The organism is Desulfacinum infernum DSM 9756, assembly GCF_900129305.1.
GTDB lineage: Bacteria > Desulfobacterota > Syntrophobacteria > Syntrophobacterales > DSM-9756 > Desulfacinum > Desulfacinum infernum.
On the sequence record NZ_FQVB01000004.1, the window covers coordinates 170,351 to 225,278 of the forward strand.

The following is a 54,928-nucleotide window of genomic DNA, read 5'->3' on the forward strand; positions in this document are numbered from 1 at the left end:
ACCCAAATTCCTCGGCCTTGTAGGTCGGAGAACTGTTGTCGGACAGCCTCTTAGAGTTCATCCACCGGCGTGCGTTCGATCTTGGCCTTGCTTTTGGCCTCGCCGATGAACTGCTCCACCGCCCCTTTCACCTTCTGCTTTTGGAGATGATCCACGATGGTGTCCTTCACGTCCGCAAACGGAACGGTCTCGGCGGGCTTCTTCTCCGTCACCTGAATGAGGTGATAGCCGAACTGGGTCTCCACCACATCGCTCGTCTTGCCGGGCTCCAGGGCGAAGGCTGCCTTTTCGAAGGGCTCGACCATCTCGCCACGGCCGAACAGCCCCAGATCCCCGCCTTTTTCCCGACTCGGACAGTCGGACATCTCGGAAGCCACAGCGGCGAAGTCTTCGCCCTTTTGGAGTCTTTTCTGGGCGTCGGCGATCTTTTCGCGGGCCGCCTTCTTGTCCGCTTCCGAAGCGTCCGGGGCTACCGCGGCCAGAATGTGACGGGCATGGACCCGCTCCGGCCTTTCAAAGAGCTCATGGCGCTCCTTGTAGAAGGCCTCCGCCTCCGCATCGCTCACCGTGACCCCTCGGCTCAGGTCTTTGTCGATGAACTGCTCGATGGCGCTGTTTTGCAAAAGCTCTTGTCGGAGGGAAGCCTCGGTAAGGTTCATGCCCTTGAGGGCTTCCGTGTAGGCCTCCGGGGTGTCGAATCGGCTCTTGAGGTCGGCCAGTCGCGCTTCAACGGCTTGGGAGTCTCCCTTGTAGCCCTTGGCGGTGGATGCCTGGTAGAGGATCTCGCGATCGATGAGGCTTTCCAGAACCCGCTCCTTGACATCGCGAAGCTGCACGTCATTGAGCAGGTGGCCCGACTGCAGAAGACTTTGGCGAACGCCGTCCATCTGCCGATCGAAGGCGTCGCGGGATATGGCCGTTCCGTTCACCACCGCAGCCGGGCCAGCATCGGCGGCCGCAGCCGGATCGGCCGGCAGGAAGGCAAGAGCGGCCACCAGGCAAAGCAAAGCGAACCTTCTTAACTGTGTCATGCTGTTCTCCCATTGTGAAATGGTAAAAAAAAGCACCCCGGACATGGCCCGGGGTGCTTCCTTATCCGTCGTCCGTCTTCAGCTTAGATTCTCTTCACGTTGATGGCCTGAGGGCCCTTGGGGGTTTCCGTAATGTCGAAACTGACGGCATCTCCGTCGGTCAACGTCCGGAAGCCCTCTCCCTGGATGCCCGTGTAGTGAACAAAGACGTCTCCCTGGCTGTCCGTTTCAATGAAGCCATAACCCTTCTTCTCATTGAACCATTTGACTCGGCCTTCCATGTTTCCAGAACTCCTCTCTTCTGTGGTACGCCTCGTCGGGTCTTGCTCGGCGGCAGCCAGGAGATGGTCTTGCCCAAGCGGAAGACCGTACTTCCATGGGCCCCAGGAACTGACCCCAACTACACGTACACAAAAACGTTAAAACCTGGGAAAACACAACGTTTCCCATTTACCACAACGACCCTTCTAGCCCAGTCCGTTGGAAGAGACAAGTGAATAATCATGCCAAGATGTCCGCCGTACGGCGAAAATTGTCAATTCCACGGGGCTGGACACTCCTTGTTTCGCTTCGTCGGTTGGTGGTACGATTTTCCATCCCATGGCCGTCACCCCGGGTAGCTTTTGCAGGCGGTGGGGAAGAAGTTCCCCATCCGGATGATGGGTGCAGGAGCGGTTTGCAACCGCCTTTTGGCTGATAAAGGAGAAGACATGCGTTTTCGGGGCGTTCTTTTCGATCTGGATGGAACATTGCTGGACACCATTTCCGACCTGGCGGAGGCTATGAATCGAGTGCTTCGAAGGCACGGTTTCCCCCCGCACGCCGTGGCTGACTACAAGAGGTTCGTCGGTGACGGCGTGGAGTGGCTGGTGCGGCGCGCGCTGCCCGACGGCAGCTGCTCCCAGGAGGAGATTCCTCGTTTTGTCGCCGCCATGCGCGAGGAGTACCGGGCTTTGGGTCATGCGCATACCCGGCCCTACGACGGAATTCCGGAAGTTCTGGACGCCCTTGCGGCAAAAGGAGCGCGTTTGGCCGTCCTTTCCAACAAGATGGACGACTTCACCAAAGACATGGTGGCCCGATTCTTTCCGAAGTTCCGTTTCGATGCGGTGGTGGGCGCGTCGCCCGGAGCTCCCGTGAAGCCCGATCCGTCCGCCGCCCGGCAGATCGCCCGGGATGCCGGAATTCCCCCTTCGGACTGGATCCACCTGGGCGACACGGCCGTGGACATGAAGACCGCCGTGGCGTCGGGCATGTTTCCCGTGGGGGCCTTATGGGGGTTTCGAGCGGCGGAGGAACTGGTTCAAGGCGGCGCCCAGGTTCTCCTGCGGACGCCGCGTGCTCTTCTTCCCTTCCTGTAGCACCGTTTCGGAAGCACAAGAGCGGACCGCCATCCACCCATGCATCAGAGGTGGCCTTGCACAGTCCATGCGCCCCGGATGTGGGGGCGAATGCCAAACCGGGCTTTCCCCTTGTGGTCGTCCTGGACTTCCGTGATGGTGGTGAATGCGAAAAAGAACGAGATAGGAACGCGAGCCCACGGCCATGAGCGCCATGGGTGGGAGCGGTGAGCGCGGGGGCGCTGACGCCTGCTAAAACGCGATCGCGGACGCAGGAATGGAAAACGGAACCACGAAAAAGAAGCGGAAGGCCGTAAAGATCCTGCAAATCTTGGCGGAACGCTACGGCACCACGCCCTGGAATTGGCACACCCGCCGGGATCCCTTTCGGGTGCTCGTGGGGACGGTGCTGTCCCACCGCACCCGCGATGAAATGACCGATGCGGCCGCCCGGGCCGTCCTGGCCCGGTATCCGACCCCGGAAAGCCTGGCCGAGGCTCCCGTGGAGATTCTCCGGGAGCTGGTACGACCGGTGAACTTCTTCAAGACCAAGGCGGGACGCCTTAAGGAGATCGCGCAGGTCCTTTGCGAGCGGCACGGGGGGTGCGTGCCCGACACCATGGAGGATTTGCTGGCGCTTCCCGGTGTGGGCCGAAAGACGGCCGCCTGTGTGTTGGTCTACGGCTTTCGCATACCCGCGCTTCCGGTGGACACCCATGTGCACCGCATCAGCAATCGTTTGGGGGTGGTTCGAACCGAAAGAGGCGAAGAGACGGAACGGGAACTGCGCGATTTGCTTCCGGATCCGTGGCTTCTTCTGGTGAACGAGCTTTTGGTCAAGCACGGGCAGACGATCTGTCGGCCGCGAAATCCCCTTTGTTCGCAGTGTCCCGTACAGGAGTATTGCGATGCCTACGGCGGTGATTGATGGGCACGCCCATCTGCACGATTTCGACGATCCGGAACCCGTCGTCCGGAAAGCCTTAGAGAGCGGGGTTGCCCGGATCGTCTCCGTGGGGATGGATGCGGCATCGAACCGGCGTTCCATCACCCTGGCCGATCGGTTCCCATCTGTGGTGCTTCCGGCGGTGGGGTATCATCCCTGGAGCGTGCGTGCGGAGCAGGTGGAAGAGACGCTGGCTGAGATACGGCGGCTTCTTCCCCGTTGCGTGGCGCTGGGGGAGGTGGGCCTGGACTACCGCGTAAAGGTGAAAAAGGAGCTGCAGCGCCAGGTGTTTCGGCGTGTTCTGGAATCGGCCGCCCAGTTGGACAAGCCGGTCATCGTCCACAGCCGCTTTTCCCATCAGCGCTGCCTTTCCATGGTGCGGGAAGCGGGGGTTCGCCGAGCCGTCTTCCATTGGTACAGCGGCCCGCTGGACGTACTGGAGGAGATCCTGGCCGCAGGCTATTACGTTTCGGCCACCCCGGCCCTGGCCATGCACACCAAACACCGCCCCGCCATGGAACGCGCGCCCCTGGACCGGATCCTGGTGGAAACGGACGCCCCCGTGGCCTATCAGGGACGCCCGGCGGAACCCGCCCACGTCTGGATCACCCTGAAGGCCCTGGCCGCACTGAAAGATCTTTCCCTGGAAGAAACGGCCCGGCGAACCACCCGAAACGCCGAGATCTTTTTCGGACTTCGGCCCCGGGACGAGGCATCGTCATGCGACTGCCCGTGAACGCCCCTTTTCGCATCCATGTCTCGCCGATTTTTCCCTGGGAAAAGCGAACCAGAAATCTGGTGGTCCGGACGCCCCGGGGATTTCACCCGCGGCACGTGACCAGCCGGCTCTGCGTGGAGATGCTGGCAAAGCACCGTACAAGGCTGGAAGGGGGCACGTTTCTGGATGTGGGATGCGCCTCCGGGATCCTGGCCCTGGCGGCCGTCCACCTGGGTGCCCGCTGGGCCGTGGGGGTGGACGTTCACGGCCCGTCCGTTTGGGGGGCCGCCCGAAACGCACTGGAAAACGGCATGGAGACCCAATCGGCCTGGGTGGTGGGATCCGTGGACTGCGTTCGCCGTTCGTTTTCGTTCGTGGCGGCCAACGTTCCCTGGCACGTCTGGCTGGAGATCGGCTGGGAAACCATGCAGCGTGTGGCTGTGGGCGGTCTGCTCCTCGTTTCCGGATTCCAGGACTTTCACCTGGCGCCCGTCATGGCTCAACTGAAGGAAGCCGGTTTTGTCGTCCTGGAGAGGACTCGGGGAGATGAGAGCTTCTTCGGCATCCCACCATCGGGAAGCTACACCTGGATGGCCGTCTTGGCTTTGCGAACGGATCCGGAAGCGGGGAGCAGGCCATGAAGCAAAGGGTGCGCACGATTCTGCATCTGGACATGGACGCCTTTTACGCTTCGGTGGAGCAACACGACGATCCGGCACTTCGCGGACGCCCGGTGGTGGTGGGCGGAGGGAAAAGGGGGGTGGTTTCCGCCGCCTCCTACGAGGCGCGCCGGTACGGCATTCATTCCGCCATGCCCATGTTCCAGGCACTCCAAAAATGCCCGCATCTGGTGGTTCGGCCCGTGCGGATGCGCCGCTACCAGCAAGTCTCCCAAGTCGTGATGGACATCCTGCGGAGCCTGTCGCCGTTGGTGGAGCCCCTTTCCATCGACGAGGCCTTCGTGGACCTCACGGGAACGGAGGAACTCCACGGACCGCCCGAGGTAACGGCTCAAAGGATCAAGGACAGAATCCGCCGGGCCACGGGCCTTACCTGCTCCGTCGGGATCGCCCCCAACAAGCTGCTGGCTAAGATCGCCTCGGATCAGAACAAGCCGGACGGCCTGACCATGATTCCTCCCGACGCAATAAGATCGTTTCTCCAAGACTTCCCGGTGGCCAAGGTCCCGGGGATCGGTCCCAAGACCCTGCAGAAGCTGAGCGTCCTGGGCGTCAGGACTTGCGGGCAGGTGACGGCGCAGCCTGTAACCTTTTGGACGAGAAGGTTCGGAGACAGGGCGGGACGATGGATCTACGAGAGGGCCTCTGGCGTGGATCCGGATCCGGTGAACCCTCAGAGGCCCGCCAAGTCCATCGGAGCGGAAAACACCTTCGAGGAAGATCTGGCCGAGGATGCCGTCCTCCACAAGTGGCTGCTGCTGCAGTCGGACCGTGTGGCCCGGCGCTTGCGACGGCGGGGCATCCTTGGCCGTACCGTGACCCTCAAGGTGAAGTACGACGACTTCAAGCAGATCACCCGAAGCCGCACGCTGCCCCTGCCCACCGACAGCACGGAAACCATTTATGGCGAGGTGCTGGCTCTTTTTGCCGGTGTGCCCCGCGGCCGGAAGATACGGCTCACGGGCGTGAGCGTCAGCGGCCTTTCCGCGGGACGGGGCCAGCTCCACCTTTTCGAAAACAGGGAAGAAAACCGCAGAAGGCGGCTGGACACGGCCCTGGACGCGATTCGCCACAGGTACGGAGCCGGTGCCGTGCGACGCGGCCGCCTGTGGGATCTCACGCTGCTTACGGAAAAAGACGACGGACAAGGAGAAGACAGGTGAACATGGAATTGGACCGGATCCGGGATGCCGCGCGGGTCCTCAAAGCAAGGATCATCCGCACGCCGTTGGTCTATTCGCCCACGTTGAGCGACCTGTTCGGAGCCGACGTGTACCTGAAGCTGGAAAATCTTCAAAAGACGGGATCCTTCAAGGTCCGCGGCGCCACCTACAAGATCCTCAAAAATCGAGACAAGCTCGGCCCCCGGGGGGTGGTAGCGGCCTCGGCGGGAAACCACGCCCAGGGAGTGGCCCTGGCGGCCCGGCAGGCCGGCGTTCCGGCGGTGATCGTCATGCCCGTCTGGGCCTCCATCACGAAGCAGATCGCCACGCGAAACTACGGCGGAGACGTGATCCTGCACGGGACCAGCTTGAGTGAAAGCCTGGATAAGGCCTTGGAGTTGAGCCGGGAAGGGCGGACCTTCATCCATCCTTTCGACGACGAGGACATCATGGCGGGCCAGGGCACCGTGGGCCTGGAGATCCTGGAAGACCTTCCCGATCCGGACCTGGTGTTGGTGCCCGTGGGAGGCGGAGGCCTGATCGGTGGCATCGGCACCGCCATCAAAGCCCTTCGACCCCGAACGCAGGTGGTGGGGGTGGAGGCGGCCGTCTGTCCTTCCGCAAACGAAGCGTTGCGTACCGGACGACTGGTGGCGGTGGGAAGCGCGCAGTCCATCGCCGACGGGATTGCCGTGAAGCGGTTGGGAGAGAAGACCTTTGAGGTCATCCGCCGCCGCGTGGACCGGGTGGTGACGGTGGATGAGGAGCACATCGCCGAGGCCCTGCTGCTTCTCCTGGAGAGAAAAAAGGTCCTGGCCGAGGGAGCCGGCGCGGTGCCCTTGGGGGCCCTTCTGACGGGTGCGGTGCGCTGCGAAAAGGGCCGCAAAGTGGTTCTGGTGGTCAGCGGAGGGAACGTGGACAGTCCCCTGTTGGGGCGGGTGCTCACCAAGGGGCTTCTCAAGAGCGGGCGGCTCATGCGATTCACCGTGCAGGTGGACGACGTGCCCGGATCGCTGGCACGCCTCTTGGGGGTGGTGGCGGCGCACGGTGCCAACGTGCTGCACATCTACCACGACCGCAACGTGCCCGACCTGCCCCTCCATGTGACCCGTGTGGAATTGGAGGTGGAGACCCGCGGGTTCGACCACATGGAAGCCCTTACGGAGGCGCTGAAGACCGCGGGATATCAACTGGTTCCGTGACGAGGGATGAGTGACGAGTGACGAGTGATGGGTGATGAGGGATGGGGGATGGGGAGTCTCGCCCTTTTGGCAAAGGGGCCGGGGGGGACCGTAAAGGAAGCACTGTTGTGCGGATTGCGGATCTCGGATGACGAATGGCGGGCAGCGGATCCATGGGACGACACCTTACAGCCATTGGCGCCGCCGGCTGGGCGAGCACCGTCGCCCAGATCCTCATGCTCCGGGAAATCTTCGTCCAATTCTACGGTAACGAACTTTCCGTCGGGATCGTTCTCTTTTTTTGGCTCCTTTGGACCGCCGCGGGGAGCGCCCTGGCCCCCCGCCTGTTTGGGAAGTTCCCTGCCGTTTCCGCATCCCGCCGGTGGAGCTCTCTCATTCCCGGGTTGCTTTCGGCCTACGCCCTGGCGATGCCCATAACGGTGATCTGGATCCGCGGTGCCAGGCTGCTTTTTCACATTCCGCGAGGCGATGTGCCGGGGCTGGGGCAGACGATCCTCCTGACCGGTGCCACGACCGCGCCCCTGTGTCTGCTCTTCGGCTTCTTGTTCGGTTCCATCTGGATGGCGGCAGCCGATTCCACCCCAAAGGGACGGAGCGGGTTGTGGATCTATGCCGCCGAAGCCGCAGGGGCCGGGATCGGGGGCCTCACCTTCTATTTCCTTCTCCTTCCTCGGTGCACCGCCCTGGAGGCGGCGATTCTTTCCGGTTGGGTACCGGCCTTGGCGGCGCTTATCACCATGGGCCGGGCGGTGGGTACCGGTCCTGCGGTGGCGTTGGCGGCGGCCTGGCTGATGTTGGCGTCCCTGTGGGCCGCGGGAGGCCGCCTGGAATCCTGGAGCCGGTCCTGGGTGTGGGGGAGCGGCCTGGTTCGTTCCGTGGACACACCCTATCACAACATCACCGTGCTGCAGGGGCAAGGACAACAGTCGGTCATGATCGACGGACTATGGGCCTACAGCATCCCGGATCCGCAAGGGGCGGAAGACGCCGTCCATCTGGCCCTTCTCCAGCACGGGCACCCGCAGAAGGTGCTGGTTCTGGGAGCAGCCGGGCCTGAAATCCTACGGGAGTTGCTTCGCTATCCGGACTTGCGCCGGATTCTGGTGGTCGATCCGGACCCGGTCCTCCTGTCCATGAGTCGGCTGGATCGTGAGGATCCCACGGTGGGTTTTCATTGCGATGACATCCGGCGGTATGTGCGCCGAGCCGAGGATTGCTACGACGTGGTGCTTCTCCATACGGCGGACCCGGTGACGCTCGCTCTCAATCGGTTCCGGACGGTGGAGTTCTTCAGGGATCTGGACGGCCTTTTGTGCTCCGGCGGCGTGATTTCCGTCACGGTCTCCGGCGGCGAGGAGATGCTCGGCGAAGCCCAGATTCGTCTGGTGTCTTCCGTTCTGGGCGCACTGGACCATGTGTTCGGGGATCGGGTGCTCTATCCGGGAAGCCGGATCCGGCTGGTGGCGGCCCGGAACCCCGGAATCCTTGCCAGGGATCCGGAAATCCTCGCGGGGCGGGCTGAGCGAAGAGGGCTGGCGCTTCAATACGTGCGCCGAGATCGCCTGGAGAACCTACTGGATCCTCTGAGGCAGGCGTACTTTGACCAGGTTCTGGCCGCCGCCCCGCCCGAGCTCAACCGGGATGGGCATCCCGTGGGGTTTCTCTATGCCCTGGGATGGTGGACGGCTCGCACGGAAGGCGGGGCAAGCGGCGACTGGATCGGCCCCATGACGTCGCCCGCGTTCCGGAAAATCGGAGCGGCTGTGGTCTCGGCGGTTGCCTTCCTTCTGCTTATATGGCTCGTCTTCGGTCCCCGACTTCCCGTGGAGCGGGGAGCGGCCTTGGCCGTTTTTTCGGTGGGAGCGTCCCTCATGGTGCTCCAAATCGTCCTTTTCCTCGCATACCAGATCTGGGAAGGGGCTCTCTACACGGCCATGGCACTCCTGGTGACGACGTTCATGACCGGGCTTTCCGCAGGCGCCCTGGCGGCCCATTGTTTCGTGGATAAACCCGGCGGTTGGGCCCGGGCAAAACAGGCCTTGCTGGTTGCTCACGCCGGGTTGGCGGCCTTGGCTCTCGCCTTGGGATGGACCTTCGGCCGCGGCGCCCCGTCCTGGATCGCCTTCCCTTCGCGGCCCTGGGCGTTGGTGTTCTTTTGTGCGGCGGCGGGAGGGATGGGCGTCTTGGGAGGGGCCCATTTCGGCCTTTCGTGTCTGGTCTGCAAGATAAGATCGGGAAAAGGCGCCGCGGGGCCCCGTTTGTACGCTTGGGACCTGGCGGGGGCGGCCTCGGCGGCGATGGGAGGCACGCTGATTCTCCTTCCCATCTGGGGATTGTCGGGTGCCGGTTGGGCATGCGCCGGTTTTCTCGCAGTGACCTTCGCGGCTCTTCTCCGTTCGCTCCGCCTAAGATAGCCTAACGATCATGGCGAAACTCGCCACCCCGCACGGATGAAAGAACCTGCACCAGTCTAGAGCCCTTTTTGTGGGAGCGCCGGAAGGCGCGATGAGGTGGCGGACACACTGGCGGGAGATGGCCGCCCATCCCTTTTCGCGGCTTTCGCCGCTCCCACGTCTCGCTCATTGCCATAGGCGTCTATTCGCGTTCATTGGCGGTTTTCTTTCCATTAAAGAACCCGGTCAGGCGGGTTTGCCGGGCCGCTTCCAGATTCCGGGGATGGCCGTACCGCATTGGGCACAATGGCCGTCCCGGAAACGAACGGGTTCGGTTCGATAGCCGGTGCGGCGGATGAGCAGGGTGTTGCAGCGGGGGCAGAAGGTGCTTTCCGCAGGGTGGCCGGGGACATTGCCGATGTAGGGGAAGCGAAGACCCTCACGGAGGGCCGTAGCGTGGGCCCGTTCCAGCGTGGCCACGGGCGTGGGGGGAAGGCCCTGGAGTTTATAACGGGGATAGAACCGGGTGAAATGAACCGGCACGTCGGGGCCCAGCTCCGCCACTATCCATCGGCACAGATCGCGCAGGTCGGTGTCCGCGTCGTTCTTTCCCGGGATCAGGAGGTTGACGATTTCCGTGTGAATGCCCTTTTCTTTAAGCCGCTTCAGGGTGTCCAACACCGGCTGGACCCACCCTTCGGTCATTTCGCGATAGTAGGCATCCCGGATGCCTTTCAGGTCGATGCAGGCGGCATCCAGGTAGGGCGCCAGGTCCTCCAGGGGTTTCTTTTCCACGAACCCGTTGGAGTGCATGACCTTTAAGAGGCCCGCCTCTCGGCATCCCTTGGCGATGTCGAGCATATATTCCAGGAAGATGGTGGGTTCCACGTAGGTGGAAGCGACGGAGGCGCACCCGTACTGTGCGGCCAGTTGTACCACCTGAGCCGGCGCGAGCAGAAAATTTCGGGTTTCCTCCGGTCGTGCCTGGGAAATTTCCCAATTCTGGCAGAACTTGCAATCGAAGTTGCAACCGGCCGTGGCGATGGAAAAGGACCGTGTGGTGGGAATCACATGGAAGAAGGGCTTCTTTTCGATGGGGTCCACGTGGACGGCGCACGGGTTGCCGTACACCAGGCTGTAATAGATCCCGTCCCGGTTTTCCCGCACCTCGCAGTAACCCCGCTCCCCGGGATCCACTTCGCACCGGCGCGGGCAAAGGAGGCAACGGATCGTGCCGGATCCGATCGGGATAAAGTAGGGGGAGGGGTGAGGGCTCAGTGCGCCTTTTTTTAGCTTCAGGCCGGCTCCCAGGGCGCGTGACGGCAGGAAGGGCGGCCCGCCCAGGGCGCAGGCCCACAGCGCACACAGCCCTGTTTTAAGAAAACAGCGTCGATCCATGGTGCATCCCCCGTGGTTGCCGGACCGTTCAGAAAACTTCGGCGGAAAAGACGTAAATCTCCGTATCGGAATCCTTCCAGGCGTCCGGAGGAAGCCCGGCCTTTTGACACGTGTGTTCCAGGAACGTTTGCCGGTCCCAGCCGTATTCCACGGCCACCTGGGGTAGCAGCAACCCGCTTCGCCATCCCTTGCGGATGTAGATGCCGTGAACTCCCACCTGAATCTCCCCCGGGCTCCCGATGCGCCTCAAGGGCGTGAGCGCCGAGATCTCCAGGCGGACGCGGGGCCACTCCTCGGCGCGCAGGGGTGGAAAACGGGGATCCTGAAAGGCGGCGGCTTCGGCCATGCGCGCCACCGTTTCCGCCAGCGAATGCCGTCCCACGATCTGGCCGATGCATCCCCGCAAGCGGCCTTGGATCTTCAGGGTGACAAAGGCTCCGCGCTTGCGGCCAAGTCCTTCGGTGAGGCGGTCCCCATCGATCCGGGGCGGGTCGGTGCCGTGAAGCCTGGCTTCGATGGCCTTTCGGGCGATGTCCTTGAGTATTTCTCTTTCCCGGGCCGTCAGGGAGGATTCTCCGGATGACTCAAGCGCAGGTTCAGCCTCCGAATCGTCCGCCTTTGCCCCCTTCCGAATCCAGAGGGCGGCGGCCAGATAGCCCACCACGCGGCTGCGGTCTCCGGTGGCATCGGCGGAAGTGGCGTAGTGGAGAATGGACGCTTGCGGGTTCCGGAAACGGCGTGCGTAGAGGAGAATTGTTGCGAGCGGGGCTCCACCGCAGGCTTCGCAACGACCTTCACGAAGGTCTGTCCAAAGCCGCCGGGCGTCCAGGTTTCGAACGTGGTCGATCAGGCGCTCATCCAGGAGGCGCGCCTCGGCATCCGAATGGTAGTGGGAAAGATCCGTGCTGGCCACCACCACAAAAGGGCGGTCCTTCCACATGGATGCCAGGACATCGGCCAATCGGACACAATCCTCCCAGCCCACTCGCCCCATGAGGACGGGCACCAGGCGAAATTTGGGGAGGACCGTTTGCAGGAAGGGGAGCTGAATTTCCACGGAATGTTCCACGGCGTGGGCTCTTTCCACGCATGGGAGTTCCGGGATGCGGTCCTTGAGGTCCGCGATGAAATCGGAATCCACGGGGATCCGCCCCAGCGGGGTTTCGTAGGGACCGCGATCGTAGATGGAAATTCCTTGGAAGGGAACGCGATGGCTGGGGGCCACCACCACAACCGTCGGCCATGGGCGGGCCTGGAGGACCCGATAGGCGTAGGCGGCGGTTGCACCGCTGTAGCGATAGCCGGCGTGCGGTGAGACCAGCGCAAGGAGGGTCGCTCCTTCGGGAAGGGGATGGAAATCGGCATGGGCCAAATAACGCCCCACAGCCGATTGGAGTTCCTCCGGATCCCCGGGGTACCAGGTTCCGGCAAGAATGGACGGACGCACCTGATCCGAGGCGCCGGGAAAGGGGCGGCCCAACCCGGTCAGGGCCAGAGCAAAGAGAAGGATGAGGACAAGAAAGGACGGTTGCTTCATGGCTTTTCGGGCTTTAAAAGAACCGCCAATGAACGGCAATCAACGCCGATGGAAATGAAGGCGATGACCTGCTCTTTCATCCATGCGAGGTGGCGGGGTTCGCGCTGATCGTCAGGACGATCCGTAAATCCCACCCGGCGCTTTGCTGGTAAAAGGGCAAGACTTCCCATCCCTCATCACCCATCCCTCATCACCCATTACTCGTCACCCATTACTCGTCACCCATTACTCGTCACTCGTCACTCATGCACGGGAGCGATCACGGCTCACGGCTCACGGTTCACGGATTACGGTTCACGGACCGATTCACCCAGGCCTCCACGCAGTCCAGGGCGTCCTCCATGGGGATCCGGCTCAGGTTCAAGACGGCGTGGTACAGGTGGGGGTCGTCCCAGGATCGGTTGAAGTAGTGCTCGATGTAGGCCGCCGATTCCTTTTCCTCCCGTTCAATGAGATCCCGGGCCGAGCGGTCGTCCATCTCCATGTTTTCCTTGAGCCACCGGATGCGGTCTTCCAGGGTCTTCACGATCCTCAGATGGATCGTGCCGGGGTGCTCCGCGAGGATGCACTGGGCACCCCAGCCGAGAATGATCACATTTCCCTCTTCCGCCACGCTTCGCACGAGCTTCACCGTCACTTCGTGGTAGTTTCTGTCGTCCAGGCGCCCGTAGGAGCGGTCCACCACCTTCTGCACGGTGCTGGCGGTGTAGCGGTCGATCAGGCGCAGAAGGCGGGATTCACGGCCTTTGCGAAAGCTTTGGGCCTCACTTTCGGATATGCGCAGCTCCCGAGCCGCATCCGCCACCAGTTGCTTGTCCAGGATGGAATAGCCCAGACGGTCCGCCAAACGCTTGGCGAACTCCTCACTTTCCGACGCATACTCCTTGCTGATGGTGATGACCGCCATGTCCGCCCTCCTTCAATCCGGGGTTGGGTGCCGGCCCCTCGCGCGCACCGCGGGGCCTTGTGCCAACGGCAAGATCCTCATGAAATCCGTGGAGATGGGCGTCGGAAGGGATACGAAGACAAGAACCGCCGCAGCCGCTCTCGCAATTCACGTTTCTTGACAGTAAGTTAATGAAAATATAGCATGCCGTGTTGCCCAAAAAAAGCGCCCAGTGCTCGGAACACCGAGGGGAGTGGACAGACAGGACCATGTTCGACAATCTGAGCAGCAAATTCCAGAAGGTCTTTCGCCATCTGAAAGGGCACGGCAAGCTGACGGAGCAAAACATCCAGGAGGCCCTGCGGGAGGTTCGCCTGGCTCTGCTGGAAGCCGACGTGCACTACAAAGTGGCCAAGGACTTTGTGAAGACCATCGCCCAGAGGGCCGTGGGCCAGGAGGTGATGGGAAGTCTTACTCCGGGCCAGCAGGTCATCAAGATCGTCAATGAGGCCCTCACCGACCTGATGGGAGGGACCGCCGCTCCGCTGGAACTCACCGGAAAAAGTCCCCAGGTGATCGTCCTGGTGGGTCTTCAGGGGTCCGGTAAGACCACGACCGCGGCCAAACTGGCCCGGCACTTGAGCAAGAACAAGCGGCGCCCGTGCTTGGTGCCGGCCGACGTGTACCGACCCGCGGCCATCGACCAGCTGACGACGCTGGCGGGCCAGTTGAACCTGCCCGTTTTTCCCTCGTCCGTGGATCAAAAGCCCGAGGACATCGTCCGTGGGGCGGTGGGCTTCGCCCGGGAACACCAGTGCGATACCCTCATTGTGGATACCGCAGGCCGCCTGCACGTCGACCAGGAGCTCATGGATGAACTCCGGCGCATCAAGGCCATCCTGGAGCCCCAGGAAGTGCTGCTGGTGGCCGATGCCATGACGGGGCAGGATGCGGTGCGTGTGGCTTCCTCCTTTCACGAGGCCCTCCACATTACGGGTGTGGTCCTCACCAAGCTGGACGGCGATGCCCGGGGCGGTGCGGCCCTTTCCATCCGGGCGGTCACGGGTTGCCCCATCAAGTTCGTGGGTGTGGGCGAAAAACTGGACGCCCTGGAGGTCTTTCATCCGGACCGGATGAGTTCGCGTATTCTCGGCATGGGCGATGTGCTGACCATCATCGAAAAGGCTCAGGAGGCCTTCGATGAACGGGAAGCCCTGGAGATGGCGCGAAAGTTCAAGGAAGACAGCTTCACGTTGGAGGATTTTCGGGATCAGCTTCGACAGGTGAAAAAGCTGGGCTCCTTGGAATCGATCCTCAAGATGCTTCCGGGCATGGGGATCCTGAAGGAGCTGAAAAAGATGGAGGTGGATGAAAAGGCGCTGGTGAGGACCGAAGCCATCATCAACTCCATGACCAAGCAGGAACGCCAAAACGCCGGGATCATCAACGCCAGCCGCAAGAGGCGCATCGCCCGGGGCAGCGGCACATCGGTCCAGGAGGTGAACCAGCTCCTGCGCAGCTACAACGACGCCCGGCGCATGATGCGCCAGATGATGGGCGGCGGCAAGGCCACCAAGAAGGGCAAGAAGAAGAAAAAGCGCGTGAAGGCATTTTTCCCTTTTTAATTTGGCCAACGTGGTGTATACGCTCCAAATTTGTTTTGAGGGTGTGTGCGATTTGGTGTACAGTAATCAAAGGAGGTAGAAAAACACCATGCCGGTTCGTATCCGTTTGGCACGTCGTGGCAGCAAGAAGCGACCTTTCTATTCCATCGTGGTGGCCCATTCGGAAGCTCCCCGCGACGGTCGGTTCATCGAACGCATTGGAACTTACAACCCCCTGACGGACCCAGCGACAGTCACTTTCAACGCCGAGCGCCTGCAGTATTGGCTTCAGCAAGGGGCACAGCCTACGGAAACCGTTCGGAGTCTGATCCGCAAGCACGCCGACAAGGCCGTACCGAAGGCTTCGTGACGAGGACTTGGGCGGTCGCGGTGCAGAGAAGGTGGAGGGGAGCATGCTGAAGGAACTGATTGAGTACATGGCGCGGGCTTTGGTGGACAAGCCGGAACAGGTGCACGTCTCGGAAATCGAAGGGGAGCAAACCTCCGTCATCGAGCTGCGGGTGGCCAAAGAGGACCTGGGCAAGGTCATCGGCAAACAGGGGCGTACCGCCCGCGCTATGCGAACGATCCTCAGCGCCGCATCCACCAAGATCAGAAAACGGGCTGTCCTGGAAATCATCGAATAAGGACGATGAAAGCATCCAAGTGGGTTCCTGTGGGCAGGGTCAGCAGGACTCACGGAATCGACGGTGCCGTACTCATCGTCGCCTATGGAGAGACGCTCGGAGAACGCCGATCCGACGAGCGTCTTTTTGTGTGTCTGCCCTCCATGCGGATTCCCAAGGCCCTCACCATTGAGGACATCCGGCCCCACGGCCGCCAGTGGCGCGTGCGCTTCAGGGAAGTGCGCGAATTGGAGGCCGCTCAAGCCCTGGTGGGTCTGGAAGTGGGGGTCCCGGAGGAAGAACTGCCGGCGCTGGACGACGGGGAGTACTACCACTACCAGCTTGTGGGGCTCCGCGTGGAAACGGTCTCCGGCCGCTTTCTGGGCACCTTGAAGGAAATCCTGGAAAGCCCGGCCCACGATATCTACGTGGTGGAAGACGAACGGGGGCGGGAGATCCTGCTGCCGGCCGTGGTGGATGTGATCCGGGACGTGAAGCTGGAGGAGAACCGGGTGGTGGTGGATCCGCCCGCGGGTTTGACCGATGATCTTTGACATCCTGACCATCTTTCCCGGAATTTTCGAGAGCCCCTTGCGCGAGAGTATCCTGGGGAAGGCCTGCCAGCGAGGGATCCTCACCGTGCGGTTGCACAACATCCGGGACTACGCCCCGGACAAGCACCAGATGACGGACGATCGCCCGTTCGGTGGCGGTGAGGGCATGGTGATGAAACCGGAACCCATCGTGGGCGCGCTGGAGGCCGTGAGTCCCCTGGGACCCACGCCCCATGTGGTGCTGCTGTCTCCCCAGGGCCGGCTTTTCACCCAGGACGTGGCCCGCCGATTCCGTACGATGCCCCGCCTGGTCCTTGTGTGCGGCCGCTACGAAGGGGTGGACGAACGGGTGGCTGAGCATTTCGTGGATGAGGAGATCTCCATCGGCGACTTTATCCTGACCGGCGGGGAGCTGGCGGCCCTTGTCATCGTGGATGCGGTGGCACGGCTTCTTCCCGGGGTATTGGGCAACGAGGCATCGCCGGAAGCCGAATCCTTTGCCGAGCCCGTCCTGGAGCACCCGCATTACACGAGACCTCGAGACTTTCGGGGATACAAGGTCCCGGAAGTGCTCCTTTCGGGCGATCACGAAAGGATCCGCCGGTGGCGCCGCATGCAGGCCCTGGCCAGGACCCGGGCCCGGCGGCCGGACCTTTTCTCGCGCCTGGTACTCAGCGAAGAGGACCGGAAACTTCTGGACGAGTACGACCGGCTGGCGCCATGAGCAAAGACGTTTTCAATCCCTTGCTTTATCTGGCCCTGGTCCATTATCCGGTGCTCAACCGCCGGGGGGAAGAGATCGCCTCGGCCGTCACCAACCTGGACCTGCACGATCTGGCGCGCCTGGCCTGCACCTACGAACTGCCGGCTTGCTACGTGGTGACGCCGCTCAAGGATCAGCAGGATCTGGTGAGACGCCTGACGCACCATTGGCTGCACAATGTGGGCAAGGAGCTCCATCCGGATCGCGAACGAGCCTTGAGACGGCTGCGACTGGTCGGGTCCGTGGAAAGCTTGAGCGAGGAAATCCGCGGCGAAACGGGGCGCACTCCGTTGCTTTGGGCCACATCCGCCAAAAGACACCCCCTGGGGATCAGTCCGGCCCAGGCTCGCCGGATGCAGGAAGAAAGAAACGTTCCGGGCGTTTTGGTCTTGGGAACGGGGTGGGGACTGGCCCCTTCGGTGCTGGAGCGATGCCACGGTTTTCTCGCTCCCATCGAGGGGCGGGGATGCTACAATCATCTATCAGTGCGCAGTGCCGCCTCCATCCTGGTGGATCGGTTTTTCAGGGATGTGATGAATAAAGACGTCTGAGGGAGGCATTTCGGGCTTTACGGAAGGGGGCCTTGTGCGGTAAAGAAAGGCGCTCGTGCGACCCGGGAATCCCTCTGGAGAAAAGACGGCTCCCGCTTTCTTTTGAAGATAGGCTAGACATTTTGGAGGAAGAAGATGGGCTTCAACATGATCCAAAACATTGAACGAGACTTCATGCGGGTGGACATTCCCGCCTTTCGCCCTGGAGATACCGTAAAGGTGCACGTGAAGATCCGCGAAGGGGACAAGGAGCGGATCCAGGTCTTCGAGGGCGTGGTCATCCGCTGCAATCGCGGCGGAATCGGCGCCACCTTCACGGTTCGCAAGATGTCCTACGGCGTGGGCGTGGAACGGATCTTCCCCTATCACTCCCCGCAGATCGATCGGGTGGAAGTGGTCCGTCGGGGCCGCGTGCGCCGAAGCCGCCTCTACTACCTGCGCGATCGCGTGGGCAAGGCCGCCCGCATCAAGGAGCGCCGTTAGTGCAACAACGGACCCTGTTTCAAGCCCCGCCGGAAGACGGCCTCCGCCTGGAGCGCCGAGCCCGCCGGCGGGGCTTTTTTTATGTGGCGGGAGTGGACGAGGCGGGTCGAGGCCCCTTGGCGGGTCCGGTGGTGGCTGCCGCGGTGCTTCTGCCGGAAGCCCCCAACCTCCCCGGGGTGACCGATTCGAAAAAACTCACGGCGTTGCAGCGCCAGCGGCTGGTGGAGGCCGTTTACCGGGAGGCGGTGAGCGTGGGCGTCGGCTGCGCGGAACCCGCGGAGATCGATCGCTTGAACATCCTGCAGGCCACCTTTCGAGCCATGGTGCGAGCCCTGCAAGCCCTAAGACCCCAGCCCGATTTCATCCTGGTGGACGGCCCTTACGCCCTTCCCGTGGATATCCCCCATAAAGGCATTCCCAAAGGAGATGCTCTCAGTCTCAGCATCGGGGCGGCTTCCATCGTGGCCAAGGTCCACCGGGATCGACTGATGGATGAACTGGACGAACGTTACCCGCAGTACGGCTTCAAAGAACACAAGGGCTATCCCACCCGCGCGCACCGGGAGGCCCTGCTTCGCCACGGCCCCTGTCCCGCCCATCGTCTTTCCTTCAAGGGCGTTCGAGAGCTGGTAGAATCCCCCCGGGCCCGCTAGGAGCCTGTCCGAGAACTCCGCAAACCGTCACTCCCGCGCAAGCGGGAGTCCATAGCTTACTGGAAATTCTGGATCCCCGCTCCTCGTTCAAGCTGGGGACAAGCTTTGCGGGGATGACGAATGGGCGTTGGAAGGGGCAAATTTATATGAAAAGCTCTGTAACCTGCCGTAACTACGAGATGTTCAGCCTTTGTTGTCTCGCCCGGCGTGATGGGGTTTACATGGAACGGGATCTCGTTCCGCTCGTGCGCTCGCTCTGTAGGGGCGAATGATTATTCGCCCCTACAGGGGCGTGGTTACCAAAGGTGCGTTTCATCCTTCGTTGCCACGGGCCATCCGTGATGCAGGTTAATCATTTTCAGACACGCTCCTGCCACCCCTTTTCTTTGCACACGCCGAAGGACGCGCCTGTGATAAAATTTCCGTCCGGGGCGTTGACAATGGCCCCGCGCCCTTTGGAATCGGACGAGGACTTTAACCTTCCCGGAAGACGCGGACGGATGGCGGACGACAGAAAAAAGACGGGACGCGAAAGCGAAGCGGCGGCCGAAGATTATTTGAGGCGGCAAGGACTGCGCGTTCTGGACCGAAACGTCCGCTGCGCCCTGGGGGAGCTGGACCTCGTGGCCCAGGACGGCCAGCAGGTCGTCTTCGTGGAGGTGCGCTCCCACAGGAGTCGGCGTTGGGGAAGGGCGCAGGAATCCGTCACGTTTGCCAAACGGAAAAAGATCGTCCAACTTGCCCTCTGGTATCTGAAATCCAGAAGCCTCCAGGGAGTGTCGGTGCGCTTCGATGTGGTGGTTGTCCACTGGAACGAGGGACGACCGGACGTATCGTGGATCCCCAATGCCTTCGACGCCGACGGCGCGGTGTGAAACAGAAAGGTGAATCGCCGTGACGGAACGGAAGGGAACGCTCTTTGTGGTGGCCACACCCATCGGGAATCTCGAAGACATCACGCTTCGGGCCCTGGAGGTGCTCCGGCGGGTGGCGGTCATCGCCGCCGAAGACACACGCCATACGAGAAAGCTCCTGTCGCGCTACGATATCCACACGCCGCTGGTGAGCTGCCACGCCCACAGTTCCGCCGAAAAGATGGAACGGCTGGTGGACCGGCTGGAAAGGGGAGAGGATCTGGCCGTCGTGACCGATGCGGGGACCCCTTCCATCTCGGACCCCGGCTGGGAACTGGTGGCCATGGCCCTGGAACGTCACATCCGGGTGGCGGCCATCCCCGGGCCCAGTGCGGCGGTGGCCGCCCTGGTGATTTCCGGCCTTCCCACGCATCCTTTCGCGTTCCTGGGCTTCGCCCCCCCCAAGGGTGCCCGGCGGAGGCGGTTTTTCGAGTCCTACGCCGATCTTCCCATGACCCGCATCCTTTACGAAGCGCCAGGGCGACTCCTGCGAACGCTTCAGGATGTTCTCGCCTATTGGGGCGATCGCAGGGTCGCCGTGGCCCGGGAACTGACCAAGATGCACGAGGAGGTCTTCCGGGGCACCATCCGCGAGGCCATGGATTACTTCCGGGAGGGGGTGCGTGGCGAGATCAGCCTGGTGGTGGAAGGCGCTCCCGAAAAGGACAGGGACGAGGCGGATGACGACCTTTGGAGGGAAGAGTTGGAAAGGCTGCTATTGGTGGAGGGCGTCCGCCTGAAAACGGCCGTGGAGCGAGTATGTGAGCGCTTCGGCGTGCGACGCAGGCAGGTGTACCAGACCGGACTGCAAATGCTGGAAACCTCTGAAAGGCCGGCCGGGGACGAGAGGTGGAGAAGGGGCCATGGAAAAAGCAGCTGAGACCAAAGGCACGCGTTTTCTCTGCCTGCATGGGCATTTCTATCAGCCTCCCAGGGAGAATCCCTGGTTGGAGGCCGTAGGGCGGGAGCCCAGTGCGGAACCGGACCACGACTGGAACCGCAGGATCACCAAGGAATGCTACCGGCCCAACGCCGCCGCGCGCCTCGTGGACGACAAGAACCGTGTCCTCCGGCTCCGTAACAACTACGAAGATCTGAGCTTTAATTTCGGGCCCACGCTCCTCCATTGGCTCTCGGCCAACGAGCCCTGGGTTGTGGACAAGCTGGTGGAGGCCGACAGGCGAAACGTGGAGCGTTGGGGGTCGGGAAACGCCCTGGCCCAGGCGTACAACCACATGATCCTTCCCCTGGCCAACCGCAGGGACAAGGAAACCCAGATCGTCTGGGGAATAGAGGATTTTCGTCACCGCTTCGGAAGACTCCCGGAAGGCATGTGGCTGCCCGAAACGGCCGTGGATCCCGAAACCCTGGACATCATGGCGGAAAAGGGCCTTCGCTTTACGATCCTGGCCCCTCATCAAGCGGCCCGCTGGCGCTTCGTGGACCGAGACGATCCGTGGCGGGAGGCATCGGACGGGTCCATTCCCACGGGTCGTGCGTACCGCTACCGGTGCTCCAACGGAAAAGATCTGGCGATCTTCTTCTACGACGGGGCCATCGCCCGGGGCATCGCCTTCGAGCGCCTGCTGGAACACAGCTCCAAACTGCTGGCGGCGGTCCAGGATGCCTTCCGGCGAAGCCAGGCGCAGGAAGGGGAACCCTGGCTGGTCCACGCGGCGACCGACGGCGAATCGTACGGGCACCACTTCAAGTTCGGCGACATGGCGCTGGCGGCAGCCTTTCAAGCGCTGGAGACGGACCAAGAGATCCGAGCGATTCCCTACTCGGCTTTCCTGGAACGCTTTCCCATCCGCGCGGAAGTGGAGATCGTCCCCAACACGGCGTGGAGCTGCGCCCATGGAGTGGGGCGCTGGCACACGGACTGCGGGTGCAGCACGGGCGCGCACCCGCGGTGGAACCAAAAATGGCGGGAGCCGCTGCGGGAAGCCTTGAACTGGCTGGCGGATCGGCTGGCGGCTCATTTTGAGGCGGCCCTGGACCGTCTGGTGCGCGATCCTTGGGCGGCTCGAAACGACTACCTTCGCGTGGTCCTGGACAGGGAAGGGGAAACGCGACCCTTTATTCAAAGGCACCAGAGGCGGGAGCTGAACGCCGAGGAACGGCTCCTTCTTTTGGAGCTCCTGGAAATGCAAAGGGCGGCCCTCTACATGTTCACGTCCTGCGGGTGGTTTTTCGACGACGTGAGCGGCATCGAAACGCGCATCATCTTGTCCCACGCCTGCCGGGCCCTGGAGCTTCTGCGCCGGACCGGCGGCCCCGATTTGGAACCCGATTTTGCGGCAAGGCTGGAAAAGGCCGAGAGCAACGTTCGCGAATACGGGACCGGAGCGGACGTCTACCGCACATGGGTCAAGCCCCAGGCGGTCTCGGCATGCCTGGTGGCGGCCAGTATCGCCATGGAAGGCATGGCCCTCAAGGCGGAATGCCGGGTCCGCATCCACAGCTTTTCTTACTTGCCTGAACAGCAGATCACCGTGTCCGAACATCCCGTTCCATGCCAAGCGTGGTGCGGAAGCGTAACGGACCGGAGAACCGGGCGACGGGAGAAGGTCTTACTGGCCCTGGTCCATTTTGGGGGGCTTGACTTCCGATGTTCCACCGCCGTGCCCGAATCAGACCGGGACTGGGATCGACTGCTGCATGCCCTCAAGGGGGGTGCGGAAGAAGGGACTTCCGGCCTGGTGCGCGCGATGGACGAGGTGCTGGGCGAAGACAGCCTGTCGTTATCGGACATCCTGGAGGAGCCGCGTCTTCGGATCGCTCGCCATCTGGCCCAGGATTCTCTGGCCTTCTACACCGAGTTTCAAAAACGGTATTTTTACGCCAACAAGTCCCTGCTCTGGTCACTTCGCCAGTGGGGGATCGAGCTTCCGGCCGATGTGCAGGATTCTATCCGGAGGGTTCTGGAGCAAGAGGTCGTGGAAGTGTTCCAGTCCTTTCTAACGGGAGTCGGAGACGATGCCGTGGAGATGCAGGCGGACAACGGGGACTTTCGGTACCGAATGGTGATGGCCCGGTTGGGGGCATTGCGGGACGCCTTTTCCAGTTGGGGCTTGCTCACGGAGCTGTCGCAAGCCACGCGATGTCTCATTCGGGCCATGAACAAGAAGATGATCGAGGCGGCGACAGGCGAGAGCCGTCATATTGAAACGGTTTTGCAGCTCGCCGCAATCGCCGATGTCCTGCACGTGTCCCCTAGGGACTGGTGGGTCACTACGAACTGGTACGCCCTCGCCGGCTCTCCCGGTCTGGCCCGTTGGGCCCGCCGTTTCGATCCCCAACTGGCTAGGCTCCGGTCGGTGGATCGCCTTCTGCACTGTCGCTTCTTGGACGCCTTCCATCCTTAAATGCGGTTGTCCTGGACCTCCACGCATTCCTTCCCGGGGTGGACCGCTTTCTTTTCTGACTGGTTTGCCATGGACGAATCCCCGCTCCACGAGGAAGGCCTCGCCGAGGAAGATCTAAAGCGATTGATCCTCCGCGCCGATTACTAGGAGAGAAAGTGGGAGTGGCTTGGGATCGGATCGATCATTGGGCGTGGAGTGTCCGGCGCATTGCAGTGTCCATCCGGAGAAGGAGCATCCCGGTAGCGGTGGAGATCATATGGTTGACGTTGATGGAACCCTGCATGGGTCGACAGGTCGGGGCCGAGGCGTTGGAGGGGTAGGAATGCGTGTGCGGCGCCTTGACCAGGTTTTGTGGAGCTATATGATCCCGAGAATCTGCGGTGCCGTAGCCCTCCTCCTGGCGCTCGGCTTGTCCGTGGCGGGGTACTTCCAGTACAGGATGGCCCTGCGCTCCCAAGTGCTGACGGCCAAGAGCATGGCCCTGTCCATTGAAAATCATGTCACCCAGGCTTCGGACAGCCTCAAGCCTCTAACCTTGTTCACCTATCCGGATCCTGCCATCATCGTTCCGTTCTTGGAAAAAGTATATTTATCAATGCCTTACTTCGATCGCATCCTTTGGATCGACAGCCGCGGGACCGTCATCCGCTCCGTGCCGGGAGTGCCGGGCGAGAAGGAGTACCTGGCCCAAGTCCGGCAGGTACTGCAAGATCCGACGGAACTGGTCCGCATCTCGGCGCCCTACCTTTCCTGGCACACCGGGAAGCTGACGGTCAATATAGCGAGAGCTTTGCTTTCGGGCGGGATCATTGTGGGGGAACTGGACATCTCCGTCCTCCAGGACCAGGTGGATTCCCTGACAGCGGAGGGTGGAGGGGGATTCGCGTTCGTGACCGACCGCTATGGGACGCTTCTGGCGCACCCCGATCCCAACGCCACCAGGCGGCAGCGCGACTTGAGCCAATTGTCCATTCTCCGCAATTTGCGATCGGACGGGCAGATTGAATCGGGAGTCCTGGACATTGATGGAACATGGTATTTGGCGGCGGCAACGCCTGTGTCGCTGACCGGTTGGTGTGTCGTCGCCGGCACCCCCTTGCGGGAGCTTGCCATACAGATGGCTATGATCGCAGGGATCACCATGGCCTCCCTCGCGTTCTTCCTGGCCGTGGCGGTACTCGCCGCGAAAAGAAGGCTCAACGCCGCCGTGATCATGCCGTTGCGCAACATCGCCGACACCCTGGGATACGTGACACTGGGACATTTTGAGGAGATCCCATCCTTTTCAAGGTCGGGCATAGAGGAGCTGGACACGGTTGCGGAAGCCATCGAGCGGATGAGCCGTACCATCGGCAAGCGGAAGGCTCAGCTTCAGGTAAAGACCGAAGAGTTGGAGCTGCTCCTGGACAACGTGGACGCACAGGTTTGGTATCTGGTCAACCCGACTACGTTGGGAACGGTGAACAAGGCCTTCGCGACGTTCGCGGGAGCCGAGGTGGGGGTGATCGCGGGCAGCTGTCTGGACCAATGGCAAGACCCGGATGCTGTGCGTCAGGCCGTCGCCGTCAACGAACAGGTGTTTTCCGAGGCCCGTACGATTCGCACCGAGGAGTGGCATCGGAACGCAGAAGGAGAGGATCGCCTACTGGCGGTCACCCGAACGCCCAAGTGCGGTGACGACGGGCATGTGGAGCTGGTCATTTGTACAGCGGTGGACATCACCGACCGTAAAAAGGTGGAACGAGAACTTCGGCAGGCCTTGGCGACCCTGGAAGATACCAACGAGCAGCTCGAGGGGGCCATTGCCCACGCAAACCGCCTGGCGGTGGAGGCCGAAGTGGCAAACCAAGCCAAGAGCCAATTCCTCGCGAACATGAGTCACGAGATCCGCACGCCCATGAACGGCATCATCGGCATGGGCCGGCTGCTGATGGATACGAATCTGACCCCCTTGCAGAAAGAATACGTGGAGATCATCCAAAGAAGCAGCGAGGCTCTTCTCGACATCATCAACGACATCCTCGATTTTTCCAAGATCGAAGCCGGCAGGATCGAGCTGGAGTCGGTGCCTTTCATTCTGCGCGACACCGTGGAAGATGTGATGGAGACTCTGGCGGTTCGCGCCCAGGAGAAGGGCCTCGAAATCGCGTGCCTCATCCATCGTGATGTGCCTTTAGCGCTTCAGGGAGATCCGGCTCGCTTTCGGCAGATTCTGATGAATCTGGTGGGCAATGCCATCAAGTTCACGGAATCCGGCGAAGTGTTTGTGCGGGTCAGCCAGGTGGAGCAATGGGAAGAGGGGGTGAAGCTCCATATTGCGGTGGAAGACACCGGCATCGGGATACCGAGGGAACGCATGGGCATCATATTCCAGTCCTTTGCCCAGGCTGACTCCTCCGTCACCCGTAAGTACGGAGGAACGGGATTGGGATTGGCCATAAGCAAGAAGCTGGCCGAGCTCATGAACGGTCAGATCGGTGTGGAAAGCGAAGAGGGGAAGGGGTCCACGTTCTGGTTCACGGCGGTGTTCCAAAAAGGGGACTCTCTCGTGGAGGACAACGCTCTCGAGGTGCCGGAGGGATTCGATTCAGGTGGGTGCCGGATCCTGGTCGCCGATGCGAGCTCCACATCCCGACTGGCACTTATAGAAATGCTCCGATCTTGGGGCTTCGGCTTCGATGAAGCCGGGAGCGGCCAAACGGCTCTGCATAAGCTTCGTGCGGGCACCGGCGAGGCAACGGGAGGATTCGACCTGATTCTGGTCGACCGGGACCTGCCGGATATGGATTGTGAGACGTTTGTCCGGGAGCTCAGGAGCGATCCCCGGTGTGCGGCCACAAAGGTTGTCCTGCTGACCCCGATTATCTCCCAGGGCGACGCGGATCATTTTATAACGACGTTGGGCATCCAGGGGCACCTGTGCAAGCCCGTGCGATACTCTAAGCTGTACGCCGCTCTGATGAGCGCTCTGAGCGCGGGAGTATGCCGCAGGGTGGAGGACCAAGCGGGCCATCCCGAAGTGCTTGCGGAAGCCGCCTGGAAACTGGGAATAAAGATCCTTTTGGCGGAAGACAATCCCATAAACCAGAAAGTGGCCCTGGGTTGTCTGCGCAAACTGGGCTATGAAGCGGAGGTGGTTAACAACGGACGGGAAGCCATTGAGCGTCTTGAGCAGGAAATGTTCGATTTGCTCCTTGTGGACGTGCAGATGCCCGAGATGGATGGTTTTGAAACGACCCGCATCATCAGGGACAAGTCTTCCAAAGTGCTGGATCACCGGATCCCCATTATCGCAATGACGGCTCACGCCCTGGTCGGCGACCGCGAGCGCTGCCTGGAAGCTGGAATGGATGATTATGTGGCCAAGCCTATCCGGCCGGAGGAGCTGCAGGCTGCCATCGGGAGGCAGACCAAGCGGGTCAGAAGCCTGCGGGCAGGAAGTGCGCGCAAGAGTGTGCAAGTCCAGGCCACCTCTTCCAGGACTCTCGGGAGCGGCGCGGAAAAACGTCAGGTATTGGATTGGGATGAACTGGTGGATCGGTTGGCTGGGGACATGGAGCTGGCTTGGGAAATCCTGCGCGAATTCGTGACGGAGTTGCCCTCCAGGATCAAAGAAATGGAAACGGCGCTCAAGCAGGGGGACATGGAAAACATGAAAAGGGCTGCCCACACGTTGAAGGGATCTGCCGCCAATGTCTCCGCCAAGGCCCTCAGCCATTGTGCTTTGGAGGTGGAACATGCAGCCAAGGATGGAGACGTGGAACGAGCCGAAACGGGGCTCAAGGTGATCCAGAGGGAAGCGGAAAGACTCGAACTGTACGTCAAAGATCTCGGATCAGATACGGAAGCCTCCAGTTTCTAAGTACCGACAAGGAACGATACCATGGAAATTCTCCTGGCAGATGATGATGCCACCACCAGGAAAATGCTGACCGCCATGCTGCGTCGATGGGGGTATGGGACCGTCACGGCTGCCAGCGGGGATGAAGCGTGGGCCATCTTGAGCTCGGAGGATGCCCCCCGCATGGCCATCTTGGACTGGGTTATGCCCGGAATCGACGGGGTGGACATCTGTCGGCGCGCCCGCGAGGAGCTGTCCACCAACGACAGGTACCTTTACCTCATCCTGCTCACCGCCAAGACATCGCGGGAGGAGATCATCTCCGGCCTTGAAGCGGGTGCGGACGATTACATGGTCAAACCCTTCGACCCCAGCGAGTTGCAGGTCCGGGTCGGCATCGGCAGGCGCATCATCAAGCTGCACAAAGAACTGGTGGAAGCCAAAGAGGCACTCCACTACCAGGCAACACGAGATCCTTTGACAGGAGTCTACAACCGAGGCGCCACGATCGGACGGCTGGAGGAGGAGCTGGACCGCAGTAGGCGGGAAGGACTCCCCTTGGGGCTGATCATGATCGACATCGACCATTTCAAGAAGATCAACGACACTTATGGACATCTTGCCGGAGACATTGTCTTGCGTAAAACCGCGGAGATCATGAAGTCCGTGGTCCGCTCCTATGATGTGGTGGGGCGTTTCGGAGGGGAGGAGTTCCTCGTTATTTTGCCCAAGGCCGATGAGGATATCGTCGTCGGCGTCGCGGAAAGGATACGCAAGGCCGTCGGCACCCATGTCATCTCAGCCGACGGGGCTCAGATCAAAGTGACCCTGAGCGCGGGTACCGCCGCCGGTAAAGGGGCGTGCGCCGTCGACGCCCTCATCCAGGCAGCGGACGAAGCGCTGTACGAAGCAAAAAGAAGCGGCCGTGACCGCGTCTGCAGGGCGGGCACGACCGCATGAAATTCCTTGGAAGGAAGACAGTATGGGGGAAATCGGACCCTGATCAGCTAATGGGTCCGGCGTGACCCCGCTTTGCCTGTCACCACCTCCATCCAGCGGGCCATGGCGTCCGCGCGGGTCTCATAATCGGTCACGCCCAGGAGCAAGGCACCCTGCACATTGGGAAGCACCGTCCGATAGGCTTCGGCCAAAGCCTTTTCCTGTTCGGCCACGGCGGCAAGCCCTTCCTTGGCGGCTCGCTCCACGATGGGGCGAAGCTCGCTCAGGGCCTCTTCCACCGTGTCATAGGCCTTCCCCACCAGCTCCCGGGCTTCCGGAGCGGCTACCGGAATGTGACCGTAGCCTTCCACGGCGGAGCCGATGAATCCCCAGAGCCTTCCCTTGCAGAGACTGAGGCCGCCCTGTTCCGCGCGGAAATAGTAGCGCGCCGGCGTGGAGAAAAGGACCAAGGCCCCTAGAACAATGAGGACGAGAAGGGCGATGGAACCCTTCTTGAGAAGTCCGCGGTTGATGCCCGACACCACCACCTGCTCACCTGTTGCGCCCTGCATGATGAACCTCCGTCTAGCCATGGGAGAGGGGAAGAAGGGTTTCTCAGACGGGCCAAATCTAGTCAAGGCTTCGGGCCAAGTCAAACACAATCACAGGATCCGAGCCGGAGGCGCGTTTCGTCATCGAAACCCACTGCGTCTCCACGCCTTCCTTGGAGACTGTCCGACAAGCCCGCCAACCGTCACTCCCGCGCAAGCGGGAGTCCATGACTTACCGGAAATCCAGGCTCCCCGCTCCCCGTTCAAGCCGGGGACAAGCTTCGCGGTGATGACGAATGGGCGTTGAACGGCGCAAACCAATCGTTTTCGGATAACCTCCTTGCGGGTTGTCTCCTACCCGGATTGGGCCGTTCCATCTCCGTGTGGGGTCGTGAAGGGCAGGCGGTCAGGGCAAATCACGACCCGGCCCCGCCCTCCAAGTGCTCGTTACCGTTCGGAATCGGGAGCCGACGGTCCGGTAAGGCGCTGGTCGCAGTACCAGTCGATCTGGCGGCAAATCCCGCGGATGATCTTGACTTCTCTTGCCTGCAGGCCGATTCTGCTGAAGAAGCGTCGGAGACTCTGCATCCAGTAGTCGGGGTTTTCGGGGTTGACGAAGTGGATCTTCGTGAGAGTCTCCTTCAGGTGGTCGTACATGGCCTCCAGCTCATAGCTGGAAGCCAGCTTGGGCGTGAATGTCTCGGGCACGGCGGCGCCGGCACGAAAGATTTCGTAGGCCATCACCATCACCGCTTGCGCCAGGTTAAGCGAGCTGAAGGCGTCCGAGGTGGGGATGGTGACCAGGCAGTGGCAGTACTTGAGTTCCCGGTTGGCGAGGCCGCGGTTTTCCGGACCGAAAAGAACCGCTATCTGGTTGTTCCGGCTTAGATCCACGACCTTTTCCGCCACCTGTCGGGGATCGAGAACCGTGCGGCGGTGGGATCCTGTTCGAGCCGTGGTGCCGATGATATACTGGTAGGGTGCCAGCGCCTCGCGAAGGTCGTCATATACCTCCATCTGGCCGATGACGTCTTCGGCGGCATGGGTGGCCATCTTGAGCATGCGGGTGAGATCACAGTCGAGCGGATCCACCACCACCAGCCGGTGGATGCCCATGTTCTTGGCGGCCCGAGCGGCAGCTCCTATATTTTCCGGGAAATGGGGTCGATGGAGGACGATGGTGATGTTGTCCAGATTGGCGCGGTTTTCCATAGCGGAGTTTCTCCTTCGGCCACGGCCCCGAGGCGGTGGTCGCTCATTGGAAATTCCTTCTCCTGTCGGTGGGCCATTATAGGGTTCCCCGGGAAGGATGCAAGGTCGTGTGGACCGAGGCTTGAGGGGGTTGGCATGGCGGGCGAAAAGATCCGAGAATCGGTGATTGCGGGAACGTGGTACCCGGGCCATCCGGAGAGACTGACGCGGGAGATACGCGCCTATCTTTCCCGGGCGCGTGTGCCGGACTTGCGCGGGCGGCTGGTGGGACTCATCGCACCCCACGCCGGGTACATCTATTCCGGCCCCGTGGCGGCGCACGCCTACAAGCTTCTGGAAGGGAAGCCTTTTTCCCGGGTGGTGGTCCTGGCACCCAGCCACCGGGCCTATTTCAACGGCGCCAGCATCTACCACCTGGGCGGTTACCGGACGCCTTTGGGCGTGGTGCCGTTGGACCGGGAGCTGGTGGACGCGCTTTTGGAGAAAAGAGACCTCTTTTCCTACGTGCCCCAGGCTCACGCCCAGGAGCATTCCCTCGAAATTCAGCTGCCCTTCCTCCAGGTGGTCTTGAAGGACTTTCGGCTCACGCCCATCCTGCTGGGCGACGTGAGCTACGAGGACTGCCGGGCCATCGCACAGGCCTTGACCCAGGTGATCGGTGAGCGCCATGTCCTGCTGGTGGCCAGCACCGATCTTTCCCATTACTACAGTTACGAAGAAGCCAGGCGCCTGGACGGGAGGGTGTTGGAATTGGTGGAGCGCTTCGATCCCGAATCCCTTCATGCGGCCCTTCAAAAACGCGAATGCGAAGCCTGCGGGGCCGGCCCCATGGTGACGACCCTGTGTGCCGCCCGGGCCTTGGGAGCCACCCGGGCCCGGGTGCTCCATTATGCCAATTCCGGGGACGTCACGGGAGATACGCGCGGAGTGGTGGGCTACATGGCCGCGGCCCTGGTGGATGAGGGAGGCGAGGCATCCCTATAGGAGGACGGCAATGACGGATGAGAAAAGGCGAGCGGGTGTGGATCTGGGGCTTTCGGAAGGAGAAAAACGGGAATTAAAAAAGATCGCCTACCAGGCATTGCGACACAAGCTTCTGGGTGCCGAACCCGCCGCTCTCCATCTCCCTTCGGAAAAGCTGACCGAGAAACGCGGAGCCTTCGTCACCTTGCACAAAAAGGGCGCCCTTCGGGGCTGCATCGGATATGTGGAAGGACATAAGCCCCTGTGGGAAACCGTCCGGGATGCCGCCGTGCAGGCGGCGCTTTCGGACCCGCGCTTTCCGCCTCTCGACGCGGACGAATTGGAGGAGGTGGATCTGGAGATCTCGGCGCTCACGCCTTTGGAACGCATCACGGATCCCATGGACTTTGAAATTGGCCGTCACGGGCTGGTGGTGCGCAAGGGGTTCCACAGCGGGCTTCTGCTCCCCCAGGTGGCGGTGGAACACGGCTGGGACAAGGAGCAGTTTCTTTCCTGGACTTGCAAGAAGGCGGGCCTGCCGGAGGATGCGTGGCGCCGCGGCGGGGTGGAAATCTACCGCTTCTCGGCGGACATCTTTTGACGCATTCGGAAAAGCGGGACGGGGAGGGAGACGGATCGTGGCACAAGTGATAGCACTGGACGAAGGTCGTAAGAAGGTCCAGGCGCGCAGGGCCTTCCGACTTTGGGAGCGGCGCTTCGGAGGGACCTTCGACGAAAAGACGACCATCCGGGACTTGCCGGATCACGTCCTGGCAGCGTTGGTCCAAACGGGGGAAGCGGCCCACGTGGCGATCCAATCGGTGATTCTGGCCGTCCTCACGGGTGAGGAAAAGGCGAATCTCGATAATCTTCCGCCTCAGCAAAAGATCCGCGTGATAGATCGGGCCTTGTTCCTTCTGGACAGAATCCGCTTTGAATGCATGCAGCGATTGGGGTGGGTCGAGGACGACGAGGCCGCCCGGGTTCCCATCCTGGAGCTCATCGAAGCATTCGATGAGCGATTCGCTCACAGGCAGAACGAAACCCCCGCCCTCACCGAAAGGCATCCCCGCTACCAGGAATTCCTCCAGACCTTCGAAGCGGACCGCTCGTCCTTCGTGCGGCGGCTCATTCCGGAAGCCATCGAAGCTTTTCGGGCCCGGGTGCAAAGCGGGGAAAAATCCTGAAAAGGAGCGCGAAAGGCCTTTAGGGACGATCCTTTGCCCCTAGGAGCCTGTCCGAGAATGACTGATTTCCATCATTCAACGCACAATCGTCATCCCCGCGGAAGCGGGGATCCAGAATTTTCAGCAAATTATGGACTCCCGCTTGCGCGGGAGTGACGGTTGAGCGAGTTTTCGGACAGCCTCCTAGAGACCGGGATCCCGCCGAGAAGCCTGTCCGAGAGCGGGTTTCCGACGCAAGAGCCCAGGGAATTTCCGTTTTTTTTTGTAGCCGCGGGGCTTCAGCCCCGCGGAAAAGGGTCATGGTAACCCCATGAAGTAACGGGCCGAATCCGATAGCCCATCCGATGTCCTGAGATTCCTTCGCAGCCCTGAAGGGCTGCGCTACGAAAAGGAGGCCGCCCTTAGCACTTTCGGACAAACTTCCAGCTCGGTTGTACGCTTCGGGGTGCGCAAAAGCGTGAGGCCTCGAGACGATCGGGTGGACACCCGCTCAGTCATCTTCCGGGACCCGCCACATGAGGACAAGGCCCGCGAGGAAGAAAAAGAGAACACTGAGGATGGCCGACCGCGGCTCTTCCGTCAGGTCCTGCACCAGGCCGAAGAAAAACGGGCCCAGAAGGGCGGAAAACTTGCCCCCCACGGCGAAAAACCCGAAAAACTGGGAGCTTCGCTCCCGCGGAATGAGGCGGCTGAAAAGCGAGCGGCTGAGGGCCTGGCTGCCGCCCAGAACGAAGCCCACGCAGGCGGCGAGCCCTTGAAACTGCGCCGCGGTATCCACCTTGTAGGCGGCCAGGACGATAAGGCACCACAGACCGATGGAGACGAGCAGGACGCGCTTCGTGCCGTGACTTTCCGCGAGTCGGCTGAGCAGGAGCGCGCCGGGAAAGGCCACCGCCTGGGTGATGAGAAAGGCCAGGGCGATATCCCCCGTTTCCAGCTTCAGGGCGGTGGCCCCGTACATGGATGCCATGGCGATGACGGTTTGGATGCCGTTGTTGAAAAAGAAGTAGGCACACACCATGAGAAGAGCCCCGGGAAAGGCGGCGATCTCCCGGTAGACGGCCCAGAATTCCCTGGAGAAGAGATGGGGCGGGTGGGAATCGTCCTCGCGCACCCTTCGGATCCCCTTGGGAAGCCATAAGGCGCAAGGCACGGAAAAGACGGCCCACCAGATTCCCACCGAAAGGAAAAAGACGCGGATCGCGGCAGCCGAGTCTTCCAGCCCCAATAGTGTGGGGTGGGCCAGGGCCCAGAGGTGCACGGCCAGAAGAAGCCCTCCGCCCACATAGCCGTAGGCGTACCCCAGGCCGGACAGCCAATCCCGCGCCGACGCCACCGCGATGTGAGGCAGGTAGGAATTGTAAAAAATTTCGGATGTACTGAAAGCCACGTAAGCCGCCATAAAGGTGGCCAGGGTTCGGAAGACGTCTCCCGGACCGCATGCGGCTAGGAACGCGGTGGCCGAGGCGCCCGCTGCGACGCAAAGGAGAAGAAATCCCTTGCGCGACGCCTTTTCATCGGCAACCCTTCCCACCAAGGGGGCGGAGACGGCGACCAGCAACACGGACAGGGACACCGTGTAGGCCCACAAGGAAGAGGCTCCCGTGTGCCATGCCAGGCCGAGGATCGGCAAGGTCACGCCGTCGGGAGGAACCACGACCTTGGCGAAATAGACGGGAAGGAAGACGGCGAGGACGCTGGTGGCGAAGGCGGAATTGGCCCAATCGTACAAACACCAGGCCCGTTGAGCCCGGTCCGTGGGAAAGAGCCTGCGGAGCAGAGACAAGGACACCTCCATGCCCAAAGAGCGATTTCACATGCTGTTGGCTCGGGAAGCGGCCGGGATCCTGAGCGCCACCGCAAAGGAAGGGTCCTTCCGGCTGGACACGGAGTCCTACCTGCTGGGTGCCGTCATGCCGGACACCCTCTTCTATGACATACCCCGGTTCACCTTGTCACGCGTGGGAAGGCTATTGCACCGATTCCAGGGGGAGAAGGGGGCCCGTGTCTGCCGGAAGCTCCTGAGAGGACGGCAGGCGAGGCGGGATCCGCGCTACGCCTCCTGGCTTCTGGGGTTCATGAGCCACCTGGTGGCCGATGCCTACTGGCACGGGCTGGTGGTTTACTACAGCGAGCCGCCTTTCTGGCCTTGTCGCTACTATCGACTGAAGCCCAAGTCGTGCCACCTGTGGCTGGAAGGACAGCTGGAAGCCCAGTGGATTCCTCTGGTGGGACCGACTGAGGGATTCTGCGACGTGCTGGACCGCATTCGCCGCGAGCTGTACCGGACGCACCCGGCCCCGCGCTATTTTCGGCGGTGGCTCGGAGCCGTGTTGCCGCGTCACGTGCCCGCCGAGCCAAGCGTCCGTCGGTGCCTCTACTGGCAGGCGACCCTGCTTCGGTTCTTCTCCGATCCCAGAACGGACCGCCTCCATGAGGTGCTCATCTCCACCCGGTGGGGGCGCCACCTGGGCTCTCTGGTGGTGCCTCGGGAAGCGCGGCTGGCGGAGCTGATGGGCCAGGTGCCCCCGCGGCCCGCTCCCAACGGACTGGCTCCCTTCGACGGCCGGCTCCTGGCCCGATCGGTGGTCGATCTGGCCGGCAGGCTCTCCGATGCGCTGAAAGAGATCCCGCCCGGACCGGAATTGGACTGACGGTCCAAAGCGGCGAATCACGATTGGTGCCTCCAAAAGTGGATTCTTCCTCCGGGTGGCGGCTGGGTTCGATCGCGCCCCTGATCAACAGCTCCGTCTGCCTTCATAGGGGCGAGCTTTACGCCCAGCCGCCACAACGTCGCGACAGGCAAGAATCGTCCCATTTCCATGAAAGGCGACCTCGTTCCGTTCCTGCGCGCTCCCTGTAGGGGCGAATAATCATTCGCCCCTACAGGGGTCTGCTTCCCAAAGGTGCGTTCCATCCTTCGTTGTCACGGGCTCCCCGTGTTGGGGATAATGTAAAAGAGAACCGCGAATAAACGCGAATCGACGTGAATCCTTGTCTCTCCCTCAGAAATACGCCCCGTAGATGAGCCCCGCGACGGTGGACATGACCACCACCAGGCAGACGAAGACCACCGTCTTCTTGGTGCCCATGACGCTTCGGATCACCAGCATGTTGGGGAGGCTCAGGGCCGGACCGGCGAGAAGCAGCGCCAGGGCGGGGCCCTTTCCCATGCCGGCTCCGATGAGGCCCTGCAGGATGGGCACCTCGGTGAGCGTGGCAAAATACATGAACGCCCCCACCACGGCGGCAAACAGGTTGGCTCCCACGGAATTTCCGCCCACCAGACCGCTCACCCACGCGGAGGGGATGATCCCTTCGGCCCCCCCGGGTCGGCCCAACAGAAGCCCGGCGGCCAGCACGCCGGCGAAGAGAAGCGGCGTGATCTGCTTGGTGAAATCCCAGGTGGAGAGGAACCAGGTTTCCGTTTCGCCCCGCGTCGTGGTGAGGCAGATCACCAGGGCGATGATGCCCGCCGAAAAGGCCACCAGAGGCTCGTGGGGGAAGGTGTAGGCAAGAGCGATGACCACCGCGGCGGAAAGGGCGATCTTGTAGGTCTTCACCCTGAACCACAGAACCAGGAGCACCCCGAGGAGCAGGGCGAAACCGCCCGCCAGATACCACTTGATCTCATAGACCGCGTTCCAAAAGCCCACGGGAGACGAGGATTTCCCCCAGGTGGCGAAGATGAGCACGCCCACCATGGAGGCGAAATAGACCACGTTCTGCCACAGGGGCCGTTCCACTTCGGGAGCGGGCATGTGAAGAGCCGCGGCCGCCTTGGCTTCCTCCTCCTCACGGAAGATGAAGTGCATGGCCAGACCGATGATGATGCTGAAGGAGATGGCTCCCACCGCGCGGGCGATCCCCAGGGGAAGCCCCAGGATGCGGGCGGTGAGCACGATGGCCAGGATGTTGATGGCCGGTCCCGAGTAGAGGAAGGCGATGGCGGGGCCCAAGCCCGCTCCGCGTTTCCAGATCCCCGCGAAAAGCGGCAGCACCGTGCAGGAACAGACCGCCAGGATGCTTCCCGAAACCGATGCCACCCCGTAGGCCAGCACCTTCTTGGCTCCGGCGCCCAGGTACTTCATCACCGCCGCCTGGGAGACGAAACAGGCGATGGCCCCGGCAATGAAAAAGGCGGGAACCAGGCACAGAAGCACATGTTCCTGGGCGTACCACTTGGCCAGGGCCAGGGATTCCAGCACCGCCACCCGGAAGCGATCACTGTCCAGGGGAAGGTAAAAGAGAATCAGGAAGGTCCCTACGATGATCGTGAGGGGCTTCCAGATCTCCCGCCAGTCGATTTGACTCTCTTCCTGCTCCTCCAGAGGAGCTTCCTCCACCGAAAAATCCGTCTCAGTCGCTTTGACCTGTCCCATGATGCTCTCCTTCCTTTTCCGGTTCGATCCCTGCCGCCGGAGCGCTGGTTACTTCGGCTATATGCCACTATGGCAATATAACGGCCGCCTGTCAAGGGCCTTGAAAGCAACCTTCCCGGCCCCGGCGCCGCGACCCGCGGGTACGCCTTGACAATATCTCCCTCCGTAAATATAAGGGGCGATGTGCAGGTGATCTTGTGATCTCCTGCTCGAAGTCCGTGTCCGGCGCGGGGTGGGTCTTCGTCGGCGTCCACGGGCACAATATGGAAATGCAGGCATATGTCAACGCAAATGCACTCTTTCCAGGGAGGTTGTCATGGCGGCTGATTCGGCACAACGAGGAGGACGGGGCCTCACGGCCTTCGAAAAGTACCTGTCGGTCTGGGTCGTTCTGTGCATCGTGGCGGGGATCGCCCTGGGCAGGGTGGCCCCCGGGGTGGCCCGAACCTTGGACGGCATGGCCATCTATGTGGGGGAGGCGCCGGTGGTGTCCATCCCCATCGCGGTCTGTCTCTTTTTCATGATGTATCCCATCATGTTGAAGATCGATTTCGGGCAGGTGGTTCGAGCGGGCAAGAACCTGAAGCCGGTGGGCCTGACGTTGTTTGTCAACTGGGCCGTGAAGCCCTTCACCATGTACGCCATCTCGCTCTTTTTCCTAGGCTATGTCTTCAAGTCCTTCATCGGCGCGGAGGCCGTGGACTACGTGAAGATGCCCCTGGGGCTGAACCTTCCCGTGGGGGCGACCCACGGGGTGGGGACGGTGGTGATGCACGAGGGCGTGAAGATGCTCCAGGTGCCCTTGTGGCGGAGTTTTCTGGCCGGGTGCATCCTGTTGGGGATCGCCCCCTGCACGGCCATGGTCCTGGTCTGGGGCTATCTGGCCCGGGGAAACGACGGGCTCACCCTGGTCATGGTGGCCATCAACAGCCTCACCATGCTGCTGCTCTACGGGCCCCTGGGAGGGTTCCTGCTGGGCGTGGGGCGCCTTCCCGTTCCCTGGCAGGCCCTGGTGCTCTCCATCGGGATCTACGTGGCCCTGCCTCTGGTGGCGGGATATCTTTCCCGGAAGCTCATCATCCAGGCCAAGGGCGAGGAGTGGTTCCAGGAAAAGTTCCTGCACGTGCTCACCCCCATCACCATCATTGCGCTGCTGGTGACTCTGGTGCTGCTCTTCTCCTTCAAGGGGGACGTGATCGTGGCCAACCCCCTGACGATCCTCTGGATCGCCATCCCGCTCTTCATCCAGACCAACCTGATCTTCTGGCTCGGTTACGGCCTGGCGCGGATTCTGAAACTCCACTATGAGGATGCAGCGCCGTCGGCCATGATCGGCGCATCGAACCACTTCGAGGTGGCCATCGCCACGGCGACGCTCCTTTTCGGGTTGTCTTCCGGAGCCGCCCTGGCCACGGTGGTGGGGGTCCTCATCGAAGTGCCCGTGATGCTCATGCTGGTGAAGATCTGCCTTGGAACGAGCCACTGGTTCCGGCGGTCGGGCGCCTGATCCGGCGTCCGAACCGCACGCGACGGAACGGTCGCAAAGAAAGGGGGCGTCCCGCGGGGCGCCCCCTTTTGCGTGGGCGGGACCACTAAATTGCTGTTGCAGAATATGAAGGAGCGGTGTAGGGTCGGCCCGAAACCCGATGAAGGAGGGAGGAGGGCTCATGGCAGGGACGGCGAGAGAATCCGCTTCGGGCTGGTGGATCCGGGCGGCGGGGCAACTCCTGGCGCTTGTGGCGGCGGCCTGCATCCTGGCCTTGCTGGCGAACGCGCTTCGCTCCAATCCGATCCCGTGGGTGGGGGATTGGGGCGCGGCGGGCCGGCTGGAAACGGAAGGGGGCGATTCCCTTGTCATCTCCTTGGAGGAGGCGCAAGAATCCTTCTTTTCGGGCGACGCCCTTTTTGTGGACGCCCGCGACCCGGAAAGCTACCGAGAAGGGCATATCCTGGGGGCGCTCAATCTCCCGTGGGCCATGTTCGATGAGGCGGCGCCCCAGGTCCTTTCAGGTATCGAAAAGGATCGGCGGATCATCACGTATTGCGATGGAGAGGCCTGCGGCCTCAGCCGGGAAGTGGCGGTGGCGCTCCAGGCCCTGGGTTACGAGAACGTGCGGGTGCTCGTCAACGGCTGGTCGGTGTGGTTGAACGCGGGACTCCCGACGGCCACGGGCGATTGAATTGAGGCGGGCGGGGATCAACCCCGCCCCTACCGAAAATCTCGATCCGTTCCTGTAGGGGCGGGCTTTATGCCCGCCCGTCGGCACCCGGCCATGCAAAGAAAGCTGCAATTCGACTACGCGCTCAGACGATTTTGAAGAAGGCCGAGCGAGACCCCGATCGTTTCGATGAAATCAGGCAAGAAGGGAAAGGAATGTCATGGGTCAGGGCACGGAAACGGTCCACGAGACGCGAACGCTGAAAACGGCGGACCCCCATGATCCGACCGAAGGTCACGGAGGATGCTGCCACGACCACGGCCACCTGGGGCATCACCACCATCCGCCGGTGGATGCCTCCTCCGGCCGGCGACTCCTGGCCGCCATGGCCCTCAACCTGGCCATCCCTTCGGCCCAGGTGGTGGGAGGGATTCTGGCCAACAGCGTGGCGCTCCTTTCCGACGCCGCCCACAACTTCAGCGATCTGGCCGCACTTGTGATCGCTTACGCGGCCTTTGTGATCGCTCGAAGGGGGGCCACGGTCCGGCACACGTTCGGGTTTCGTCGCGCGGAGGTCCTGGCGGCGCTCATCAACGTGGCGCTTCTCCTGGGGGCTTCGGGCTACATCGTCTGGGAAGCGCTCCATCGGTTCCGCCATCCGGAACCGGTTTCGGGCTCATTGGTCATGGCCCTGGCGGCCGTGGGCGTTGCGGGAAACGGGCTTTCCGCGTGGTTCCTGCACAAGGACGCCGCCCACAGCCTGAACGTTCGCGGTGCCTTCCTGCACATGGTCGGTGACCTTCTCACATCCGTGGCGGTGCTCATCAACGGGGCCGTCTTGATGGTGAAGCCGTGGAACTGGCTGGACCCGGCGCTCTCCCTTCTGATCGTCCTCTTCATCCTCAAGAACTGTTGGACCATCTTGCGGGAAGCGGTGGCGGTCCTCATGAACGCCGCACCGGCCGGTGTGAACATCGCCCGGATCAAGGAGGAATTGGAACGGATCCCCGGCGTCCAAAACGCCCACTACCTGCACGCATGGAGTGTGGGCGGGTCGAGCATTGCCTTTTCGTGTCATCTGGTGGTGGACGATCAGCCGCTCAGTCGTGCGGAACTAATCAAGCGGGTGGTGCACCGAAGGCTCCGTGAACAGTACGGCATCGATCATCCGGTGGTGCAGCTGGAAACGAACCCTTGCGGGCAGGGATCCCTTCTCTGCGAACTGTCCTGCAACGGCACCGAAGGCGGGAAGGCCCCATCCGGCGGAGCCGTGAAATCCAAAGGGCGCGGCGCCGGTACCAAATCTTGGACGCTGGGCCGGGGTCTCTACCTGATCGGAAGAATGCTTCTGGGCCTTGTGTTCCTCTATGCCTGTTATGACAAAATCCTCCATCCCCGGGAATTCGCCCAGGTGGTCTTCAACTACCAGATCCTTCCGGCCTGGGCCGTGAACGGGACGGCTCTGATCCTTCCCTGGCTGGAAGCGCTGGTGGGCTTGTGCCTGGTGGTGGGCGTCGGGGTGGCCGGAGCTCTCCTGGCGGCGGACGGACTGCTCGGAGTCTTTCTCGCGGCGGTGCTTTTCAACTGGGCGCGCGGCCTGGATATCGACTGCGGGTGTTTTTCCACCGGAGGCCACGGTGCCGGACTTTTCTCCTCCATGGCCTGGTCCGCGCTTCGGGATGCCGTGCTGCTGGGAATCGCCTTGGCCGTCACGGCCTATCACCATCGCCACGGCGGGGATCGTCGTTGATCGGGCTCCGTTCGGGGGGAACGGGAGATCCCGCGGCGGGGACGGGCGGGCTGTCGGTATGGACCTGAGAGCCTGTCCGAGAACGGGCTTCCGTCATCCATCGGCAAGGAACCCGACCTCTTTCGTAGGCGCGGGGCTTCAGCCCCGCGGCAAAGGATCATCCTAACAGTCATGGCGCTCCTTGCGCCACCCCGCACAGATGAAAGATGTCGTCAAGGGAGAGTCCTTTCTGTAGGAGCCGGCTTGCCGGCGATCCCAATCGCGGCCAAGGCCGCTCCTACAAGCGACCGAAAACACAGTTCTTTCACATCAACCCCGGAACATGAAGGGTAATGCCCAATGGTCCACCCGATGTCCGGGGATTCCTCCGCAGCCGTGAATGGCTGCGCTACGAGCGAAGCGGCCGTCTCCACTTTTTTCAGAATGTCTTTTGGAAAGATCCTGGATGTTCAAACCGGGGGTTGACCTTTGGTCGCTATATGCCTATATGGCAATACACAGCTGATCTTCTCAAAACGGAGGACGAGGATGAAGCGAACCATGACGTGGGTGCTGGCGGTTTTCATGCTGACGGCCTTGGCGGGCGGAACCGCCTGGGCGGAGGCCGATTCCACGGCCGAGATACCCGTTCCCGGCATGGTCACCCTGGTGGATCTGGGGGCTCACAAGTGCATCCCCTGCAAGATGATGGCGCCCATCCTGGAAGAGCTCAAGAAGGAATACGAAGGGCGGGCGGCCGTCATCTTCATCGACGTGTGGGAGCATCGGGAGGCGGCCCGACGGTTCGGCATCCGTGCCATTCCCACCCAGATCTTCTACGACAAGGACGGCAAGGAGGCCTTCCGGCACGTGGGATTTCTCGACAAGAAGAGCATCGTCCACGTGTTCCGCAAATTGGGCGTGGAATGATTCGGGGGAAGAAACGGCATGGACCAATTCTTTATCGCCGTCAACCAGTGGATGAGCGGGCAGGGGGCGCTGGCCTTCCTGGGATGTTTTCTGTGGGGCATGATCTCGGTGGCCCTGAGTCCCTGCCACATGGCTTCCATCCCCCTGGTGGTGAGCTACGTGGCGGGCCAAAACCGCCTTCTGGAACCGCGGGAGGCGGCCCGTTACGCCGTGGTCTTTACGGTGGGGCTTTTTATCACCATCGCGGCCATCGGGGTCGTCTGCGCGCTGCTGGGCCGGATGCTGGGGGACGTGAGTCCCTACTGGACCATTGCCGTTGGGCTGTTGCTTCTCTGGGTGGCCTGCGACATGATGGGAGTACCGATCTGCCGGATGCCCGGGGCCAACCTGGGCCGCTTTCAGCTGCGAGGCCTTTGGGGCGCGCTGGTCCTGGGCCTCTCCTATGGTATCCTTTCGGGGTCGTGCACTTTCGGATTCATCGCCCCCATCCTGGCGGTGATCACCGTACAGGGAAAGATTGTCACCGGGGTCGGCTACATCCTCTCTTTCGGCATGGGCCATTGTCTGCCCATTGCGGTGGCCGGGAGCTTCACCGCGCTCATCCGAAGAATCATGGAAAACGGAGCCTTTCAGCAACGGACCGAATGGTTTCGTCGGGCGGCCGGAGGCGCCATCGCCGTGCTGGGAGTCTATTTCATCCTGCGCCCGTTTTTTTTCAGCTAGTCGTGAAGACCGACCAGGTGCGACGGTCTTTTTCCGGGAGCGTTTCCGAAAGCGCCGGGGACCGCCGAGCCCATGGAAAAGGCACCTGTGATGGAGGACAGACCAAGCATGCCCATCTTCCGCGTCTTCGCGCTCGTTCTGACACTCCTGCTGGGCCTCGCCGGCCCGGGAAGGGCCGCCTCCGAAGCCTGGGATCTTCCCGCATGCGTTGAGCGGGCCTTGGCCGAAAATCCGCAGATCCGGGATCTGGAGTTGGGCGTCCGAGCAGCCGGTGAGGAGATCGCGAAAAGCCGTGCGGCCTTTTTTCCTTCCTTGGACCTGGAATCTTCCTACACTCGCACCGGGGAACCCCAGCGGATAGTCCCTGCCCATGCCAACAACGAGCCGGGGGCTTTCGACCGCGACCTGCTGGATACCGCCGTGACGGCGCGGCTGGCGCTCTTTGAAGGCGGCCGGCGGTGGGCTCAGGTGCGGATCGCGGAGCTGGGAAAGGACCTGGCTGTTTCGCGCTTTGAATCCGGCCGCCGGGACGTGGTGCTGAATGTGGCTTCCGCCTATTACAAGATCCTCCAGTTGGATCGCGTTCTGGAAGCCACCCGAGGATCGCGCCGGGCCCTGGCCGCCCAGGAAGAGCTGGTGCGGCATCAGCTGGACGTGGGCCGGGCGGCTCCCGTGGACCACATGAAGATCCGGGTGCGGGTGGCCAGCCTAGACCAGAAGATCTCCTCTCTGGAAGCGGACCGGCGTGTTCTCTTGGTCTTTCTCGGACGGTTGATGGGCCTGGATCTCAAGGGTCGAGCCGATTTCGACATCGCCGGCGCTCTGGAGACGCCCGACCTGAAGCTTCCCACCGTGGAAGAGGGGCTGGCGGAGGCCATGGGAGCGCGCCCTGAACACAGGACGGCCGCGCTGGCGTTGGAACAGGCCCGCCAGGCGGTTCGAGCGGCCCGGGCCGACGTCTTTCCGCAAATCCAGGCCTTCGGCCGCTACGGGCTTCGAAACGGCCTTCCCTACGATCAGGACGGGCCCTCCGGTGCCATGGATCACGAAGACACCTGGGCGGCCGGAATCCGGGCCACCCTGCCGCTCTTTCGAGGCGGCGCCGTCCGGGCCTCCATCCGCCAGGCCCGCCTCCGGGAAAAGCAGGCCCGGGAGCGCCTTCGGGCCGTGGATCTTCAGATCCGCGAGGACGTGGAGCGCGCCCACGCTCGGTTGAAAGACAGTGCCGAGCGCCTCCGGGTCACCCGGACCAGTGTCGCGGTGGCCGAGGAGACCCTTCGGATCGAACAGGACAAGTACCAGGCGGGAAAGAACACCATCAACGACGTCCTGGACGCCCAGGCGGCGCTCCTTCAGGCGCAGGTGGAATACAGCCAGGCCCAGGTGGATGCCCAACTGGCGCTGCTGGAGTGGCGCGGAGCGGTGGGAGAGGACCTGACCCGCCTTGCCCGGGGGAAATGATCATCCCCGCCCGCGATCTCCGGATACAAGTGAGGAAGGAAGATGGGAACCAAGAGCATCGGCAAGCGGCTTATCCTGATTGTGATCTGTCTTCTCGTGGTGATGGGACTCGCCCTGGGCGTGAAAAAGGCGCGAAAGCGACTGGCATCCGCTCCCCAGTGGAAACCTCGGCCCGTTCCCGTTCAGGTGGACAAGGCCGTGCGCGAAACGCTCCGCGACACGATGCGTTACCTGGGGTTCGTGGAGGCGGCGGCCACGGCGAACGTGGCGCCGCGCATCACGGCCACCGTGGTGAGCGTGCGGGTGGATGAAGGGGACGCGGTCCGCGAGGGAGACCCGCTCGCGGAACTGGACGATCGGGACATCCAGGCGGAAGTGAGGGCGCTCGCGGCTCGAGTGGAGTCCCTGGAAGCCAAACTGGAGGCTCTGGAAGCGTCCATCGCGGCGGCCCGCCGAAACGTGGCCTTCCTGCGCACGGAATTCGAACGGGATCGAAAGCTTTTTGAAAAGAAGGGGATCAGTGCTTCGGCCCTGGACGCCTCCCGCAACCGGCTGGACACAGCGGTGGGCCGGCTGGATTCCCTGGCGGCGGAACGGCGGAGCGTCCGCCGGGAGATGGATGCCGCAAAGGCCCAATGGGAGGAGGCCCGGACGAAGCTTTCCTACACCCGCATCACGGCTCCCGTTTCCGGGGTGGTGACCCGGCGCATGGTGGACGTGGGGGACCTGGCCAAGCCCGGCCAGCCGCTCCTGGAGCTCATGGACTGTTCATCGGCCAAGATCGTCTTTGAAGCGGTTCAGGAAGATCTGGGATTCCTTCGGCCGGGCCTGAGGATTTGGGTTCACTGGCCGGAGGGCGTGCCCCATTTCGCGGAAGAGACCCGCATCAGCCGGGTCTTTCCCGCCTTGGAGGGGGCCAAGTCGGTCCGCGTGGAGGCGGACATTCCGTGGAGCTGTTCGCAGCCCGTTCGGCCGGGTTCCTATCTTGCCCTGGACGTGGTGGTGAAGGAAGGGACCGGGACGACGGTGTCCCGGCGCGCGGTGGTGGAAACGGACGGTGCGTCCTTCGTCTTTGGCGTCCGTTCCGGTCGATTGCAGAAGATCCCGGTGCGCGTGGTCTTCATGACCGAAGATCGGGCCTTGGTGGAGGGGGACCTGCGGGAAGACGAATCGGTGGCCGTGGGTGAATACCTGCAGTGGATTCGTTGGCATGAAGGCATGGCGGTGTCGGAGGAGGTGCGCTCATGAGTCCGCACGGATGGGCCCTGCGAAACCCGTGGGCCGTGCTGGTGGGAGCGCTTCTTACGGCGGTGGTGGGCCTTCGGGCCTTTTTCACCTTGCCCACGGAGTATTTTCCCGACACCAACCCGCCGCAGGCGGCGGTCATCATCGTGGAACCCGGGGCCGCCGCGGTGGACGTGAGCCGGCGGATCACGGAGGTGGTGGAAAAGGAGCTGGCGAGCATCCCGGGGCTCACCAAACTTACGTCCACGTCCCGAGATGAGGTGGCGTCCATCAACGCGCATTTCAGCTACGGGAAGCCCGTGGGGCAGGCGGTGGTGGACATCCAGAACGCCCTGAGCCGCATACGGGCCCAACTCCCGGCCGACATCCTGGAGCCGCGCATCTATCCCGTGACGGACGCCACCCGGCCGGTACTCACCCTGGCGCTTCGCCCCAAGCCAGGGTCTTCTTTAAATCTGGCCCACATCCGGCTCCTGGCCGACAACGACATCAAGGATTTCCTCCTGAACCTGCCGGGGGTGGCCGACGTGGACACCTTCGGAGGCCGGCGCATGCAGGTGAACCTGTGGCTCGACCGCGACCGCCTGGAAGCCTACGGCCTCACGGCCCGGGACGTGATGGCCGCCGTTCAAGCCCAGAACATCACCACGCCGGCCGGGCTCATGGAAAGTGAAGACGGCGAGGCGCTGGTGAAGACCATCGGGGAGTTTCGGGATCTTCGGGATATTCGCGACTGCGTCATCCAAAGGAGCCGGGACGCCGACGTGCGGGTGCGGGACGTGGCCCGCGTGGAGCTTGGCATCGAGGATCTCCGAAGCCTCTATCATGGTAACGGGGAGCCCGCCATCGCCGTCAATGTGCTGCGGGCCGACGGGGGCAACCTGATGTCGGTCATCCGAACGGTCAAGGCGGCGCTTCCGCGGATGCAGGCACGCTGGCCGGATATTCGGTTCGAAATCACCAACGACCAGCAGCCTCTGATCGACCGGAACACCACCGGCATGCGCGCCTCGCTCTACATGTCCATAGCGCTCACCGTGGTCATCATCTTTCTGTTCCTGGCCGACATGCGCTCATCCACCATCGCGCTGGTGAGCATCCCGCTTTCCTTTCTTTTCGCCGTGGCCATGTTGGGCTTCACGGGCCACACCCTGAACATCGTGACCCTTTCCGGCCTCATCATCGCCACGGGAATGGTGGTGGACGCCACGGTGGTGGTGGTGGAAAACATCCATCGGCACCAGAGGATCTGTCCCGGAGACGCCCGCGGGTGCGTGGAAGGAGCCGTGGGGGAAATCCTTCTTTCCATTACGGCCGGGATGCTCACCACGGTGGTGATGCTCATACCCATCATGTTTTCGGGCGGATACGTGCAGCAGGTCCTTCGCCGCTTCACGCTCACGCTGGCCTACGCCCTGGTGGGGTCCCTGCTGGTGGCCGTCTTCGTGGTGCCGCCCTTGGCGCTGAAGCTCATCGGAGGCAGGGGGGCCTCGGAACGTCGGCGAAACCTTGTGGAGCGGCTGGTGCTTCCCTTCAACACGGCGGTGGACGCCCTGGCGGACCTCTACGTGAAGGTGCTTCGCGCGGCCCTTCGGAGGCGCTGGCTGGCCATGCTGGCGGCGCTCGCCTGCTTCGCCCTCACCATGAAGATCGTCCCGCCGCTCATCGGCCGGGAACTGATGCCGGCCATGGACACGGGCATCATGAACATCCTCTTCGAGCTGCCGCCGTCCGCGTCGGTCGGCCAGGTGGAAAAGACCCTCACGGAAGTGGAAAAGATTCTTCGGGAAGAGCCCAGCGTGCGCATGATTTCGTCCGTGGTGGGGTCGGAGCCCGGTGAGATTTCCTTCGGGGCGGGCGGCCAGACGGCCCAGAAGGCCTTTCTCATTGTGACTCTCACCACCCGCGATCAGCGGGACCGCACCATCTGGGAGATCGAAGACGAGTGGCGCGAAAGGATTTCCGCGCTTCCCGGCATCCGATCGCTCCAGGTGTACGAATACGGCGCCACGCCCATGGCCACGTCCCGGGCGCCCATCGACCTGGTGGTGATGGGCGGTCGCCGGCCGGAGGATCTGAGCCGCGCCGCCTCCCGGATCATGGGACGGCTCGAAGGGGTGCCCGGTCTGGTGGACGTGGTGCCCGGCTGGTGGCTGGACAAGGAAGAGGTGCACGTGCGCGTGGATCCTCGAACGGCACGCCTTTACGGCGTCACCCCGGCGGACGTGGCGTCGGCGCTTCGCGTCGCGGTGGGGGGCGTGCCCGTTTCCGGGCTTCGGTTGAAGGGTTTTCTCGACGTTCCCATCCGGGTGGCCTACGACGATCCGTGGGTGCGCTCGCCCAAGCGGTTGGGTGAGATTCCGGTCCCCACACCCAAGGGGCCCGTGCCGCTTCGAACCCTGGCGGAGATTCAGCGCAGCACCACCCAGACCCTCATCACCCGGGAGGACCTTCAGAACACCATCGACATCACCGGCTACAACCGCACCCGGCGGATCAGCCAGGTCCTGGGTGAGATCGGCACCCGGCTGAAGCAGGTGCAGCTGCCGGGCGACATGCACATCAAGGTGAGCGGAACGGCGGCGGACATGCAGGAGAGCATGCAGCGGGTCATGAAGGCGGTGCTCCTGGGTCTGGTGCTGCTCATCGTCCTGCTGGTGGGAACCTTTCGCTCTTTCAGCCTGCCGCTTCCCATCCTGGTGGCCATTCCGCTGGCCATCATCGGGTCCATGTGGGGCCTGCTCCTTCTGGGAAAGCCCATGTGCATGCCCGCCATGATGGGGATCTTGCTGCTGGCCGGCGTGGTGATCAACAACTCCATCTTCCTGATCGATTTCATCCGCCAGGCCCTGGCGGAAGGAATGGCTCGAAACGAGGCGTTAGAGCAGGCGGTGCGCCTTCGGCTCCGGCCCGTGCTCATGACCACCGTCTCCACCTTCGTGGGCATGCTGCCCATGATCCTGGAGACCGCGGTGGGGCTCGAACGCATGTCCCCTCTGGCCACGGCGGCCGGATTCGGCCTGCTGGTGGGAACGGTCATGACCCTGGTGATCACGCCGGTCACCTACACGCTGCTGGACGACTTGGGACGATTGGCCGCCCGCCTGTGGCGGTAGTAGGCTCCCGGTACGGAAGTCCGCCACGATGAAGGATCAAACGGGTCCCCTGGAGGTACCCCACTGTAGGGGCGAATGATTATTCGCCCCTACGACGGGCGCGCAGGCAAGATAGATCGCGTCGATTCGGCGTCCACTCGGGCTGGGTCGGGAGGACCTGAAGAGCATAAAGCAGCCGCTGCAAAGGCGGCCTGTGATCTTGGGTAGGGGCGGGGTTTATCCCCGCCCGGGAAGCGCCTTTCCAAACAAGCCCCTCCCCGTGCAGGAGGTGACGCCATGAGACTCAAACCCATCGTTTTGACCCTCAGCCCGGAAGAGGCACAGGAGGTGGTGCGGATCGACATGGACGCCGACGCCCCGGCGGCGTTGGACTTCCTTCGCACCGTTTTGGCCAAGCGGGTGAAGGAGGCGCTCAAGACCCATTGAGTGCCAGTCTTCGAGGCCGGTTACGGCCCCGCCCAAAAGGATCGATTCAGCTCCAGGTAACGCAGGAAAGGAGGCGCCCATGCCGGTTCTGAACGTGACCCGGGAAGAATACATGACCATGAAGGCGGTGGTTCTGGACGGCGACAAGGACGAGGCGCTTCGCCTCATCAAGGTCTTTCTCAAGCGTCTGGAAGCGGACGAAAGAAAGGCCCTCAAGTCGCATCTCGACTGATGGTGCGCTCGGGCAGCAATACGGTGGAGTCATGATACAAGACGTGATATCGGCGAAATATCAGGGCGACTATAAGATTGAGCTTACCTTTGAAGATGGGGCGACAGGGGTCGTCGATTTTGCAAAGTACTTGTCAAAGGGTGGCGTGTTTGAACGATTTAAGGATCTGGAGTTCTTCAAGAACTTTAGAATCCACGAAGAACTGGGGGTCCTAACCTGGGGTGACGCCATAGATATCGCACCGGAAACGCTCTATGCGGAAGCCACAGGTTCTGCGCTGCCCGATTGGATGGAACCACCCAAAACCCCGCCCAGGGCCGGAAAGGTGTCCGACGGATGACAAACGAGGCATCCGCGATGTTGAGGATCTTTCGAAGTGACGGGCAGGTGCCTGAGATAGCGACAATCGCAGGCAACCAAGGGCTGGGTGGAAGTTGCTGGATATGAAACCTGGAAAACCGGAAGAATACGTGCGGCGGATGGTCTCGGGGTGCACGGACTGCGACATCTGCCGCTTCCTCATGGACGAATGCTGTTTGGTCTTTCCCAGGATCTTCGAACTCCACGACCGGGAGCAGGAGGGCGGCCCGCCGGTGGAGGACCGGGAGCTGCTGGAGCTCACGGACCTTTGCACCCTGTGCGGATTGTGCCCGTGTCCCGATGTGCGGGCGAACCTGCTTCGGGCCAAGGCGGAACGCGTTCGCCGCGATGGCCTGAGTCCCGACGCGCGACTTCTTTCCGACCTTCAGAGCGTGGGGACCTTGCCGGCACTCCTTCGGCGGGCGGCCTCCTTCCTTTTGAAACGGCGCACCTGTTCCGCTGCCGTCGCCCGACTTTTTGGGCTTCAGCCGGATCGCCGGCTGCCTTTGCCGGCAAAGGAGGATTTCTTCGCCTGGGCCGATCGGAGAGGGCTTCGCAAAGAATCGCGAGGCGGTCGAAAGGCGGCCTATTTCGTGGGCTGCACGGCGGCCTATCTCTTTCCGGAAGTGGCGCGGGCGGCCGTGGCCGTCCTGGAACGGTGCGGCGTATCGGTTTACGTGCCGGAACAGCAGTGCTGCGGCATGCCCACCGCCGTGGAGGGAGACGAAAAGCGGACGCTGGAGCGTGTCCGGGCCAACTTGGACACACTTCTGCGGCTGAGCGATGCCGGCTACGATCTGGTCTGTTCCTGCCCCACCTGCGGATACTTCCTGCGGGTGATCCTGAAGGAAAACGCCTGCCTGGCCACCGGCTGCGGTGGATCGGGAAGGAGGGCACGCAGCGACGCCGCCCCGGCGCTCACCCAGGTCCTTCCGCTTCCCATGCCTCCGCGGACGTACGGGCCCAGCTGGTTGGCCGACGACTTCTTCCCCTCCCTGGACCCGGAAAAACGCATCGAGCTGGCCGATCGGATCCACGACCTGGGAGAGTACGTGCGCGGGCTCGCCCAAGTGGATTCGCGAATCCTTCCCAAAAGGGGACCCGGGGGCCGGTGGGTCTACTTCGAACCCTGCCACCAGAGGGAACAGGAAAACGGAGGATCCTACCTGGAAATCTTGTCCCGCATCTCGGGATTCCAGGTGGTCCGCGTGGGAAGTTCCACGGACTGCTGCGGGATGGGCGGATCTCTGGGCTTCAAGCGTGAATTCCACGAGATCTCACTCCAACTGGGCGGACGGCTTTTCGAGAAGATCCGCACCTTGGAGCCCGACGGGATCGTCACCGACTGCCTCAGCTGCCGGCTTCAGTTCCGGCACAACCTTCCCTATGCCGTCGTCCACCCGCTGGAGATCCTGGCGGGGTCCACCCCCTTGGCTCCCCAGGGTCGCGATGGTTAATCTGAGCCTGAATTGGACGATTCTTTCACATGGACAGGTCCTCAAGGGCGGGCGTAAAGCCCGCCCCTACAAAAACGCACGGACCTATTGGTAGGGGCGGGGTTTATCCCCGCCCGCTAATCACGCGGTGTAAGAGACACCCGAAGAAAAAATCGCTCAGTTTAGGCTGAGGGAAAACGGCGAATGGATGCGAACGGAACAGCCGGCATGAACGGGATGCGGGGGCGATCGAATGGTTCATAACGGGCGGCGGCGCGCCCTTTGTTTGCTGATTCTCCTGGGGTTGTTGGGGCTGTGGAGCTGTACCCAAGACGACGGGCCGGTCACGGTGGATTTTTCCAAGACCCGGCCCGTGACGGATCCGGCCCCGTCGTCCTCGTCGGATCTTCTTCGCGTGGCCGTATCCGCCATGGTGTCCCCCACCGAAACCTTTCACCACTACCGGGAATTCCTCCGGTATCTGGGAAGCAGGACCAACCGCCGCGTGGAGCTCGTTCAGAGAAAAACCTACGGCGAGGTGAACGAGCTCTTCGCGCGAAACGAAATCCACGTGGGTCTCGTCTGTTCCGGGCCTTACGTGCTGGGGGCCCGGCGGGGAATCATGGAACTTCTGGTGACGCCCCAAATTTCGGGAAGCCACGAATACCGGGCCTACCTGATCGTTCCAAAGGATTCGCCTTACCGAACCCTGGAAGATCTTCGCGGCAGGACCTTTGCCTTCACCGATCCGGATTCCCACACGGGACGATGGGTCCCCACCTCCTGGGTGCTTCGCTTGGGGGAGCGCCCGGAAGACTATTTCTCAAAGATCATCTTCACCTACAGCCATGACAACTCCATCCTGGCGGTGGCCAAGGGCCTGGTGGACGGCGCCTCCGTGGACAGCCTCATCTGGGACTACTACCAGGCCAAGGACTCCCGGTGGACTTCCAAAACGCGCATCATCCGCCGCTCCCAACCCTTCGGCATTCCCCCCGTGGTGGTTTCGCCGGCACTGGACCCTGCGGTAAAAGAGACCCTTCGCACCGTGCTGCTCACCATGAACGAGGATCCCCAGGGGAAAGCCATCCTGGATGAGCTCCACATCGACCGCTTCGTCCCCCCGCAAGCGGACTGGTATGAAAGCGTGGAGGCCCTTCAGGCCACCCTCCAAAACCCCACGAAGGGAAAAGATGCGGCTCCATAGTCTCACCACTCGATTGCTCTTGGGCCTTGCCCTGTCGGTGATCGTGAGCAGCCTTTCGGTGGCGACCATCGCCACGGAACGCTACAGCCGTGTCCTGATGGAGTCCCTTCGCGCCCAGGCCCGCACCTATGGCGAGTCCCTGGCGGCGGAAGCGGCCGATCTGGTTTTGACCAACGATCTGGTGGCGCTGCAGCATCTGGTGGACCACCAGGTGAAGATCCACCCCGACCTGGCCTACATGTTTGTGGAATACCGGGGAACGGTCCTGGTCCACAGCTTTCCTCAGGGATTTCCGGACGAATTGCGGCACCTCCATGGAGATCTTCCCGAATCGCAAACGGATGTGATCGCGGTGAGATCTCGAGAGGGGCTGCGATACCTGGACATGTCGGTGCCGATCCTGGACGGGCACGGCGGGCGCCTGAGGCTCGGTTTCAGCGAGGAGCCCCACAGGGCCCAGGTGCGCCGGCTCTGGTGGCAGATCATGGGCTTGACCATTTTGGTCCTTTGCGGGGCGGTGACGGCGGGATCCCTGGCCGTGCGCCGCATCACGAAGCCGCTGGCGCGCCTCACCGAAGCGGCCGGGAAGGCCCGCCAAGGGGAATTGGCGGTGCGGGTGGATGAGGACGGTCGGGACGAGGTGGCCTTGCTGGGTCGGTCCTTCAACCGCATGATGGAACGGATCGAGCGGGATACGGAGAGGCTTCGGGAGCAGACCCGCGAATTGGACCTGGCCCACCGGCGGACGCGAACCTTTTGCGAGGTTGTCCAAGGCATCGGGGCCCTGAGTTCCCTCCGGGATGTGGGACCCTTTGTCATCCGGCGCCTCCGGGAGGTGCTTCACTTCCAACGGGGCTTGGTGTTCCTGTTTGACGATACGCGGGAGAACCTGACGGTTCTTCATGAAAAGGGGCACCGGATCACGGGAACACGGGAGGTGCTGGTCTGGTGCTCGGCGCTTCTGGCCCGGGTGTCTCAGCCGGGCGTCCACCGGGTGGACGATCTTCCGGAGGAGATCGCCGAAATGGGGATCGCCGAAGGATCCCGCCGGGACTGCGCCCTCGTTCCCGTCGCCGCTCGGGACGGCTTGCCCTTCGGCCTCTTCATGGGATGGTGCGGTTCGGAATGCCGCTGCGAAACGCAACCGCTGGAGATCGCCCATGCCATGCTCACCGAAGCCGCTGCCGTGCTGAAACGGGCCGTGCACCAGGAACTGGAAAGAAGAAATCTTCAGGCTCGGTTCGCTTCGGACAAGGACTTTTGCGGGATCGTGGGAAAAGACCCCGCCATGCAAACGGTCTTTCGCCTCATCGAGGACGTGGCCGCATCGGACGCCACCGTCCTGATCCACGGGGAGAGCGGCACGGGAAAGGAACTGGTGGCGCGGGCGGTGCATCTCAAGAGCCTTCGCCGCCAGAAACCGTTCGTGGTCATCAACTGCGCCGCCTATCCGGCCACCCTGCTGGAAAGCGAGTTGTTCGGCCATGAAAAGGGGGCCTTCACCGGAGCCAACCGCATGCGCGTCGGCCGGTTCGAAGAGGCCCACGGCGGCACGGTCTTTCTGGACGAAGTGGGCGAGATCAGCGCATCGGCTCAGATCAAGCTCCTTCGCGTTCTGCAGACACGGGAACTGGAAAGGCTCGGCAGCAACAAGACGATCACCGTGGATGTGCGCGTGGTGGCGGCCACGAACCGGGACCTCATGGAGGAGGTCCGTTCCGGAAGGTTTCGGGAAGACCTTTTCTATCGGCTGAACGTCATCCCCATCCATCTTCCGCCGCTGCGGGAGCGGCGAAACGACATCCCCTTGCTGGCGCGCCATTTCCTCCGCCGTTTCGCGGAAAGCCACGGCAAGGTCGTGCGTGAATTCAGTCCGGACGTGATGAGGGTTTTCTTGCGGCACCCCTGGCCCGGGAACGTTCGGGAACTGGAAAACACGGTGGAGCATGCGGTGGTGCTTGCCCGCGGTCCCCGGGTGGAGGTGTCCGATCTGCCCGCCGGGGTTCATGATCCGGCTCCGGGAAGCGCGCCGTCCGTTTCGGGACTTTCCATGACGGACCGGGAACGCGTCGCCATCGAGGAAGCGCTTCGGGCCACGGGCGGAAACCGCAAGGAAGCGGCGCGCCTTCTGGGAATCAGCCGAAGCGCCCTCTACAACAAGATGAAAAAGCACCGAATCCGGTAGTGTCCCGCGCTCATTCTTCCAAGGTGATATACGCTTCAACCAGCGCCCGTCCGGTGGGCGTCAGCCGGTGGCGAGCATCCAGCAGCCGGGAGAGCTTCATGCGTCCAAGGATCTGATACAAGGCGGAACGGGGGATGCCAAGCTCCTGAGCGGCCGCGATCGCGCCGGGTTCGTCGGGAGATCGCCAGGCGGCCGCCAAACCCTCGGGGCCTTGAAGCAGCATCCTGAACAACCCCGCCAACTGCGCCTCGGAAACCGGGGCCGTATCCACCAGGAGACAAAACGAGCGCACCTCGGGGGGAAGTTTCTCCAGTTCCCGCCGCAGTTCATGGATGCGGCGGTAGCGAAAATCCATCTCCCCGTGGAGCATCTCCCGGTCAAATTCCCCCTGCGGATAGATCTCGTGGATACGTCGAAGAATTTCCAGGCCTCGGCTGAGAGCCTCCCGCATCTCCCGTTCCATGGCCTCTCCCTCCTCACCTCCTTGGGCCCGCATCCGTCCGTCCGTGAGGAACGTCGGATTTGTCTCCATCATAACGAGGATGTCCGCCGATTCGCCACCCCGTATGAATGAAAAGGGCCGCCACGGCGGACCGTCCATCCAGGGACCGCTTCCCACCTGCGTGTTTCCGAAAAGGACACGCTATCCTCTTGCAGTTACGGCGCAAAACATATCCGGAGTGCTCACCTGTCCATATTGTGGACACGGCGCCGTCTCCCTGACGTGCCTTTGCGTGGGCTGTTCGGAGGCCCTTCGGCCTTCCTTGCGGACTTGACGGGATCGGCACGATCCTTGCCGAACGATCCCGGCGGAGGGCGGCCATGGATGTGGGGGTGCTGGGGAATAAAGCGGTTCGGGAGGAGATGGGCCGGATCCTGAAAGGATTCCAGGCGGTCTTGGTGGGTTCCGATTCGCTGGAGGAACTTCGGAGGCGCGCCGGCTCGTGGCGGCCCCAGGTGGTGATCGTGGATCTGGACAGCCAGGGCATCGACCTTTCCACCTTTTCGAGGCTGGAGGCCTGGGCGGGGCCGGCGGCCGTGGTGGCCCTTTCCCGGCGTCCTTTCCACCCGGAACTGCGGGAAGCCTTCGAAAAACACATTCGGGTCTGTCTTCGCAAGCCCGTGGACCGCGACGAGTTATGGCTCTGGCTGCGGGCCTTCGGGCGTTGCGATCGGTTGGAGGAAGAAGAGGGGAGTTAGCGGCGAGGGACGTTTTCGGGATTTGGCCGAATGGCTCTGGAAGGAGGAAGGCTCATGAAGGAGGAAAAGAAGGAGCGGGGCGGATGCAACCGAAGGCAGTTTCTTCGGGGCATGGGCGTTCGCCTGGTGAGCGTGGGTGTGGGTGCGGCGGTCACGGCGGGGATTCCGGTCCGGACGCGGGCGCAGGAGACGACCGTGCGCTACGGGATGGTCATCGACGTCAACCGCTGCACGGGGTGCCACGGCTGCACCATCGCGTGTCTCAGCGAAAACAACGTCCCGGACGGCTACTACCGTTCGTGGGTGAAGGTGGTCATGAAGGGGCGCTATCCCAACGTGAGCACGCATTTTCTGCCGCGGCTGTTAATGGCCAACTAAAATGACCCACCTACGGCCATCAAAAATGACCCACCTTGAGGATGCATTGGCGATGATTTGGCCGTACAACCCCATCTCTGAAAAATCAAAAAGGAGGTGGGAGGCAGACTTTGAAGGAGTGGGTCGTGATTCATAAGATCAAGGCGCTTTACGATGAAGGCAACGGGCTGAAGATTCGGGCCATCGCACGCCAGCTGGGCCTATCCCGCAACACGGTCAGGAAATATCTGCGCATGGATGAGGCGGCCATTGAGGT

Annotated in this window: 52 protein-coding genes; 41 read left to right on the forward strand and 11 right to left on the reverse strand. The window is 62.4% G+C overall.

Annotated features, from left to right (window positions below; all coding sequences use genetic code 11):
• Positions 1-50: 50 nt before the first annotated feature.
• Both BUB04_RS01865 and BUB04_RS01870 read right to left on the reverse strand, forming a co-directional pair.
• On the reverse strand, positions 51-1,031 hold the full coding sequence (locus BUB04_RS01865; protein WP_178371873.1) for a peptidylprolyl isomerase: 981 nt from the start codon (positions 1,029-1,031) through the stop codon (positions 51-53).
• Between the two features lie 83 nt (positions 1,032-1,114).
• Positions 1,115-1,312, reverse strand: a complete 198-nt coding sequence (locus BUB04_RS01870) for a cold-shock protein (RefSeq protein ID WP_073036400.1) — start codon at positions 1,310-1,312, stop codon at positions 1,115-1,117.
• Positions 1,313-1,741: 429 nt separating this feature from the next.
• Between BUB04_RS01870 and BUB04_RS01875 the strand changes: the two genes are divergently transcribed.
• From BUB04_RS01875 to BUB04_RS01905, 7 genes are all read left to right on the forward strand, one after another.
• Positions 1,742-2,392, forward strand: coding sequence for an HAD family hydrolase (locus BUB04_RS01875; RefSeq protein WP_073036402.1), 651 nt, complete (start codon positions 1,742-1,744; stop codon positions 2,390-2,392).
• A 256-nt stretch (positions 2,393-2,648) separates the two neighbouring features.
• Positions 2,649-3,299, forward strand: coding sequence for an endonuclease III domain-containing protein (locus BUB04_RS01880; RefSeq protein WP_073036403.1), 651 nt, complete (start codon positions 2,649-2,651; stop codon positions 3,297-3,299).
• Positions 3,280-4,053: a TatD family hydrolase gene (locus tag BUB04_RS01885; protein WP_084075902.1), complete on the forward strand. Its 774-nt coding sequence runs from the start codon at positions 3,280-3,282 to the stop codon at positions 4,051-4,053. Before BUB04_RS01880 ends, BUB04_RS01885 begins: the two co-directional genes overlap by 20 nt.
• The gene (locus BUB04_RS01890) at positions 4,038-4,676 is read left to right on the forward strand and encodes a 50S ribosomal protein L11 methyltransferase (protein WP_073036406.1); all 639 of its coding nucleotides are present in this window, start codon (positions 4,038-4,040) and stop codon (positions 4,674-4,676) included. The genes BUB04_RS01885 and BUB04_RS01890 overlap by 16 nt, the downstream gene beginning before the upstream one ends.
• Positions 4,673-5,878, forward strand: a complete 1,206-nt coding sequence (locus tag BUB04_RS01895) for a DNA polymerase IV (RefSeq protein WP_073036408.1) — start codon at positions 4,673-4,675, stop codon at positions 5,876-5,878. The genes BUB04_RS01890 and BUB04_RS01895 overlap by 4 nt, the downstream gene beginning before the upstream one ends.
• A 2-nt stretch (positions 5,879-5,880) precedes the next feature.
• Positions 5,881-7,080, forward strand: a complete 1,200-nt coding sequence (ilvA, locus tag BUB04_RS01900; RefSeq protein WP_073036508.1) for a threonine ammonia-lyase — start codon at positions 5,881-5,883, stop codon at positions 7,078-7,080.
• A gap of 152 nt (positions 7,081-7,232) precedes the next feature.
• The gene (locus BUB04_RS01905) at positions 7,233-9,494 is read left to right on the forward strand and encodes a spermine/spermidine synthase domain-containing protein (RefSeq protein ID WP_178371874.1); all 2,262 of its coding nucleotides are present in this window, start codon (positions 7,233-7,235) and stop codon (positions 9,492-9,494) included.
• Positions 9,495-9,719: 225 nt separating this feature from the next.
• On the opposite strand, the gene amrS is transcribed toward BUB04_RS01905, so the two are convergent.
• From amrS to BUB04_RS01920, 4 genes are all read right to left on the reverse strand, one after another.
• Entirely contained in the window at positions 9,720-10,871 is a 1,152-nt protein-coding gene (gene amrS / locus BUB04_RS01910; protein ID WP_073036411.1) for an AmmeMemoRadiSam system radical SAM enzyme, read from the reverse strand.
• Positions 10,872-10,899: 28 nt separating this feature from the next.
• The gene (gene amrB, locus BUB04_RS01915) at positions 10,900-12,408 is read right to left on the reverse strand and encodes an AmmeMemoRadiSam system protein B (RefSeq protein ID WP_073036413.1); all 1,509 of its coding nucleotides are present in this window, start codon (positions 12,406-12,408) and stop codon (positions 10,900-10,902) included.
• Entirely contained in the window at positions 12,405-12,578 is a 174-nt protein-coding gene (locus tag BUB04_RS19210) for a hypothetical protein (protein ID WP_178371875.1), read from the reverse strand. Before BUB04_RS19210 ends, amrB (BUB04_RS01915) begins: the two co-directional genes overlap by 4 nt.
• 110 nt (positions 12,579-12,688) lie before the next feature.
• Positions 12,689-13,315, reverse strand: a complete 627-nt coding sequence (locus BUB04_RS01920; RefSeq protein WP_073036415.1) for a cytidylate kinase-like family protein — start codon at positions 13,313-13,315, stop codon at positions 12,689-12,691.
• A 248-nt stretch (positions 13,316-13,563) separates the two neighbouring features.
• Between BUB04_RS01920 and ffh the strand changes: the two genes are divergently transcribed.
• From ffh to BUB04_RS01985, 13 genes are all read left to right on the forward strand, one after another.
• Complete coding sequence (gene ffh, locus BUB04_RS01925; RefSeq protein WP_073036417.1) at positions 13,564-14,919, forward strand: signal recognition particle protein; 1,356 nt, start codon at positions 13,564-13,566, stop codon at positions 14,917-14,919.
• A gap of 88 nt (positions 14,920-15,007) precedes the next feature.
• Positions 15,008-15,268: a 30S ribosomal protein S16 gene (gene rpsP, locus BUB04_RS01930; protein ID WP_073036419.1), complete on the forward strand. Its 261-nt coding sequence runs from the start codon at positions 15,008-15,010 to the stop codon at positions 15,266-15,268.
• 43 nt (positions 15,269-15,311) lie between these two features.
• Positions 15,312-15,545: a KH domain-containing protein gene (locus tag BUB04_RS01935; RefSeq protein ID WP_073036422.1), complete on the forward strand. Its 234-nt coding sequence runs from the start codon at positions 15,312-15,314 to the stop codon at positions 15,543-15,545.
• A gap of 5 nt (positions 15,546-15,550) precedes the next feature.
• Positions 15,551-16,078 carry a ribosome maturation factor RimM gene (gene rimM / locus BUB04_RS01940; protein WP_073036424.1) on the forward strand — a complete coding sequence of 176 codons (528 nt, stop codon included), beginning with the start codon at positions 15,551-15,553 and terminating at the stop codon, positions 16,076-16,078.
• Entirely contained in the window at positions 16,068-16,802 is a 735-nt protein-coding gene (gene trmD, locus BUB04_RS01945) for a tRNA (guanosine(37)-N1)-methyltransferase TrmD (protein WP_073036427.1), read from the forward strand. The genes rimM and trmD overlap by 11 nt, the downstream gene beginning before the upstream one ends.
• The gene (locus BUB04_RS01950; protein ID WP_073036429.1) at positions 16,799-17,392 is read left to right on the forward strand and encodes an RNA methyltransferase; all 594 of its coding nucleotides are present in this window, start codon (positions 16,799-16,801) and stop codon (positions 17,390-17,392) included. The genes trmD and BUB04_RS01950 overlap by 4 nt, the downstream gene beginning before the upstream one ends.
• Positions 17,393-17,527: 135 nt before the next feature.
• A complete protein-coding gene (gene rplS / locus BUB04_RS01955) occupies positions 17,528-17,875 on the forward strand; it encodes a 50S ribosomal protein L19 (protein WP_073036431.1) in 348 nt (115 codons plus the stop codon).
• Positions 17,875-18,528 (forward strand): ribonuclease HII, encoded by a 654-nt coding sequence (rnhB, locus tag BUB04_RS01960; protein WP_143156314.1) that lies wholly within the window; start codon positions 17,875-17,877, stop codon positions 18,526-18,528. The genes rplS and rnhB overlap by 1 nt, the downstream gene beginning before the upstream one ends.
• Positions 18,529-19,028: 500 nt before the next feature.
• Positions 19,029-19,403 (forward strand): YraN family protein, encoded by a 375-nt coding sequence (locus BUB04_RS01965; protein ID WP_073036512.1) that lies wholly within the window; start codon positions 19,029-19,031, stop codon positions 19,401-19,403.
• Positions 19,404-19,422: 19 nt separating this feature from the next.
• Positions 19,423-20,322, forward strand: a complete 900-nt coding sequence (gene rsmI, locus BUB04_RS01970; protein WP_073036433.1) for a 16S rRNA (cytidine(1402)-2'-O)-methyltransferase — start codon at positions 19,423-19,425, stop codon at positions 20,320-20,322.
• Entirely contained in the window at positions 20,306-22,810 is a 2,505-nt protein-coding gene (locus BUB04_RS01975; RefSeq protein WP_073036435.1) for a DUF3536 domain-containing protein, read from the forward strand. Before rsmI ends, BUB04_RS01975 begins: the two co-directional genes overlap by 17 nt.
• Positions 22,811-23,132: 322 nt before the next feature.
• Positions 23,133-26,672, forward strand: a complete 3,540-nt coding sequence (locus BUB04_RS01980) for a response regulator (protein WP_073036438.1) — start codon at positions 23,133-23,135, stop codon at positions 26,670-26,672.
• A gap of 21 nt (positions 26,673-26,693) precedes the next feature.
• Positions 26,694-27,611, forward strand: a complete 918-nt coding sequence (locus BUB04_RS01985) for a GGDEF domain-containing response regulator (RefSeq protein ID WP_073036440.1) — start codon at positions 26,694-26,696, stop codon at positions 27,609-27,611.
• Between the two features lie 47 nt (positions 27,612-27,658).
• Here the strand turns inward: BUB04_RS01985 and BUB04_RS01990 are convergent, their stop codons facing one another.
• Together BUB04_RS01990 and BUB04_RS01995 are read right to left on the reverse strand one after the other, a co-directional pair.
• Entirely contained in the window at positions 27,659-28,162 is a 504-nt protein-coding gene (locus tag BUB04_RS01990; RefSeq protein ID WP_073036442.1) for a hypothetical protein, read from the reverse strand.
• A 426-nt stretch (positions 28,163-28,588) separates the two neighbouring features.
• Positions 28,589-29,353, reverse strand: coding sequence for an RNA methyltransferase (locus BUB04_RS01995; protein ID WP_073036444.1), 765 nt, complete (start codon positions 29,351-29,353; stop codon positions 28,589-28,591).
• Between the two features lie 135 nt (positions 29,354-29,488).
• Here BUB04_RS01995 and amrB (BUB04_RS02000) point away from each other — a divergent pair, with 135 nt between their 5' ends.
• From amrB (BUB04_RS02000) to BUB04_RS02010, 3 genes are read left to right on the forward strand one after another with little or no spacing between them, the layout of a single operon-like run.
• Positions 29,489-30,337, forward strand: coding sequence for an AmmeMemoRadiSam system protein B (gene amrB, locus BUB04_RS02000; protein WP_073036446.1), 849 nt, complete (start codon positions 29,489-29,491; stop codon positions 30,335-30,337).
• Between the two features lie 10 nt (positions 30,338-30,347).
• Positions 30,348-30,917 (forward strand): AmmeMemoRadiSam system protein A, encoded by a 570-nt coding sequence (gene amrA, locus BUB04_RS02005; protein WP_073036448.1) that lies wholly within the window; start codon positions 30,348-30,350, stop codon positions 30,915-30,917.
• 37 nt (positions 30,918-30,954) lie between these two features.
• Entirely contained in the window at positions 30,955-31,503 is a 549-nt protein-coding gene (locus tag BUB04_RS02010; protein ID WP_073036450.1) for a hypothetical protein, read from the forward strand.
• 490 nt (positions 31,504-31,993) lie between these two features.
• Here BUB04_RS02010 and BUB04_RS02015 read toward each other — a convergent pair whose 3' ends face one another.
• Positions 31,994-33,289, reverse strand: a complete 1,296-nt coding sequence (locus BUB04_RS02015) for an MFS transporter (protein ID WP_178371876.1) — start codon at positions 33,287-33,289, stop codon at positions 31,994-31,996.
• A gap of 10 nt (positions 33,290-33,299) precedes the next feature.
• Here BUB04_RS02015 and BUB04_RS02020 point away from each other — a divergent pair, with 10 nt between their 5' ends.
• Complete coding sequence (locus BUB04_RS02020) at positions 33,300-34,157, forward strand: zinc dependent phospholipase C family protein (protein WP_073036454.1); 858 nt, start codon at positions 33,300-33,302, stop codon at positions 34,155-34,157.
• A gap of 351 nt (positions 34,158-34,508) precedes the next feature.
• On the opposite strand, the gene BUB04_RS02025 is transcribed toward BUB04_RS02020, so the two are convergent.
• Positions 34,509-35,810, reverse strand: a complete 1,302-nt coding sequence (locus BUB04_RS02025; RefSeq protein WP_073036514.1) for a permease — start codon at positions 35,808-35,810, stop codon at positions 34,509-34,511.
• A 391-nt stretch (positions 35,811-36,201) separates the two neighbouring features.
• Here BUB04_RS02025 and arsB point away from each other — a divergent pair, with 391 nt between their 5' ends.
• The 14 genes from arsB to BUB04_RS02085 all read left to right on the forward strand — a co-directional run bounded on the left by arsB (position 36,202) and on the right by BUB04_RS02085 (position 53,094).
• Entirely contained in the window at positions 36,202-37,392 is a 1,191-nt protein-coding gene (gene arsB / locus BUB04_RS02030; RefSeq protein ID WP_073036456.1) for an ACR3 family arsenite efflux transporter, read from the forward strand.
• A 160-nt stretch (positions 37,393-37,552) separates the two neighbouring features.
• Positions 37,553-38,065, forward strand: coding sequence for a rhodanese-like domain-containing protein (locus BUB04_RS02035; RefSeq protein WP_073036516.1), 513 nt, complete (start codon positions 37,553-37,555; stop codon positions 38,063-38,065).
• Between the two features lie 199 nt (positions 38,066-38,264).
• Positions 38,265-39,794, forward strand: a complete 1,530-nt coding sequence (locus BUB04_RS02040; protein ID WP_073036458.1) for a cation diffusion facilitator family transporter — start codon at positions 38,265-38,267, stop codon at positions 39,792-39,794.
• Positions 39,795-40,358: 564 nt separating this feature from the next.
• A complete protein-coding gene (locus BUB04_RS02045) occupies positions 40,359-40,703 on the forward strand; it encodes a thioredoxin family protein (RefSeq protein ID WP_353743174.1) in 345 nt (114 codons plus the stop codon).
• Between the two features lie 18 nt (positions 40,704-40,721).
• Positions 40,722-41,426: a cytochrome c biogenesis CcdA family protein gene (locus tag BUB04_RS02050; protein ID WP_073036462.1), complete on the forward strand. Its 705-nt coding sequence runs from the start codon at positions 40,722-40,724 to the stop codon at positions 41,424-41,426.
• Positions 41,427-41,534: 108 nt separating this feature from the next.
• The gene (locus tag BUB04_RS02055; protein ID WP_073036464.1) at positions 41,535-42,887 is read left to right on the forward strand and encodes a TolC family protein; all 1,353 of its coding nucleotides are present in this window, start codon (positions 41,535-41,537) and stop codon (positions 42,885-42,887) included.
• Positions 42,888-42,929: 42 nt separating this feature from the next.
• Positions 42,930-44,135: an efflux RND transporter periplasmic adaptor subunit gene (locus BUB04_RS02060; protein ID WP_073036466.1), complete on the forward strand. Its 1,206-nt coding sequence runs from the start codon at positions 42,930-42,932 to the stop codon at positions 44,133-44,135.
• A complete protein-coding gene (locus BUB04_RS02065; RefSeq protein WP_073036468.1) occupies positions 44,132-47,248 on the forward strand; it encodes an efflux RND transporter permease subunit in 3,117 nt (1,038 codons plus the stop codon). Before BUB04_RS02060 ends, BUB04_RS02065 begins: the two co-directional genes overlap by 4 nt.
• Positions 47,249-47,524: 276 nt before the next feature.
• Positions 47,525-47,674, forward strand: coding sequence for a hypothetical protein (locus BUB04_RS19215; RefSeq protein WP_178371877.1), 150 nt, complete (start codon positions 47,525-47,527; stop codon positions 47,672-47,674).
• A 79-nt stretch (positions 47,675-47,753) separates the two neighbouring features.
• Positions 47,754-47,906 carry a hypothetical protein gene (locus BUB04_RS19220; protein WP_178371878.1) on the forward strand — a complete coding sequence of 51 codons (153 nt, stop codon included), beginning with the start codon at positions 47,754-47,756 and terminating at the stop codon, positions 47,904-47,906.
• 31 nt (positions 47,907-47,937) lie between these two features.
• On the forward strand, positions 47,938-48,246 hold the full coding sequence (locus BUB04_RS02070; RefSeq protein WP_073036469.1) for a DUF2442 domain-containing protein: 309 nt from the start codon (positions 47,938-47,940) through the stop codon (positions 48,244-48,246).
• Between the two features lie 103 nt (positions 48,247-48,349).
• A complete protein-coding gene (locus BUB04_RS02075; RefSeq protein WP_073036471.1) occupies positions 48,350-49,723 on the forward strand; it encodes a heterodisulfide reductase-related iron-sulfur binding cluster in 1,374 nt (457 codons plus the stop codon).
• Between the two features lie 232 nt (positions 49,724-49,955).
• Positions 49,956-50,909 (forward strand): substrate-binding domain-containing protein, encoded by a 954-nt coding sequence (locus BUB04_RS02080; RefSeq protein WP_073036473.1) that lies wholly within the window; start codon positions 49,956-49,958, stop codon positions 50,907-50,909.
• Entirely contained in the window at positions 50,896-53,094 is a 2,199-nt protein-coding gene (locus BUB04_RS02085; protein ID WP_178371879.1) for a sigma 54-interacting transcriptional regulator, read from the forward strand. The genes BUB04_RS02080 and BUB04_RS02085 overlap by 14 nt, the downstream gene beginning before the upstream one ends.
• Before the next feature lie 10 nt (positions 53,095-53,104).
• On the opposite strand, the gene BUB04_RS02090 is transcribed toward BUB04_RS02085, so the two are convergent.
• The gene (locus BUB04_RS02090; RefSeq protein WP_143156317.1) at positions 53,105-53,557 is read right to left on the reverse strand and encodes a hypothetical protein; all 453 of its coding nucleotides are present in this window, start codon (positions 53,555-53,557) and stop codon (positions 53,105-53,107) included.
• Between the two features lie 359 nt (positions 53,558-53,916).
• Here BUB04_RS02090 and BUB04_RS02095 point away from each other — a divergent pair, with 359 nt between their 5' ends.
• From BUB04_RS02095 to BUB04_RS02105, 3 genes are all read left to right on the forward strand, one after another.
• A complete protein-coding gene (locus tag BUB04_RS02095; protein ID WP_073036477.1) occupies positions 53,917-54,294 on the forward strand; it encodes a response regulator in 378 nt (125 codons plus the stop codon).
• A 54-nt stretch (positions 54,295-54,348) separates the two neighbouring features.
• Positions 54,349-54,672, forward strand: a complete 324-nt coding sequence (locus tag BUB04_RS20385; protein WP_073036479.1) for a hypothetical protein — start codon at positions 54,349-54,351, stop codon at positions 54,670-54,672.
• 125 nt (positions 54,673-54,797) lie between these two features.
• Positions 54,798-54,928: helix-turn-helix domain-containing protein (locus tag BUB04_RS02105; RefSeq protein WP_143156318.1), on the forward strand; the 131-nt coding region annotated here is incomplete at its 3' end.

Bases quoted from the DNA above. Each gene is read 5' to 3' on its own strand.
- BUB04_RS01965 (WP_073036512.1), top strand. From the start codon at position 19,029: ATGGCGGACGACAGAAAAAAGACGGGACGCGAAAGCGAAGCGGCGGCC.
- BUB04_RS02065 (WP_073036468.1), top strand. From the start codon at position 44,132: ATGAGTCCGCACGGATGGGCCCTGCGAAACCCGTGGGCCGTGCTGGTG.
- BUB04_RS02095 (WP_073036477.1), top strand. From the start codon at position 53,917: ATGGATGTGGGGGTGCTGGGGAATAAAGCGGTTCGGGAGGAGATGGGC.
- arsB (WP_073036456.1), top strand. From the start codon at position 36,202: ATGGCGGCTGATTCGGCACAACGAGGAGGACGGGGCCTCACGGCCTTC.
- trmD (WP_073036427.1), top strand. From the start codon at position 16,068: ATGATCTTTGACATCCTGACCATCTTTCCCGGAATTTTCGAGAGCCCC.
- BUB04_RS02045 (WP_353743174.1), top strand. From the start codon at position 40,359: ATGCTGACGGCCTTGGCGGGCGGAACCGCCTGGGCGGAGGCCGATTCC.
- ffh (WP_073036417.1), top strand. From the start codon at position 13,564: ATGTTCGACAATCTGAGCAGCAAATTCCAGAAGGTCTTTCGCCATCTG.
- BUB04_RS02075 (WP_073036471.1), top strand. From the start codon at position 48,350: ATGAAACCTGGAAAACCGGAAGAATACGTGCGGCGGATGGTCTCGGGG.
- BUB04_RS02050 (WP_073036462.1), top strand. From the start codon at position 40,722: ATGGACCAATTCTTTATCGCCGTCAACCAGTGGATGAGCGGGCAGGGG.
- BUB04_RS19210 (WP_178371875.1), bottom strand. From the start codon at position 12,578: ATGGGAAGTCTTGCCCTTTTACCAGCAAAGCGCCGGGTGGGATTTACG.
- BUB04_RS02085 (WP_178371879.1), top strand. From the start codon at position 50,896: ATGCGGCTCCATAGTCTCACCACTCGATTGCTCTTGGGCCTTGCCCTG.
- BUB04_RS01975 (WP_073036435.1), top strand. From the start codon at position 20,306: ATGGAAAAAGCAGCTGAGACCAAAGGCACGCGTTTTCTCTGCCTGCAT.
- ilvA (WP_073036508.1), top strand. From the start codon at position 5,881: ATGGAATTGGACCGGATCCGGGATGCCGCGCGGGTCCTCAAAGCAAGG.
- rplS (WP_073036431.1), top strand. From the start codon at position 17,528: ATGGGCTTCAACATGATCCAAAACATTGAACGAGACTTCATGCGGGTG.
- BUB04_RS20385 (WP_073036479.1), top strand. From the start codon at position 54,349: ATGAAGGAGGAAAAGAAGGAGCGGGGCGGATGCAACCGAAGGCAGTTT.
- BUB04_RS02090 (WP_143156317.1), bottom strand. From the start codon at position 53,557: ATGGAACGGGAGATGCGGGAGGCTCTCAGCCGAGGCCTGGAAATTCTT.
- BUB04_RS02020 (WP_073036454.1), top strand. From the start codon at position 33,300: ATGCCCAAAGAGCGATTTCACATGCTGTTGGCTCGGGAAGCGGCCGGG.
- BUB04_RS01895 (WP_073036408.1), top strand. From the start codon at position 4,673: ATGAAGCAAAGGGTGCGCACGATTCTGCATCTGGACATGGACGCCTTT.
- BUB04_RS02080 (WP_073036473.1), top strand. From the start codon at position 49,956: ATGGTTCATAACGGGCGGCGGCGCGCCCTTTGTTTGCTGATTCTCCTG.
- BUB04_RS19220 (WP_178371878.1), top strand. From the start codon at position 47,754: ATGCCGGTTCTGAACGTGACCCGGGAAGAATACATGACCATGAAGGCG.
- BUB04_RS01890 (WP_073036406.1), top strand. From the start codon at position 4,038: ATGCGACTGCCCGTGAACGCCCCTTTTCGCATCCATGTCTCGCCGATT.
- BUB04_RS01905 (WP_178371874.1), top strand. From the start codon at position 7,233: ATGGGACGACACCTTACAGCCATTGGCGCCGCCGGCTGGGCGAGCACC.
- BUB04_RS02035 (WP_073036516.1), top strand. From the start codon at position 37,553: ATGGCAGGGACGGCGAGAGAATCCGCTTCGGGCTGGTGGATCCGGGCG.
- BUB04_RS02055 (WP_073036464.1), top strand. From the start codon at position 41,535: ATGCCCATCTTCCGCGTCTTCGCGCTCGTTCTGACACTCCTGCTGGGC.
- BUB04_RS01875 (WP_073036402.1), top strand. From the start codon at position 1,742: ATGCGTTTTCGGGGCGTTCTTTTCGATCTGGATGGAACATTGCTGGAC.
- amrB (WP_073036446.1), top strand. From the start codon at position 29,489: ATGGCGGGCGAAAAGATCCGAGAATCGGTGATTGCGGGAACGTGGTAC.
- BUB04_RS01870 (WP_073036400.1), bottom strand. From the start codon at position 1,312: ATGGAAGGCCGAGTCAAATGGTTCAATGAGAAGAAGGGTTATGGCTTC.
- BUB04_RS01950 (WP_073036429.1), top strand. From the start codon at position 16,799: ATGAGCAAAGACGTTTTCAATCCCTTGCTTTATCTGGCCCTGGTCCAT.
- BUB04_RS02040 (WP_073036458.1), top strand. From the start codon at position 38,265: ATGGGTCAGGGCACGGAAACGGTCCACGAGACGCGAACGCTGAAAACG.
- amrB (WP_073036413.1), bottom strand. From the start codon at position 12,408: ATGAAGCAACCGTCCTTTCTTGTCCTCATCCTTCTCTTTGCTCTGGCC.
- BUB04_RS01920 (WP_073036415.1), bottom strand. From the start codon at position 13,315: ATGGCGGTCATCACCATCAGCAAGGAGTATGCGTCGGAAAGTGAGGAG.
- BUB04_RS01985 (WP_073036440.1), top strand. From the start codon at position 26,694: ATGGAAATTCTCCTGGCAGATGATGATGCCACCACCAGGAAAATGCTG.
- amrA (WP_073036448.1), top strand. From the start codon at position 30,348: ATGACGGATGAGAAAAGGCGAGCGGGTGTGGATCTGGGGCTTTCGGAA.
- BUB04_RS01990 (WP_073036442.1), bottom strand. From the start codon at position 28,162: ATGCAGGGCGCAACAGGTGAGCAGGTGGTGGTGTCGGGCATCAACCGC.
- BUB04_RS01980 (WP_073036438.1), top strand. From the start codon at position 23,133: ATGCGTGTGCGGCGCCTTGACCAGGTTTTGTGGAGCTATATGATCCCG.
- BUB04_RS02070 (WP_073036469.1), top strand. From the start codon at position 47,938: ATGATACAAGACGTGATATCGGCGAAATATCAGGGCGACTATAAGATT.
- BUB04_RS01885 (WP_084075902.1), top strand. From the start codon at position 3,280: ATGCCTACGGCGGTGATTGATGGGCACGCCCATCTGCACGATTTCGAC.
- amrS (WP_073036411.1), bottom strand. From the start codon at position 10,871: ATGGATCGACGCTGTTTTCTTAAAACAGGGCTGTGTGCGCTGTGGGCC.
- BUB04_RS01880 (WP_073036403.1), top strand. From the start codon at position 2,649: ATGGAAAACGGAACCACGAAAAAGAAGCGGAAGGCCGTAAAGATCCTG.
- BUB04_RS01935 (WP_073036422.1), top strand. From the start codon at position 15,312: ATGCTGAAGGAACTGATTGAGTACATGGCGCGGGCTTTGGTGGACAAG.
- rimM (WP_073036424.1), top strand. From the start codon at position 15,551: ATGAAAGCATCCAAGTGGGTTCCTGTGGGCAGGGTCAGCAGGACTCAC.
- BUB04_RS01995 (WP_073036444.1), bottom strand. From the start codon at position 29,353: ATGGAAAACCGCGCCAATCTGGACAACATCACCATCGTCCTCCATCGA.
- BUB04_RS02060 (WP_073036466.1), top strand. From the start codon at position 42,930: ATGGGAACCAAGAGCATCGGCAAGCGGCTTATCCTGATTGTGATCTGT.
- BUB04_RS19215 (WP_178371877.1), top strand. From the start codon at position 47,525: ATGAGACTCAAACCCATCGTTTTGACCCTCAGCCCGGAAGAGGCACAG.
- rpsP (WP_073036419.1), top strand. From the start codon at position 15,008: ATGCCGGTTCGTATCCGTTTGGCACGTCGTGGCAGCAAGAAGCGACCT.
- BUB04_RS01865 (WP_178371873.1), bottom strand. From the start codon at position 1,031: ATGACACAGTTAAGAAGGTTCGCTTTGCTTTGCCTGGTGGCCGCTCTT.